Source organism: Psychrobacillus sp. FSL H8-0483, from assembly GCF_038637725.1.
In the GTDB taxonomy this organism is placed as follows: domain Bacteria; phylum Bacillota; class Bacilli; order Bacillales_A; family Planococcaceae; genus Psychrobacillus.
Genome location: NZ_CP152052.1, coordinates 3,012,405 through 3,070,075, shown reverse-complemented (window position 1 = coordinate 3,070,075; position 57,671 = coordinate 3,012,405). Strand labels below are relative to the sequence as shown.

At 37.3% G+C, this 57,671-nt stretch carries 59 protein-coding genes, 2 rRNA genes and 2 riboswitches (2 of these 63 cut by a window edge); of the genes, 41 read left to right on the top strand and 20 right to left on the bottom strand.

Translation table 11 applies throughout. The annotated features are described in order from the left end of the window. The 17 genes from MHB48_RS14825 to MHB48_RS14745 all read left to right on the top strand — a co-directional run. Nucleotides 1-121 carry the 3' end of a hypothetical protein gene (locus tag MHB48_RS14825; RefSeq protein ID WP_342598739.1) on the top strand. 230 nt of this gene lie to the left of the window's left edge, so only the last 121 of its 351 coding nucleotides appear in the window; the start codon falls outside the window, past its left edge; its stop codon occupies nt 119-121. A gap of 11 nt (nt 122-132) precedes the next feature. Further along, entirely contained in the window at nt 133-453 is a 321-nt protein-coding gene (locus tag MHB48_RS14820) for a thioredoxin family protein (RefSeq protein ID WP_342598738.1), read from the top strand. Between the two features lie 35 nt (nt 454-488). After that, nucleotides 489-593: riboswitch (SAM riboswitch) on the top strand. An 88-nt stretch (nt 594-681) separates the two neighbouring features. After that, nucleotides 682-1,707 (top strand): methionine ABC transporter ATP-binding protein, encoded by a 1,026-nt coding sequence (locus tag MHB48_RS14815; protein ID WP_342598737.1) that lies wholly within the window; start codon nt 682-684, stop codon nt 1,705-1,707. Further along, complete coding sequence (locus MHB48_RS14810; RefSeq protein ID WP_340922618.1) at nt 1,700-2,368, top strand: methionine ABC transporter permease; 669 nt, start codon at nt 1,700-1,702, stop codon at nt 2,366-2,368. The genes MHB48_RS14815 and MHB48_RS14810 overlap by 8 nt, the downstream gene beginning before the upstream one ends. Nucleotides 2,369-2,430: 62 nt before the next feature. Beyond that, entirely contained in the window at nt 2,431-3,234 is an 804-nt protein-coding gene (locus MHB48_RS14805) for a MetQ/NlpA family ABC transporter substrate-binding protein (RefSeq protein ID WP_342598736.1), read from the top strand. A gap of 693 nt (nt 3,235-3,927) precedes the next feature. Then, entirely contained in the window at nt 3,928-4,707 is a 780-nt protein-coding gene (gene sufC / locus MHB48_RS14800; protein ID WP_342598735.1) for a Fe-S cluster assembly ATPase SufC, read from the top strand. Nucleotides 4,708-4,725: 18 nt separating this feature from the next. Continuing rightward, nucleotides 4,726-6,033 (top strand): Fe-S cluster assembly protein SufD, encoded by a 1,308-nt coding sequence (gene sufD / locus MHB48_RS14795; RefSeq protein ID WP_342598734.1) that lies wholly within the window; start codon nt 4,726-4,728, stop codon nt 6,031-6,033. Next, nucleotides 6,033-7,265 carry a cysteine desulfurase gene (locus MHB48_RS14790; protein WP_342598733.1) on the top strand — a complete coding sequence of 411 codons (1,233 nt, stop codon included), beginning with the start codon at nt 6,033-6,035 and terminating at the stop codon, nt 7,263-7,265. Before sufD ends, MHB48_RS14790 begins: the two co-directional genes overlap by 1 nt. Beyond that, on the top strand, nt 7,255-7,689 hold the full coding sequence (sufU, locus tag MHB48_RS14785; RefSeq protein WP_340922607.1) for a Fe-S cluster assembly sulfur transfer protein SufU: 435 nt from the start codon (nt 7,255-7,257) through the stop codon (nt 7,687-7,689). The genes MHB48_RS14790 and sufU overlap by 11 nt, the downstream gene beginning before the upstream one ends. A gap of 21 nt (nt 7,690-7,710) precedes the next feature. Continuing rightward, nucleotides 7,711-9,108, top strand: a complete 1,398-nt coding sequence (gene sufB / locus MHB48_RS14780; protein ID WP_342598732.1) for a Fe-S cluster assembly protein SufB — start codon at nt 7,711-7,713, stop codon at nt 9,106-9,108. Between the two features lie 124 nt (nt 9,109-9,232). Beyond that, the gene (locus tag MHB48_RS14775; protein WP_342598731.1) at nt 9,233-10,084 is read left to right on the top strand and encodes a DUF72 domain-containing protein; all 852 of its coding nucleotides are present in this window, start codon (nt 9,233-9,235) and stop codon (nt 10,082-10,084) included. 1 nt (nt 10,085) lies between these two features. Next, on the top strand, nt 10,086-10,904 hold the full coding sequence (locus MHB48_RS14770; RefSeq protein ID WP_342598730.1) for a sulfite exporter TauE/SafE family protein: 819 nt from the start codon (nt 10,086-10,088) through the stop codon (nt 10,902-10,904). A gap of 74 nt (nt 10,905-10,978) precedes the next feature. Beyond that, nucleotides 10,979-12,352 carry a bifunctional UDP-sugar hydrolase/5'-nucleotidase gene (locus tag MHB48_RS14765; protein ID WP_342598729.1) on the top strand — a complete coding sequence of 458 codons (1,374 nt, stop codon included), beginning with the start codon at nt 10,979-10,981 and terminating at the stop codon, nt 12,350-12,352. A gap of 71 nt (nt 12,353-12,423) precedes the next feature. Further along, entirely contained in the window at nt 12,424-13,158 is a 735-nt protein-coding gene (yunB, locus tag MHB48_RS14760; protein WP_342601397.1) for a sporulation protein YunB, read from the top strand. Between the two features lie 48 nt (nt 13,159-13,206). Further along, nucleotides 13,207-13,390: riboswitch (Lysine riboswitch) on the top strand. 89 nt (nt 13,391-13,479) lie between these two features. Then, nucleotides 13,480-15,039, top strand: coding sequence for a Na+/H+ antiporter NhaC family protein (locus MHB48_RS14755; protein WP_342598728.1), 1,560 nt, complete (start codon nt 13,480-13,482; stop codon nt 15,037-15,039). A gap of 132 nt (nt 15,040-15,171) precedes the next feature. After that, complete coding sequence (lipA, locus tag MHB48_RS14750) at nt 15,172-16,107, top strand: lipoyl synthase (RefSeq protein ID WP_342598727.1); 936 nt, start codon at nt 15,172-15,174, stop codon at nt 16,105-16,107. A 14-nt stretch (nt 16,108-16,121) separates the two neighbouring features. Beyond that, nucleotides 16,122-16,451, top strand: coding sequence for a YutD family protein (locus tag MHB48_RS14745; RefSeq protein ID WP_342598726.1), 330 nt, complete (start codon nt 16,122-16,124; stop codon nt 16,449-16,451). A gap of 62 nt (nt 16,452-16,513) precedes the next feature. Here the strand turns inward: MHB48_RS14745 and MHB48_RS14740 are convergent, their stop codons facing one another. Then, nucleotides 16,514-16,780, bottom strand: a complete 267-nt coding sequence (locus tag MHB48_RS14740) for a DUF3055 domain-containing protein (RefSeq protein WP_340922582.1) — start codon at nt 16,778-16,780, stop codon at nt 16,514-16,516. A gap of 85 nt (nt 16,781-16,865) precedes the next feature. Here MHB48_RS14740 and MHB48_RS14735 point away from each other — a divergent pair, with 85 nt between their 5' ends. Together MHB48_RS14735 and MHB48_RS14730 are read left to right on the top strand one after the other, a co-directional pair. Continuing rightward, a complete protein-coding gene (locus MHB48_RS14735) occupies nt 16,866-17,327 on the top strand; it encodes a DUF86 domain-containing protein (protein WP_342598725.1) in 462 nt (153 codons plus the stop codon). Further along, entirely contained in the window at nt 17,314-18,078 is a 765-nt protein-coding gene (locus tag MHB48_RS14730) for a TIGR01457 family HAD-type hydrolase (RefSeq protein ID WP_342598724.1), read from the top strand. The genes MHB48_RS14735 and MHB48_RS14730 overlap by 14 nt, the downstream gene beginning before the upstream one ends. Before the next feature lie 198 nt (nt 18,079-18,276). Here the strand turns inward: MHB48_RS14730 and MHB48_RS14725 are convergent, their stop codons facing one another. Then, entirely contained in the window at nt 18,277-18,513 is a 237-nt protein-coding gene (locus MHB48_RS14725) for a YuzB family protein (protein ID WP_342598723.1), read from the bottom strand. A 127-nt stretch (nt 18,514-18,640) separates the two neighbouring features. Here MHB48_RS14725 and MHB48_RS14720 point away from each other — a divergent pair, with 127 nt between their 5' ends. Beyond that, a complete protein-coding gene (locus MHB48_RS14720; protein ID WP_342598722.1) occupies nt 18,641-19,708 on the top strand; it encodes an NAD(P)/FAD-dependent oxidoreductase in 1,068 nt (355 codons plus the stop codon). 111 nt (nt 19,709-19,819) lie between these two features. On the opposite strand, the gene MHB48_RS14715 is transcribed toward MHB48_RS14720, so the two are convergent. Continuing rightward, nucleotides 19,820-20,149, bottom strand: a complete 330-nt coding sequence (locus MHB48_RS14715; RefSeq protein ID WP_342598721.1) for a YuzD family protein — start codon at nt 20,147-20,149, stop codon at nt 19,820-19,822. Between the two features lie 83 nt (nt 20,150-20,232). Between MHB48_RS14715 and MHB48_RS14710 the strand changes: the two genes are divergently transcribed. After that, entirely contained in the window at nt 20,233-20,466 is a 234-nt protein-coding gene (locus tag MHB48_RS14710; protein ID WP_340922570.1) for a NifU family protein, read from the top strand. Between the two features lie 23 nt (nt 20,467-20,489). Here the strand turns inward: MHB48_RS14710 and MHB48_RS14705 are convergent, their stop codons facing one another. Beyond that, the gene (locus tag MHB48_RS14705) at nt 20,490-21,188 is read right to left on the bottom strand and encodes a DUF2225 domain-containing protein (RefSeq protein ID WP_342598720.1); all 699 of its coding nucleotides are present in this window, start codon (nt 21,186-21,188) and stop codon (nt 20,490-20,492) included. Nucleotides 21,189-21,335: 147 nt separating this feature from the next. Between MHB48_RS14705 and MHB48_RS14700 the strand changes: the two genes are divergently transcribed. From MHB48_RS14700 to MHB48_RS14680, 5 genes are all read left to right on the top strand, one after another. Next, nucleotides 21,336-21,698 carry an iron-sulfur cluster assembly accessory protein gene (locus MHB48_RS14700; RefSeq protein ID WP_342598719.1) on the top strand — a complete coding sequence of 121 codons (363 nt, stop codon included), beginning with the start codon at nt 21,336-21,338 and terminating at the stop codon, nt 21,696-21,698. 234 nt (nt 21,699-21,932) lie between these two features. Continuing rightward, on the top strand, nt 21,933-23,144 hold the full coding sequence (locus MHB48_RS14695; protein ID WP_342598718.1) for an NAD(P)/FAD-dependent oxidoreductase: 1,212 nt from the start codon (nt 21,933-21,935) through the stop codon (nt 23,142-23,144). Nucleotides 23,145-23,199: 55 nt separating this feature from the next. Beyond that, nucleotides 23,200-23,703 (top strand): NUDIX hydrolase, encoded by a 504-nt coding sequence (locus MHB48_RS14690; protein ID WP_342598717.1) that lies wholly within the window; start codon nt 23,200-23,202, stop codon nt 23,701-23,703. A 377-nt stretch (nt 23,704-24,080) separates the two neighbouring features. Then, nucleotides 24,081-24,206: a YuiA family protein gene (locus tag MHB48_RS14685; RefSeq protein ID WP_342598716.1), complete on the top strand. Its 126-nt coding sequence runs from the start codon at nt 24,081-24,083 to the stop codon at nt 24,204-24,206. A gap of 95 nt (nt 24,207-24,301) precedes the next feature. After that, complete coding sequence (locus MHB48_RS14680; RefSeq protein ID WP_342598715.1) at nt 24,302-24,625, top strand: YuiB family protein; 324 nt, start codon at nt 24,302-24,304, stop codon at nt 24,623-24,625. A gap of 38 nt (nt 24,626-24,663) precedes the next feature. On the opposite strand, the gene MHB48_RS14675 is transcribed toward MHB48_RS14680, so the two are convergent. Beyond that, nucleotides 24,664-25,140, bottom strand: coding sequence for a divergent PAP2 family protein (locus MHB48_RS14675; RefSeq protein ID WP_342598714.1), 477 nt, complete (start codon nt 25,138-25,140; stop codon nt 24,664-24,666). Nucleotides 25,141-25,261: 121 nt separating this feature from the next. Here MHB48_RS14675 and MHB48_RS14670 point away from each other — a divergent pair, with 121 nt between their 5' ends. Beyond that, nucleotides 25,262-26,764: a leucyl aminopeptidase gene (locus MHB48_RS14670; RefSeq protein ID WP_342598713.1), complete on the top strand. Its 1,503-nt coding sequence runs from the start codon at nt 25,262-25,264 to the stop codon at nt 26,762-26,764. 59 nt (nt 26,765-26,823) lie between these two features. Continuing rightward, nucleotides 26,824-27,051 (top strand): hypothetical protein, encoded by a 228-nt coding sequence (locus MHB48_RS14665; RefSeq protein WP_342598712.1) that lies wholly within the window; start codon nt 26,824-26,826, stop codon nt 27,049-27,051. Nucleotides 27,052-27,101: 50 nt separating this feature from the next. Here the strand turns inward: MHB48_RS14665 and mnhG are convergent, their stop codons facing one another. The 7 genes from mnhG to MHB48_RS14630 are packed head-to-tail and all read right to left on the bottom strand — an operon-like array spanning nt 27,102 to nt 32,867. Continuing rightward, nucleotides 27,102-27,464 carry a monovalent cation/H(+) antiporter subunit G gene (mnhG, locus tag MHB48_RS14660; RefSeq protein WP_342598711.1) on the bottom strand — a complete coding sequence of 121 codons (363 nt, stop codon included), beginning with the start codon at nt 27,462-27,464 and terminating at the stop codon, nt 27,102-27,104. Further along, complete coding sequence (locus MHB48_RS14655) at nt 27,448-27,729, bottom strand: Na(+)/H(+) antiporter subunit F1 (RefSeq protein ID WP_340922552.1); 282 nt, start codon at nt 27,727-27,729, stop codon at nt 27,448-27,450. The genes mnhG and MHB48_RS14655 overlap by 17 nt, the downstream gene beginning before the upstream one ends. Next, the gene (locus MHB48_RS14650; RefSeq protein ID WP_342598710.1) at nt 27,726-28,205 is read right to left on the bottom strand and encodes a Na+/H+ antiporter subunit E; all 480 of its coding nucleotides are present in this window, start codon (nt 28,203-28,205) and stop codon (nt 27,726-27,728) included. The genes MHB48_RS14655 and MHB48_RS14650 overlap by 4 nt, the downstream gene beginning before the upstream one ends. Beyond that, complete coding sequence (locus MHB48_RS14645; RefSeq protein WP_342598709.1) at nt 28,205-29,692, bottom strand: Na+/H+ antiporter subunit D; 1,488 nt, start codon at nt 29,690-29,692, stop codon at nt 28,205-28,207. The genes MHB48_RS14650 and MHB48_RS14645 overlap by 1 nt, the downstream gene beginning before the upstream one ends. After that, nucleotides 29,685-30,026 (bottom strand): Na(+)/H(+) antiporter subunit C, encoded by a 342-nt coding sequence (locus MHB48_RS14640; protein WP_340922545.1) that lies wholly within the window; start codon nt 30,024-30,026, stop codon nt 29,685-29,687. The genes MHB48_RS14645 and MHB48_RS14640 overlap by 8 nt, the downstream gene beginning before the upstream one ends. Beyond that, nucleotides 30,026-30,448, bottom strand: coding sequence for a Na(+)/H(+) antiporter subunit B (locus MHB48_RS14635; RefSeq protein WP_340922543.1), 423 nt, complete (start codon nt 30,446-30,448; stop codon nt 30,026-30,028). The genes MHB48_RS14640 and MHB48_RS14635 overlap by 1 nt, the downstream gene beginning before the upstream one ends. After that, entirely contained in the window at nt 30,435-32,867 is a 2,433-nt protein-coding gene (locus MHB48_RS14630; protein WP_342598708.1) for a Na+/H+ antiporter subunit A, read from the bottom strand. Before MHB48_RS14630 ends, MHB48_RS14635 begins: the two co-directional genes overlap by 14 nt. A gap of 158 nt (nt 32,868-33,025) precedes the next feature. On the opposite strand from MHB48_RS14630, the gene MHB48_RS14625 reads away from it, so the two are divergent. Next, a complete protein-coding gene (locus MHB48_RS14625) occupies nt 33,026-33,586 on the top strand; it encodes a DUF5366 family protein (protein ID WP_342598707.1) in 561 nt (186 codons plus the stop codon). Nucleotides 33,587-33,806: 220 nt separating this feature from the next. On the opposite strand, the gene MHB48_RS14620 is transcribed toward MHB48_RS14625, so the two are convergent. Together MHB48_RS14620 and MHB48_RS14615 are read right to left on the bottom strand one after the other, a co-directional pair. Continuing rightward, on the bottom strand, nt 33,807-35,666 hold the full coding sequence (locus tag MHB48_RS14620; protein WP_342598706.1) for a transglycosylase domain-containing protein: 1,860 nt from the start codon (nt 35,664-35,666) through the stop codon (nt 33,807-33,809). A gap of 185 nt (nt 35,667-35,851) precedes the next feature. Continuing rightward, the gene (locus MHB48_RS14615; RefSeq protein ID WP_342598705.1) at nt 35,852-37,087 is read right to left on the bottom strand and encodes an MFS transporter; all 1,236 of its coding nucleotides are present in this window, start codon (nt 37,085-37,087) and stop codon (nt 35,852-35,854) included. Nucleotides 37,088-37,225: 138 nt separating this feature from the next. On the opposite strand from MHB48_RS14615, the gene MHB48_RS14610 reads away from it, so the two are divergent. Continuing rightward, nucleotides 37,226-37,963 carry a peptidylprolyl isomerase gene (locus tag MHB48_RS14610; RefSeq protein WP_342598704.1) on the top strand — a complete coding sequence of 246 codons (738 nt, stop codon included), beginning with the start codon at nt 37,226-37,228 and terminating at the stop codon, nt 37,961-37,963. Nucleotides 37,964-37,979: 16 nt separating this feature from the next. After that, on the top strand, nt 37,980-38,207 hold the full coding sequence (locus MHB48_RS14605) for a hypothetical protein (RefSeq protein WP_342598703.1): 228 nt from the start codon (nt 37,980-37,982) through the stop codon (nt 38,205-38,207). A gap of 345 nt (nt 38,208-38,552) precedes the next feature. Here MHB48_RS14605 and MHB48_RS14600 read toward each other — a convergent pair whose 3' ends face one another. Then, the gene (locus MHB48_RS14600) at nt 38,553-39,719 is read right to left on the bottom strand and encodes a MalY/PatB family protein (protein WP_342598702.1); all 1,167 of its coding nucleotides are present in this window, start codon (nt 39,717-39,719) and stop codon (nt 38,553-38,555) included. A gap of 74 nt (nt 39,720-39,793) precedes the next feature. On the opposite strand from MHB48_RS14600, the gene MHB48_RS14595 reads away from it, so the two are divergent. Continuing rightward, a complete protein-coding gene (locus MHB48_RS14595) occupies nt 39,794-40,054 on the top strand; it encodes a DUF1871 family protein (protein ID WP_342598701.1) in 261 nt (86 codons plus the stop codon). A gap of 122 nt (nt 40,055-40,176) precedes the next feature. Here the strand turns inward: MHB48_RS14595 and MHB48_RS14590 are convergent, their stop codons facing one another. Both MHB48_RS14590 and MHB48_RS14585 read right to left on the bottom strand, forming a co-directional pair. Further along, on the bottom strand, nt 40,177-40,389 hold the full coding sequence (locus MHB48_RS14590) for a helix-turn-helix transcriptional regulator (protein ID WP_340922525.1): 213 nt from the start codon (nt 40,387-40,389) through the stop codon (nt 40,177-40,179). 97 nt (nt 40,390-40,486) lie between these two features. Then, nucleotides 40,487-41,824 carry a sodium-dependent transporter gene (locus MHB48_RS14585; protein WP_342598700.1) on the bottom strand — a complete coding sequence of 446 codons (1,338 nt, stop codon included), beginning with the start codon at nt 41,822-41,824 and terminating at the stop codon, nt 40,487-40,489. A gap of 271 nt (nt 41,825-42,095) precedes the next feature. On the opposite strand from MHB48_RS14585, the gene MHB48_RS14580 reads away from it, so the two are divergent. The 3 genes from MHB48_RS14580 (at nt 42,096) to yugI (ending at nt 44,716) form a co-directional block, all read left to right on the top strand. Beyond that, nucleotides 42,096-42,653 carry a sigma-70 family RNA polymerase sigma factor gene (locus MHB48_RS14580; RefSeq protein ID WP_342598699.1) on the top strand — a complete coding sequence of 186 codons (558 nt, stop codon included), beginning with the start codon at nt 42,096-42,098 and terminating at the stop codon, nt 42,651-42,653. Continuing rightward, nucleotides 42,643-44,262, top strand: coding sequence for a hypothetical protein (locus MHB48_RS14575; protein WP_342598698.1), 1,620 nt, complete (start codon nt 42,643-42,645; stop codon nt 44,260-44,262). The genes MHB48_RS14580 and MHB48_RS14575 overlap by 11 nt, the downstream gene beginning before the upstream one ends. A 76-nt stretch (nt 44,263-44,338) precedes the next feature. Further along, a complete protein-coding gene (gene yugI / locus MHB48_RS14570; protein ID WP_342598697.1) occupies nt 44,339-44,716 on the top strand; it encodes a S1 domain-containing post-transcriptional regulator GSP13 in 378 nt (125 codons plus the stop codon). Nucleotides 44,717-44,882: 166 nt separating this feature from the next. Here the strand turns inward: yugI and MHB48_RS14565 are convergent, their stop codons facing one another. Beyond that, entirely contained in the window at nt 44,883-46,187 is a 1,305-nt protein-coding gene (locus MHB48_RS14565; RefSeq protein ID WP_342598696.1) for a sigma 54-interacting transcriptional regulator, read from the bottom strand. 135 nt (nt 46,188-46,322) lie between these two features. Between MHB48_RS14565 and pruA the strand changes: the two genes are divergently transcribed. The 4 genes from pruA to MHB48_RS14545 all read left to right on the top strand — a co-directional run bounded on the left by pruA (nt 46,323) and on the right by MHB48_RS14545 (nt 51,708). Beyond that, nucleotides 46,323-47,867 carry an L-glutamate gamma-semialdehyde dehydrogenase gene (gene pruA / locus MHB48_RS14560; RefSeq protein WP_342598695.1) on the top strand — a complete coding sequence of 515 codons (1,545 nt, stop codon included), beginning with the start codon at nt 46,323-46,325 and terminating at the stop codon, nt 47,865-47,867. A 69-nt stretch (nt 47,868-47,936) separates the two neighbouring features. Beyond that, nucleotides 47,937-49,130 carry an ornithine--oxo-acid transaminase gene (locus tag MHB48_RS14555; protein ID WP_342598694.1) on the top strand — a complete coding sequence of 398 codons (1,194 nt, stop codon included), beginning with the start codon at nt 47,937-47,939 and terminating at the stop codon, nt 49,128-49,130. An 83-nt stretch (nt 49,131-49,213) separates the two neighbouring features. After that, a complete protein-coding gene (locus MHB48_RS14550) occupies nt 49,214-50,458 on the top strand; it encodes a Glu/Leu/Phe/Val dehydrogenase (protein ID WP_340922511.1) in 1,245 nt (414 codons plus the stop codon). Nucleotides 50,459-50,544: 86 nt separating this feature from the next. Next, entirely contained in the window at nt 50,545-51,708 is a 1,164-nt protein-coding gene (locus tag MHB48_RS14545) for an iron-containing alcohol dehydrogenase (RefSeq protein WP_342598693.1), read from the top strand. Nucleotides 51,709-51,732: 24 nt separating this feature from the next. On the opposite strand, the gene MHB48_RS14540 is transcribed toward MHB48_RS14545, so the two are convergent. Both MHB48_RS14540 and MHB48_RS14535 read right to left on the bottom strand, forming a co-directional pair. Next, complete coding sequence (locus MHB48_RS14540; RefSeq protein ID WP_342598692.1) at nt 51,733-52,722, bottom strand: cation diffusion facilitator family transporter; 990 nt, start codon at nt 52,720-52,722, stop codon at nt 51,733-51,735. A 16-nt stretch (nt 52,723-52,738) separates the two neighbouring features. Then, nucleotides 52,739-53,458, bottom strand: a complete 720-nt coding sequence (locus tag MHB48_RS14535) for an MgtC/SapB family protein (protein WP_342598691.1) — start codon at nt 53,456-53,458, stop codon at nt 52,739-52,741. 626 nt (nt 53,459-54,084) lie between these two features. On the opposite strand from MHB48_RS14535, the gene MHB48_RS14530 reads away from it, so the two are divergent. Beyond that, nucleotides 54,085-55,638: ribosomal RNA gene (locus MHB48_RS14530) — 16S ribosomal RNA — on the top strand. A gap of 235 nt (nt 55,639-55,873) precedes the next feature. Then, nucleotides 55,874-57,671 (top strand): 23S ribosomal RNA (locus MHB48_RS14525) (it continues 1,131 nt past the right edge of the window). Together the 16S and 23S rRNA genes form the textbook arrangement of a ribosomal RNA operon.

Genomic DNA, 57,671 nt, shown 5'->3' with positions numbered 1-57,671 from the left:
TGAAGCAATTCATTTATACACGAATCCAATGTATTGCGAAGTCGCTAATACCCCTTTTAAAGTTTTGGCTTCCATATTGAAAAGTGTTAATATTAAAGTGAAAAAAGAATTTTTACTTTAGGATGATGCTTTGTGAATGAATGGACGCGAGAACAATGGGAGCAATATAAAAAAAAATCTCAGCTTTCTTTACTATATATTTATACACCTATGTGCGGTACTTGCCAGGTAGCAAGTAAAATGCTGCATGTCATAAATGAAATGGTTTCGTATCCATTAGGTCAAGCCAATATAAACTTTCTAGGTAACCTAGCTCAAGAATATGAAATTGAAAGTGTACCATGTCTTCTTATAGCGAAGAATGGGATTATTTATAGAAAAATATACGCTTTTCAATCTGTACCTTATTTGTTAGAAACAATAAAAAGTATTGACGACCAAGTAGTCGTATGATAATATACGATTTGTACTAAAATTTAATAGTGTCACTCTTATTAAGAGAGGTGGAGGGAAGTGCCCTACGAAGCCCGGCAACCGTCATGTAAATGAAATGGTGCCAAGTCACGCAAAGCGAATGCTTTGGGAAATGAGAGAATGGATGAGTGTTATTTAAATTGATAACCTACACCCCTTCTGCTCTTTTGCAGAAGGGGTTTTTTAATGAAAGGTGGTTAGATTTGCATGATTAGTTTAAAAGATGTTTCCAAAAAGTTTAATACGAAGCAAGGGACGATTGTTGCTGTTGATGATGTAAATCTTGACATTAAGCATGGCGAAATCTTTGGGATTATTGGATATAGTGGTGCTGGTAAAAGTACATTAATCCGATTGCTTAATGGCCTAGAGAAACCGACTTCGGGCCAAATAATCGTAAATGATAAAGAAATTACTTCCATTTCAGAAGATATGCTTCGCCAAGTAAGACAGAAAGTAAGTATGATTTTCCAGCATTTTAACCTTTTATGGTCTAGAACAGTTGCTGAAAATATTGCATTTCCACTAGAAATTGCAGGTGTCCCAAAAGAACAGAGAACAGCTCGAGTGAAGGAATTGATCGAGCTTGTTGGACTGGAAGGAAGAGGAGATTATTATCCTTCCCAATTGTCAGGTGGACAAAAACAACGAGTAGGGATTGCCCGTGCATTAGCAAACCGTCCGGAAGTATTACTCTGTGATGAGGCAACCTCTGCACTTGATCCTGAAACAACGGATGCTATTTTGGATCTGTTAGTCAGCATTAATGAGAAGCTAGGCTTAACGATTGTATTGATCACGCACGAAATGCAAGTCATTCAAAAGATTTGTAATCGAGTGGCAGTAATGGAAGGTGGGCATGTTGTGGAAGAGGGCGACGTGTTAGAAGTTTTCCAAAACCCACAACAACCAATAACGAAAAGATTTGTTACCCAAGTTTCGGAATCTACACAAACAATTCAAACGATACAAAACCTAGTGGATTTATATCCAAATGGCAAGTTAATCAAACTCACTTTTGTGGGAGAGCAAACAGAGCAGCCAATACTTTCTAGGCTGATCAAACAATTCGAACTAGAAGTCAATATTGTGCAAGGGAATATTTCGCACACAAAAAGCGGTGCGTTTGGCACGCTAATTCTCCAAATAGATGGAGATGCTTTAGCAGTCGATGAAGCGATTCGATTTATTCATGAACAGAAAGTAAGTACAGAGGTGATCAACAATGATTAATACGCTTTTTCCGAATGTTGATTGGCCTAGGATGTGGGAAGCAGCACTTGAAACACTTTATATGACCGGAGTATCAACAATCTTAACAGCTGTCTTTGGTCTCGCACTTGGATTGCTATTATTTTTAACAAGTCCACATCAAGCATGGGCGAATAAAATGGCAAACTGGTTAACAGGAGCAATTGTAAATATATTCCGCTCTATCCCTTTTATTATATTAATCATTTTACTTATACCATTAACGAAGTTGTTGGTGGGAACAATGCGTGGTCCGAATGCAGCATTTCCTGCACTTGTCATAGGGGCAGCACCATTTTATGCACGTATGGTGTTAATAGCTTTAAGGGAAATTGATAAAGGCGTTTTAGAAGCCGCAAAATCAATGGGGGCTAAAACGTCTACGATTATATGGAAGGTTTTATTGCCAGAATCAATGCCAGCATTAGTGTCTGGGATAACAGTTACTTGTGTTTCACTTGTTGGATACACTGCGATGGCAGGAATTATAGGTGCTGGTGGTTTGGGAACTTTGGCTTTCCTAGATGGGTTTCAAAGAAGTAGAGAAGACGTTACATTAGTCGCAACCATACTAATTTTAATTATTGTATTTATTATTCAATGGATTGGCGATGCGATTACATCCAAAATAGACAAGCGTTAATAGGTGTTTGCGAGTTTACTCGATCAAATATAAATTGGGGAAATATAAAGGAGAGAATGAAAATGAAAAAGTTTTTAGCTGGGGCATTATTATCAGTAAGTGCATTAACTCTTGCAGCTTGTGGAAATGAAGAAAGCGGCGAATTAGTAGTTGGAGCTTCTAACGTTCCACACGCAGAAATATTAGAACAAGTAAAACCTATTTTAGAAGAGCAAGGCATTGAACTTAAAATTGAAACTTACCAAGACTATGTATTACCAAACAAAGATTTGGAATCTGGAGACCTAGATGCTAACTTTTTTCAACATATTCCTTATTTAGAGGGCCAAATTAAAGACAATGGGTATGATTTTGTAAATGCAGGTGGAATTCACATTGAGCCAATCGGTGTTTACTCGAAAAAATACAAGTCATTAGAAGAGTTACCTGAAGGGGCTACAATTATTATGAGTAACTCTGTTGCTGACCATGGGCGTGTTTTATCTTTATTAGAAGCTAAAGGATTAATTAAACTTGCGGAGGGTATAGATAAAACAGCAGCTGAAGTAAAAGACGTTGTAGAAAATAAGAAAAATCTAAAATTTGATGCCAACTATGAACCAGCATTACTTGTTCAGCTTTATGAAAATGAAGAAGGCGATGCAGTTCTTATTAACTCTAATTTCGCAATTGACGCTGGAATCAACCCATTAGAAGAATCAATCGCATTAGAAGATAAAGAATCACCATATGTAAATATTGTTGCTGTACGAGCTGAAGATAAAGACAAAAAAGAAATCAAAGCTTTAGTTGACGCATTACACTCGAAAGAAATTCAAGATTTTATTATTACTGAGTGGAACGGTTCTGTAGTACCAGTTAACTAATATTATAGATAGAGGGAAAGCAAGCATTGAAAAATGCTTGCTTTTTTATATGGATATATTTTTCAATTACGAATTTTACCTATTTAGGAGTTTATAGTGCACTTGCGATTATTGTTGATAAATTTTCAAAAGAAAAATAAATGTTTATAATGGAATGACATGGGTATGTACTATAGTGTAAGTGTTAAAAATCGAAAGGACTGATTCATTATCAATTCAGAGGAGTTACCTTACACAGAACAAATGGACCACGCATTCAGAGGAGTACATGGATTTGGGTACGACGAATTACGAAACAGCCAAGCATTACGCTTAAAAGTTGAAAAGCGTCGACAAAAAGATTACGAGAAGAGTATTCAAATGGTTGCAAAAATTGATGCGCAAGCTTACCGAGGCTAAAATAATAAAGGAAGATCCATGAAGACAAATTTCTTCATGGATTTTTTCTGTTAACACTGTGTTCATAGTGAAATCGATTCTCAATTAGATTACTCTTATTGAAAATGTAAGATATTACTACTCTTTGAGTAATGTAAGATGAAAAATCAGTAGAAATCATAACTATGAATGTTTTTTATTATAAATGGTAAAGTTTTTCAAAAGATTTGCAAGGGAATACAGTTTGGGTTAAGATTAGAATGATAATAAATTAGAATGGTTATACATTCATAGTTACTTAATGGAGGTTATTAAATGTCGACTTTAGTTATTAAGGATTTACACGTTTCAATCGACGGTAAAGAGATTCTAAAAGGTGTAAATCTAACAATTAATACAAATGAAATTCACGCAGTTATGGGTCCAAATGGTACTGGTAAATCTACTTTAGCATCTGCTATTATGGGTCATCCTAAATATGAAGTAACATCTGGTTCTGTTGAACTTGATGGGGAAGATGTATTAGCTATGGAAGTAGACGAGCGCGCACAAGCTGGTTTATTTTTAGCTATGCAATATCCAAGCGAAATTACTGGAGTAACAAATGCAGACTTCTTACGTTCAGCGATCAACTCCCGTCGTGAAGAAGGAGATGAAATTTCATTAATGAAGTTCATCCGTGAGTTAGACAGTAAAATGGAGTTCTTAGAAATGGATCTTGACATGGCGCAACGTTATTTAAATGAAGGCTTCTCTGGCGGAGAGAAAAAGCGTAACGAAATTCTTCAATTAATGATGCTAAAACCAAAGTTCGCTATCTTAGATGAAATCGATTCTGGTTTAGATATCGATGCACTTAAAGTAGTTTCTAAAGGTATCAACGAAATGCGTGGAGAAGGATTTGGAAGTCTAGTAATCACTCACTACCAACGCCTTCTTAACTACATCACTCCAGACCATGTACATGTAATGATGCAAGGTCGCGTTGTTAAATCTGGTGGTCCTGAGCTTGCTCAAAAATTAGAAGCGCAAGGATATGACTGGATTAAAGAAGAGTTAGGAATTGAAGACGAGACAGTTGGACAAGAAGCATAAGAAAGGGGACGAATCAGCATGACGGTTGAAACGAAATTGGCATTAACCGAGCAGGATATCCGCTCCTTTTCAGAAGGCCACCAAGAGCCAAGCTGGATGACGGATCTTCGTCTAAAAGCACTAGGTGAATTTGAGACGCTTCCAATGCCAACACCAGATAAAACAAAAATTACAAATTGGAATTTTACTGAATTTCCAACGCATACTGTAGAAAGCAATGTTTTCGCATCTTTAGATGAACTTCCTGAAGAAGTGAAGGCACTTGTAAATGCAGAAGAACAAAAAAATATTTATATTCAACATAACAACACAGCGGCATTTCTTTCTTTATCGGAAGATTTACAAGCAAAAGGTGTTATTTTAACAGATATTTATACGGCTATCCGTGAGCATAGTGATCTTGTTCAAAAATATTTTATGACAGATGGCGTTAAAGTCCGTGAGCACAAATTGACAGCACTTCATGCTGCACTTCTTAACGGTGGCGTATTTGTATATGTACCGAAAAATGTAGTAGTAGAAGAGCCAATTCAAGTTATATATTTACACGACAATGCTACAGCATCTTTATTCAATCACACATTACTTGTGGCGGATGATAATAGTGCAGTTACGTATGTGGAAAACTATTTATCAACAGTAGAAAAAGCAAACGGCCTAGCAAATATCGTTTCCGAAGTAATTGTAAAAGATAATGCAAAAGTTACATTTGGAACAGTAGATGTACTAGCGGAAGGTTTCACTACGTATGTAAATCGTCGTGGGGTAACTAGCCGTGATGCAGTGCTTGAATGGGCACTTGGCATGATGAATGACAGCGATACAATTTCTGAAAATGTGACACATTTAGTTGGGGACAATTCAGAAGGTCATGTAAAAATGGTTGTTGTAGGTCGTGGAAAACAAAAACAAAACTTTACAACGAAAGTTATTCATTGGGGTAAACATACAGAAGGGCAAATCTTGAAGCACGGTGTGATGAAAGATGAAGCTTCTTCTATCTTCAATGGTGTGGGTAAAATCGAATTCGGTGCAACTAAATCAAATGCAGAGCAAGAGTCACGTGTACTAATGTTAAGTGAAAAAGCACGTGGGGATGCAAATCCGATTTTATTAATTGACGAAGATGATGTAACAGCAGGTCATGCAGCTTCTGTTGGCCGAGTAGATCCACTTCAGTTGTACTATTTAATGAGCCGTGGGATTTCAAAACACGAAGCAGAGCGTCTGGTTATTCATGGATTCCTTGCTCCTGTAGTTAATGAATTACCGATCGAAGGCGTGAAGAAACAGCTGACGGAGGTTATTGAAAGGAAAGTTCGCTAATGCTCAATATTAAAGAGATTCGAAGCTATTTTCCGATATTAAATCAAGAAGTTAATGGTCATCCACTTGTTTATTTAGATAGTGGAGCTACTTCTCAAAAGCCTATTCAAGTAATTGAAGCGATGAAAAAATACTATGAATTTGATAATTCAAATGTTCACCGTGGTGTTCACACATTAGGCAATCGTGCGACTGAAAACTATGAGGGAGCACGTGAGAAGGTTCGTAAATTTATAAATGCTAAATCTATAGAGGAAATTATCTTTACACGCGGGACAACTACTGCCATCAATACAGTTGCAAAAAGCTATGGCCTTGCAAATGTAACAGAAGGCGATGAAATTGTTATTACGTATATGGAGCATCATTCGAACATCATTCCTTGGCAACAACTTGCGAAAGAAACGGGTGCCATCCTTAAATATATTGATTTAGAAGAAGATGGGACAATTTCTTTGGAAAAAGTCCGTGCAACCATTACGAATAATACAAAGATAGTATCTGTTGTTTACGTTTCCAATGTATTAGGTACGATGAATCCAATTCAAGAAATTACACAAATAGCGCACGAACATGGTGCAGTTATGGTGGTAGACGGTGCACAAGCTTCGCCGCACATCAAACTGGATGTTCAAAGACTTGATTGTGATTTCCTTGCTTTTTCAGGACATAAAATGTGTGGACCTACTGGTATCGGCGTTCTTTATGGAAAGAAAGAGTTACTGGAAGTAATGGAGCCGATCGAATTTGGTGGGGAAATGATTGACTTTGTAGGTTTATATGAATCTACATGGAAAGAACTACCTTGGAAATTTGAAGCTGGTACACCTATAATTGCAGGTGCAATAGGTTTAGGAGCAGCAATTGATTTCCTAGAAGAAATCGGTCTTGATGCTATTGAAAAACATGAGCATGAGCTTGCTGCTTATGCGATGGAAAAAATGTCTACAATTGAAGGCTTAACGATTTATGGACCACAAGATCCGTCGCAAAGAGCTGGAATTGTAACATTTAATTTAGATGAAGTGCATCCGCACGATGTAGCAACTGTCCTGGATATGAGTGGTATTGCTGTTCGTGCAGGACATCATTGTGCTCAACCATTGATGAAATGGTTAGAAGTATCCGCAACTGCAAGAGCAAGTTTTTATCTGTACAATTCAGAAGAAGATATTGACCGACTAGTTGCTGGCTTACGCACTGCAAAGGAGTATTTCGGAGATGGCTTCTAATAATTTAGATCAACTATATCGACAAGTAATTATGGATCACTATAAAAATCCTCGTAATAAAGGCAGTATAGAGGATGGAGCTTTAACAATTGATATGAATAACCCAACTTGTGGGGACCGCATACATTTAACACTTCAAGTGGAAGATGGCGTAGTCCAAAACGCTAAGTTTGACGGGGAAGGTTGTTCCATTTCTATGTCTTCTGCATCGATGATGACGCAAGCGATAAAAGGGAAGAACATTGAGGAAGCACTTCAGCTTTCTACCATCTTTTCAGATATGATGCTTGGTAAAGAATACGATGATTCTATTGATCTTGGGGATATTGAAGCATTAAACGGTGTTTCTAAATTCCCTGCACGTATTAAGTGTGCAACACTTGCGTGGAAGGCGATGGAAAAAGGCGTTTCAGAAAAGAAATAAAATGAGAACGGAGGAAATACGATGGCAAAAAAAATGCCTGAAATTGGCGATTATAAATATGGCTTCCACGATAAAGACGTATCCATTTTCCGTTCAAAACGTGGTTTAACGAAAGATATCGTTGAAGAAATCTCACGTATGAAAAATGAACCACAATGGATGTTAGATTATCGTTTAAAAGCTTTAGAAATTTTCTACTCAAAACCAATGCCACAATGGGGTGGAGATTTAGGGTCATTGAATTTTGATGAAATTACGTATTACGTGAAACCATCAGAACAAACAGAAAAATCATGGGATGAAGTACCAGAGGAAATCAAAGCAACATTTGATAAACTGGGAATTCCAGAAGCTGAACAAAAATACCTTGCAGGTGTTTCTGCACAGTATGAATCAGAGGTTGTTTACCACAACATGAAACAAGAGCTTCAAGATTTGGGAATCGTATTTAAAGATACGGACTCTGCTCTTCGTGAAAATGAAGATATTTTCAAGAAGCACTGGGGAACAGTTATTCCATCATCAGATAATAAATTCTCTGCACTTAACTCGGCAGTATGGTCGGGTGGATCATTTATCTATGTACCACCAGGCGTAAAAGTGGAAACACCACTTCAAGCATACTTCCGTATTAACTCAGAAAACATGGGTCAATTCGAGCGTACGCTAATCATTGTAGACGAAGGCGCATCCGTACATTATGTGGAAGGATGTACAGCACCAGTTTACACAACAAACTCACTTCATAGTGCAGTTGTTGAAATCATTATCAAAAAAGATGCTTATTGCCGTTACACTACCATCCAAAACTGGGCAAACAACGTATATAACTTAGTTACAAAACGTGCTGTTTGTGATGCAAATGCTACAATGGAATGGATTGATGGTAATATCGGTTCTAAATTAACAATGAAATACCCAGCTGTTATCCTTAAAGGAGAAGGCGCACGTGGTATGACTCTTTCTATCGCGATCGCTGGTAAAGGACAACACCAAGATGCTGGTGCAAAAATGATGCATTTAGCTCCAAATACTTCTTCTACAATTGTTTCGAAATCAATTTCTAAACAAGGTGGTAAAGTAACATACCGTGGTATCGTTCATTTTGGACGTAAAGCAACGGGAGCTCGTGCAAACATTGAATGTGATACATTGATCATGGATAATCAGTCTACTTCTGATACAATTCCATACAACGAAATCTTAAACGATAACATTTCTCTAGAGCACGAAGCGAAAGTTTCGAAAGTATCTGAGGAACAATTATTCTACTTGATGAGTCGTGGACTTAGTGAAGAAGAAGCAACTGAAATGATCGTAATGGGCTTCATCGAGCCATTCACAAAAGAACTTCCAATGGAATATGCGGTAGAAATGAACCGATTAATCAAATTTGAGATGGAAGGCTCTATCGGTTAATACAGATAGACCGTCCAAAAGCAGCAGAGTGAATGTAATTTCATTCTTGCTGCTTTTTTAATTCTTTTGTTTTGTCTGACAAGCTAACGCAGTGATATGATAATATAATTAACGAGGTGATTGCATGATTCAAATTGGTTTAACGGGTTGGGGAGATCATCCTGACTTATATACATCATCTGCTAAGCAAAAACTTCAGGATTATTGTGCTCATTTCCCTGTCGTGGAATTAGATGCTGCCTTTTATGCCATTCAACCTATTAAAAATAGCTTAAAATGGATAAACGAGACTCCTGAAAACTTTCAATTTATTGTGAAGGCGTATCAGGGTATTACAGGTCATTTACGAGGAGAATTTCCGTTTAATTCGCAAGAAGAAATGTTCGAGCTATACCGACAGTCTATTATCCCTTTTCAAAAGGCTGGAAAACTTTCGATGATATTAGTTCAATTTCCTCCATGGTTTCAATGTGAGAAGGAAAACGTCGCTTATATTCGAAAAGTTAGAGAAGAACTAAAGGACTTTGAGGTGGTCATTGAGTTCCGCCATCAATCTTGGTATGCACAAGAGTATAGAAAATCTACCCTTCAATTTTTAAAAGAAAATTCTTTTCACCATAGTGTTTGTGATGAACCACAGGTTGGAGATGGGAGTATTCCATTAGTACCAGTCGCTACCTCAAGTAAAGTACTTGTTCGATTACACGGAAGAAATACATACGGTTGGCTTAACCCAGGTAATAACGAAAAATGGAGAGAAGTTCGATATTTATATGACTATAATAAGGAAGAGTTAACATATATCCAAAACGTTTGTGAGCAATTACAGAAGCAAGCAAAGGAAGTTATCGTATTATTTAATAATAATTCGGGTGGGCATGCTGCAAAGAATGCAAAATCATTTCAGCAAATGCTTGGAATTGAGTTTAATGGATTAGCACCAAAACAATTAGATCTATTCGAAGGAGGATTGTAAAATGGAATGGTTTTTATTAGTAGTAAGTGGACTTTTTTCTGGTATTATTGGAGCTTTAGTGGGTCTTGGCGGAGGCGTTATCTTAGTACCAGTAGTACTATTTTTTGGCACTACTCTCGATTTAATTCCTAATATTACTCCACAAAGTGTGGTAGGATTATCTGTCGTGATGATGATCTTTACTGGACTCTCATCTACCCTTTCTTATATGAAAACGAAAACAGTCGATTTCAAAAGTGGAGGTATTTTCTTTATTGGAAGTATACCTGGAACAATTTTGGGTGCTTGGGTGAATAAAGGATTAGACTTACCTTCCTTTAATTTGTACTTTGGTATTTTACTTGTGGTCTTATCTATGCTATTGCTTGTTCGTAATTATTTGAAGCCAGTCCATTGGTTTGTCGAGAATGGCAAGAAAAGAACATTCAAAGATGAGAATAGTACATATGTATATGGGTATCCTATTTGGTTTGCACTTATATTAACGTTTGCAGTTGGTTTTGCATCCGGGTTATTTGGTATTGGTGGAGGTTCGATTATCGTACCAGCAATGATTTTATTATTCCTATTTCCACCACACGTAGCAATTGGGACGTCAATGTTCATGGTGTTCCTTTCGTCGATCGTCAATTCAATAACGCATATTTCGTTAGGAAATGTACCTTGGTTATACACAATTCCAGTTATTCCAGCTGCTTATATTGGAGCAAAAATTGGAGCAAGATTAAACAAAAAGTTAAACTCAGAAACACTTGTTTTGGCACTTCGTATCGTACTGCTATTACTTGGTATTCGCTCTATTATCGATGGATTATTATAACTTTATTCCGTAATACGTCCCAACGTCTACTGTAGGCTTTTGTGAATATATTTAAATAAAGAGGTGGGTGGAGAATGAGAGAGACAATACATATTTATCATACGAATGATTTGCATAGTCATTTAGAAAACTGGCCTACTATTCATCAGTTTCTCTCAGAACGCCGAAAAAATCACGGACCAACTGATTCCTATCTTACGCTAGATATCGGGGACCATATAGATAGATCGAATATTTATACTGAAGGCACTCTTGGAAAAGGGAATGTCCAACTACTAAATGATGCGGAATACGATTACATAACGATTGGTAACAATGAAGGTATAACGCTGAGTCATGAGGAGCTGGACACTTTATATGCCGAGGCTAAATTTGAAGTCATCGTGTCTAATTTTACTGACTTAAAAGGAAATATTCCCTCTTGGGTACTTCCGTATAAAATTCATACCACCCCCTCAGGAATTAAAATTGGTCTTGTCGCTGCAACTGCTGATTTTGGGGAGTATTATGAAAAATTAGGTTGGTCAATCCAAAATCCAATGGATCGCTTGAAGGAAGTTTGTAAGGAAATCGGAACTAGCGTAGATATTCTAATTTGTATGTCCCATTTAGGCATTTCTCTGGATGAAACAATGTCCGTAGAAATACCTGAAATAGATCTTATTTTAGGTTCTCATACTCATCATATATTTGAGGAAGGGAAAGTAATAGGGAATACATTACAAGCTGCTACGGGCAAATTTGGTATGTACGTGGGGCATGTGACGATAGAATATGACCTAGAAAGTAAAAAAATTGTATCTAGGCAAGCGACCTTGTATCCTACGGATAATTTACCGGTTCCTAAAGAGGCAGAACTTCAGTTAGAAAAATGGGAGCAAATAGGGAATCAGAATCTTTCCTCTATTGTATTCGAAAATCGCTCTCTATTAGCAAAGGAATGGTTTAGTGGTTCTGACTTATCTAGTTTTTTTGGAAAGGCGTTAATTGCTTTTACTAATGCTGACTGTGCTATGTTTCCCGCAGGTATCTTTTTAACGGATTTACCTAAAGGTCCTATTTCGGCTAGTGATTTACATGGTTGTCTACCACATCCTATTAATCCGTGTGTGATTACATTGACCGGATCAGAGTTACTAGAAATAATAGAGACCTCTAAAAATGATAAATGGCCGAGTCTAGAAGTGAAAGGGCTTGGTTTCCGTGGGAAATATTTAGGTTCCATGCTGTATGAACAACTTGTAGAAAATGAATTCGGTGACCTTTTTATTAAGGATGAATTGTTGAATCTCGATAACATATATACGCTAGCTACGCTGGATATGTTTACATTTGGCTATTTCTTTCCTACGTTAAAGTTTGCGAATAAGCAATATTTTATGCCAGAGATGATTCGTGATGTTGTAAAATGGTATGGAAAAATAGAAGAACGTATATATTTGTCATGAAAATCTCTCCGTTTACATATTGTAACTAGGGGGATTTTTTGTTGTTCTATCGAAAAAAGAAGCGTTTCTCCATATTAACAACTCAGCGAAAATTAGCGATTTTTCTTGCATGCTTCATCCTATCGGTTGCGGGAGTTTTTTATTATGTGAATGTACAACTAACTCCAACATATCTTCGCTATGCGGAAGTCCAAACGAATAAAATAGCGTCCATGGTTATTAGTAAAGCCATTAATTCGAGAACGGCTAACGTATTAGACGTAAACGATATTATTGAAGAAGTGCCATCCGATAGTGCAAATATGGTCACAACGAAATTTAATACAGAGATCATTAATCGTGTTCTATCCGATACAAATAGTTTAGTACAATCGCATTTAGAGCAAGCCGAGCAAGGAAATTTATCGAGTTTGCCTTATTTAGATGACATCGAATATGACAAGCAAACGATGGAGGATCAAGGGGGAGTTGTATTTTTCGTGCCGATGGGGCAGGCGACGAATATTCCACTCATTGGTAACTTAGGTCCTAAAATTCCGATAAGGTTTCATGTAATCGGAAATGTCCAATCAAATGTAGTGCCAACCATTCAGGAATTTGGTATTAATAATGCGTATGTAGAGGTCAGTATCCATATAAAAGTAAATGTCCAAATTATCGTTCCATTGGCAAGCAAAATGAGTGTCGTAGAGCAAAATATTCCGGTTGCAATGGGATTAGTGCAAGGGCAAGTACCGTATATTTATACGAAAGGTGAAGGGAATTCTCCATCTGTAGAAGTACCCTTACCGTTGCCAGAAAAATAAAAAATATTAAGATGCATAGAAATTACTGATACTATAATGTAAATGAATAAAATAGGTAGAGGCTGCAGAGCTTAAAAGTACTATACGGTAGGGTGACACCGAGGATCGTATACGAAAGGAAGTTTTGCCGAAATTAGATATGGTTGGTCAAACGATATTTAGTTGGGGTTATTTTGAATAAAAATAACACTGTCATTTATATGATTCATATAAATGGGGAGCTACAAAAATATGGATAAAAGTTTTAATACTTAAATTCAATAGTAGAAGCCAACCTATAATAATTAGGGTGGCTTTTTTTATTTTGAGGAGGAGCAGGTTTTGGAGAATACAATTTTTTCTTTAGTACCACCATTATTAGCAATTATTATGGTTTTAGTCACAAAAAGGGTTTTATTATCATTAGGAGTTGGGATTGTTTCCGCTGCGTTTCTTGTAGAGAGTTTTGCTCCTGTAGATTCGTTCATACTCTTATGGGAATCTTTTAAAACTTCTTTTTGGGATGAAGGGTTAAATACGCATAATATTTATATATTACTCTTTATATTGTTATTAGGCGTTGTGACAGCATTTGTTAGTTTGTCTGGTGGGAGTGAGGCATTTGCTGCGTGGGCGGTAAAAAGAATTCAGACAAGACGTGGTTCAAAGCTACTTACTGTATTTTTAGGAATCATCATATTTGTAGATGATTATTTTAATGCACTAGCAGTTGGACAAATTGCAAGACCTATTACTGATTCACATAAAGTATCACGTGCAAAGCTGGCTTATTTTATCGATTCTACTTCTGCACCAGTTTGCGTGGTATCACCAGTTTCCAGCTGGGGCGCTTTTTTAATTTCACAGCTAGGGGTTATTTTTACGACACACGCAATAACTGAGTATACACCCTTACAGGCATTTATGTTAATGGCGCCAATGAATTTTTATGTAATTGCAACTCTATCCATGGTATTTTTTATTGCATGGACAGACTTTGATATATTAGAGATGAAAAAACATGAAAAAAGAGCGATAGAAACAGGTCAACTATTCGACTTGGAGAAAACAAATCCAGGGGATCTTCAAGGGGATTTCCCGGAAAATAAATATGGTAAAGTAATTGACCTAGTACTGCCTATCATTTCATTAGTTGTTGTAACACTATTAGCCATGTTTTGGACAGGCTACAACCTGTCTGGAAGAGAATTTAATCTACTGGTGATTTTTGAAAATATGAATGTTCCATTTTCTCTACTTATCGGAGGATTAACAGCAAGTACTTTAGCTGTATTATTGTATTTACGTCAATTTAAAACAAATCCGGGTGCTAACATTAGCAATGTATGGAAAGCTCTAGTCACAGGTGTTAACTCTATGCTACCAGCAATCTTTATACTCGTATTTGCGTGGGCATTGTCATTTTTAATCAATGAATTAGAAACAGGTGCGTTTTTAGCTACGTTGGTAACGGAAAACAATATCCCAGTTGGGGTCATTCCTTTCCTATTATTTGTCTTAACAGCGTTTATGGCATTTGCAACAGGTTCGTCATGGGGGTCTTTCGGGATTTTATTACCAATTGGAGCAAGTATTATAATGGCCATAGAACCCGAATTATTATTGCCAGTTCTTGCAGCTGTATTGGCTGGAGCAGTTTTTGGAGACCATTGCTCTCCTATTTCAGATACTACGATTATGTCAGCAACTGGAGCAGGGGTAAATGTCATTGACCACGTTATAACACAATTACCATACGCCATTATTTGCGCCGTAATTGCTGGCGTTGGCTATTTAGTTTTAGGATTGACAGGGTCTGTAATGATTGGTTTTATATCAGTTATAGTCATGATTGTACTATTATTTACTGCTTGGAGTATTAGAGGTAAAAAAGCCAATTAATACATGTTACTTAGAAACCGCTGATTACTTGTTTATACTAGGTAAATATAGTTTCAGAAGGTTGTTTGAATTCTCATAATATGTTACATTGACAACAGTAAAGTTAGTTTATTTGGAATGGGGTCGAGAGTAGTGACATCGTGCAAACCAACAAAAACTGAGCATGAGCGTAAGCCTGATTGGTTAAAAATAAAATTAAATACAAATGAAGAATACAAGGGTCTAAAAAAATTAATGCGTGAAAATAATTTACATACAGTATGTGAAGAAGCGAGATGTCCAAATATCCATGAATGTTGGGGTTCGCGAAGAACAGCAACATTTATGATCTTAGGAGCAGTTTGTACACGTGCATGTCGTTTTTGTGCAGTGAAAACTGGGCTTCCAACTGAGCTAGATTTAGCAGAACCAGAACGTGTTGCAGATTCAGTAGTTATTATGAATTTAAAACATGTAGTTGTTACGGCGGTAGCTCGTGATGATTTAAAAGATGGTGGCTCGGAAGTATTTGCAGAAACAATTCGTGCAATCCGTCGTAAAAATCCATTCACAACAATTGAAGTTTTACCTTCGGATATGGGTGGAATCGAGCAAAACATCCAAAATATTATGGATGCCAAACCGGATATTCTAAATCACAATATTGAAACCGTTCGTCGTTTAACTCCGAGAGTTCGTGCAAGAGCAAAATATGACCGTTCGCTTGAATTACTTCGTCGCGCAAAAGAAATGCAACCAAGTATTCCAACTAAATCATCACTAATGTTAGGTTTAGGGGAAACGCATGAAGAAATTCTAGAAGTTATGGATGATTTACGTGCAAATAACGTGGACATCATGACAATTGGTCAGTATTTACAACCAACTAAAAAGCATTTACCTGTTCTAAAATATTACTCACCTGCTGAGTTTGGTGAGTTACGTAAGATTGCAATGAGTAAAGGATTCTCGCATTGTGAAGCTGGTCCTCTAGTAAGAAGTAGTTATCACGCGGATGAACAAGTGAATGCTGCTGCGAAACAAAGACAAGCACAAGGTGAAGAACTACTAACTACTCAAAATATCTAATGGGTGGTGATTAAATGATAGTTGTGGAAGGTTTTACTTATGAAGTATTAGAAGATTACCGAGATGCATTTAAAGAAGATGCTTTTTTGGATCGGTATAGCGAAATCTTATCGAAGTATGACTATATTATGGGTGACTGGGGATATGGACAGCTTCGTTTAAAAGGATTTTTCGAGGATCGTAATCATAAAGCAACATTTGATACGAAAATAAGTACCATGAAAGATTATTTGTATGAGTATTGTAATTTTGGTTGTGCTTATTTTATTCTCAAAAAAACAGGAGTTGCCCCAAAAATGGCTCCACTAGAAATTAATGAAACCCTTGAGCAAGATCATTCGTGATCATAGCTCAAGGGTTTTTTAGTTTAGCTCGAGTGACAAGTGTTTACCATTTGTTACTAATCTTAGCTGAGTAATTCTCTTAAGTAGTCTCTTAGTTCTTCTGCTTCTTCTTCTGTTCTATTATATACATGTTCGAGATAGCCTGGTTCTTCTAAATCGTCTGAACCTAAAATGGCTGCTCGACCATATTGAATATCCATAACAAGCACTTTCCCAAAAAAACGAGAGCTTTGTAAAATTGCTAAATCATATCGTTGAGAATCTCCTGTAAATCCAACAAATCTTGTTTTCGTATCTTCTACATCATCGTATAAAAAAAATCGTTCCACCCGGCAACACTCCTTCCTACCTATGAATTATGGTACTATAGAATAGAGGTATATATCAACTGAAGAAGAATTAGGAGGCTTTTCAATGTATTTTGTGGATCGAAAAAAAATTGCAATGACTTTAGCACATATGAAAGAATTGCTTGTATTAATAGACCAAAAAACAGATTGGCATAAAGATGAATTATCAAAATTAGCGTTCGAACGAGTTGGCCAAAATATGATTGAATCGATTATTGATGTAGGGAATTCGATGATTGATGGTTTTATCATGAGGGATCCTGGTGGCTACGATGATATTATCGACATTTTAACTGATGAGAATGTGATTACCCCTGAAATGGATGCTCCTATCAAAGAAGTGATCGAATTTCGAAAAGAACTTGTGCGTAGTTTTTATTCCGTTGATCATAAAAAATTAGAACATATACTTGTATCCAACTTAGTGTATTTAAAACAATTTCCTGAAAAAGTAGAAAGCTATTTGGTAAATGAACTTGGTCCAGTTTCTGCTTTTCTACCGGAGGATTCGAATGTTAAGCTATAAGGCTTACTGTCTAGACCTGGATGGAACTGTGTATAGAGGTAAAACGCCAATAAAAGAAGCAGTGGATTTTGTGCAGTATTTGCAAAGTAAAGGGGTGGAGCCTTTTTTTGTGACGAATAATTCTTCCATGACCCAAAAAAAACTGCAAGAAAAGCTAGCGATAATGGATGTACATACGGATCAAGATCATATTATTTCTTCTTCGATTGCGGCAGCGAATTATATGGATGAATACTATCATGGAAAGTCAGTATTTATGATTGGAGAAAGTGGTTTACAAGATGCGCTTGATTCTAAACAAATAGTCATTACGGAAGATATTGGTGATGTGGTTGTTATGGGGATTGATCGCGCCATTAACTACGAAAAGCTTGCAACTGCTTGTCTTTCGGTTCGTGCGGGAGCAACCTTTATTTCTACCAATAGTGATCATGCATTTCCAAACGAAAGAGGACTTGTTCCTGGAAATGGTGCTTTTACAAAGTTAGTAGAGCATTCCACTGGTGTAGAGCCAATATTTATGGGGAAACCTCAGCCTTACATGTTAGAGCTTATACAAAAGAAGTATGGATTTAAAAAAGAAGAAATGATTATGATTGGAGACAATTATCAAACAGATATATTGACGGGCATCCGTATGGGTATTCATACAGCACATGTGAATAGTGGTGTAAATCGTACAGAAGAAGTGCAATTGCAGAGAGAACAGCCAACGTATTTCCTACAATCGTTATTGGAGTGGACAAAATAAAAAGACTGCAGCAGCTATTGCTTGCAGTCTTTTTAAAATGACGCTGTTATGTTTTACTGTTGTTTTTTAGCATGCAATGTTGGGTAGAATTCGTGCAGACTCTTGCTTGAATCGAGCCAGACAAGACCCCACAGGTGTAGCCGAGTTTGCTCGCCCGCGGAAAGTAAGCGGATTATACCATATAGATGAACAGAGCATTTAAAATAATGGATTTTCTTCAATATATGCATATATTTTAGCTACAAGATCAGCTGAAGATTCGCCTTCCACCACATCGCCATTCACAATGGCGAATAAAGTTTCAGAGCACAAGGAACAATAGCTTAAACAGCCATATTCAAGTACATCTAAATTCGGATCTTGTTCTAAAATTTCAAAAGCTTCTTGAGAACCATTTGCAAGGTTGCTTATACAAAATTCAACCATAGGATTCATAGCTGTCACCTCACCACATCGTCATGCTACTCTTTTTTTATCGAATCGTCAATAAAGAAGTTTTATTGTGAAATCCATCACAATCATTTATAATTTGAAATGACATTGAAATAAAAGGGAGAATATTATGCGAAAATTAGTATTACTTGGTGGAGGATACGGTAATATGCGCGTGTTACTTCGGTTATTGCCGAACAACTTGCCGGATGATGTAGAAATCACATTAATAGACCGAACACCATTTCATAGCTTAAAAACAGAGTTTTATGCGTTAGCAGCAGGAACATCACCTGATAATGAGATTCGAGTAGCTTTTCCTGAGAGTCCTAAACTAAAGATAACGTATGGTGAAATTGTAGAAATTGATGTAGAAACTAAGCAGGTTTTATTAGCAGACGGACAAGCAGTTGCGTATGATGATCTAGTTATTGGACTTGGTTGTGAAGATAAGTACCATAACGTCCCTGGAGCAGATGAATTTACGTACAGCATTCAAACGATTGGGCGGTCACGTGACACGTATAATAAAGTTGGTGGATTAGCAGCGGGATCTATAGTTGGCATTGTTGGTGCTGGACTAAGTGGGATTGAACTAGCAAGTGAACTTCGTGAAAGTCGTCCAGATTTAAAAATTAAATTATTTGATCGAAGTCCACGCGTATTAAGAGATTTCCCAGAACGTTTAAGTAATTATGTGCAAAAATGGTTCGATACGAACAATGTAGAGGTAGTAAGCAACTCCAACATTACAAAAGTAGAACCGAATAAACTATATAATCATGAAGAAGTAATCCCAGTGGACGTGGTTGTATGGACAGCAGGTATTCAACCAGCTGCACCAGTGAGAGCGTTGCCAGGAGAAAAGGATAATACAGGACGTGTTATCTTAACTCAATATCATGATCTACCTAATTTTGAAAACGTATTTGTCGTAGGTGATTGTGCTTCTCTACCATTTGCACCTAGTGCTCAATTAGCAGAAGAACAAGCGGAACAAATCGTAAAAGTTTTGCAAGCACGTTGGAAAGACATGCCACTTCCAGAAAAAATGCCGGAAATTAAATTAAAAGGTTTCATGGGATCTCTAGGAAAAAAACAAGGCTTTGCTTACTTGGCAGATATCTCCGTAACTGGCCGTATCGCAAGATTAATGAAATCTGGATTACTTTGGATGTATAAGAGACATAATGGGTAATCGAAAAAACATTGAAATGTTGTTTATCAGCATTTTGATGTTTTTATTTTGGAAATGCAAAATAAAACACACAAAAAAACGAGCGTAGCTTATGCTTTGCTCGTTTTTTGCTCAATTTGTACTCACATACCCATACTTCTCAAGTGCAGCATATACTGGTTTTAATTGAATATATCCTTCACCTATTACTTCCTCGTTAATCATGACTAGTGGATAGAAAAATTCATCCTCCGCAATTCGATTCGCAATCATTTGTTGTTTCTCATTCTCAATTGGTTTCTCAATGTCGATATATGTAAATGTTACTTTATGAGCCGGAAATTTCCGGTCGATTGCAGCTTGCAACCATTCGTATGTATCCTTTGAGGATGGAGCATTCACACAGCTTGCGCATACTATGTCTGTACCATAAATTTCTATTGTTAAAACTTGTTGTTCCATAATTAGTTGTCTCCTTCAGATTCTTTAATGGATTTTTTTCTTACTTCTGATTATAATGATTATAGTGAAAGGAGTCGATAGATATGACTGATACATTAAATGAACAAGTTCAAGAAGTTTTAGATAAATTACGCCCATTTTTACTACGCGATGGGGGAGACTGTGAGCTTGTAGACATTGAAGACGGTATTGTAAAGCTACGCCTTCTAGGAGCATGCGGAAGCTGCCCGAGTTCAACGATTACATTAAAAGCAGGAATTGAACGTGCTCTACTAGAAGAAGTTCCAGGAATAATTGAAGTAGAACAAGTATTTTAATTAACTATATTAAAAAAGAAGCCTTATGGAGATAGGGCTTCTTTTTCTTTGTCCTCACGCATTTCTTGCCAGCGTTCTTTTGCCATTTCAATTACTTTTGGCTCAATCGACTTGCTTTGTTTTTCAATAACTTTGGAAAAATAGCGCGTTGCAATTTCATTTTCACCAATTCTTCTAGATAACTCAGCTATTAAATAAAGTATCCGTATTTCTGACATTTGCGTTCCATTATAATCATCACTTGAATAGGAATCTATGTATCGATCACGAGCAATTTTCATAAAGCGTTTTTCTTGCTCCTCTTCGTTTTCTATACGGTATAACCAAGCAGTACGTAAAGCTAGACCAGCAATAGTAACATGTTTTTCTTTTTTTAAGGATCCACAATGGAATCCTAGTTTATATGCCATAATTCCTTCTTGAATAGATCTTTCATTCCCAAAAGAGTGTGGTACCCATTTATTTGCAACTTCCTGTTGAATTATTTCTTTTGCTCCAGGCGCAAAGTATTTGGTGAAGTCCTCTGTGAATGAAAAGCCACAATGTTCACACACGAAAGTATTATAGAGAAGTGGATTCACTTCTTTGTTTTGATATATAGGTTGAAAGTCTGATTCATGGCTATCTATTTTGACAAATCTAGATCGTACTTTTGTTGTTATAAACTTCTTTTTACAGTGCAAACATTCTATATCTTTTTGATAATATGGAGTTATTTCCAAGATTGACCCTCTTTTCACTCAGTTGCTTAATTAGTTCTATTATACTTGATTCGTTCATCGAAAGTGAAGTAATAGTTTGAGTAGTTTTCCTTGTATACATGGTGAAAATATTGATATTATAAACAAAAGGAAGGAATGGTGATTCAGATGACAGATGTAGTAGTTTTGTCTGAAGCGGCAGCTTACCGCGTTAAAGAAATGATGACGCACAACAGTGAAGAAGGCTCTTTACTCCGTGTATCTGTTAATGGTGGCGGGTGCAGCGGGCTTTCTTACGGGATGGGTTTTGAAAAGGAAAAACAGGAAGATGATATAGAACTTCATCAACATGGTATTGATATTGTCGTTTCAAATGAAGATGCACCCATTTTAAGTGGAACTACAATAGATTATAAAGAATCTTTAATGGGCGGAGGATTTACCATCGAAAATCCCAACGCTATCGCTTCATGTGGTTGTGGTTCTTCGTTTAGAACAGCGAAAAAAGAAGGCACACCCGAGAGTTGCTAAAATAAACTTGGACATTTTCTTCTAAAAGAGAATGTTCTTTTTTTACGCGGAGTTTTCAGTATATTCGAATGTTAATGATATCCTAATAATGTATTGAAATCATATGATAAAAGGGCTAATATAAGGAGTAAGAGATTTTTGTCGGATTATAGACAAAAAATGAAGAGCTTAATGATGAATCTTTTGTGTCGTTGTGCTTTTCTTAAAAATTATAAAAAGGTGGTTGCGATCTTCGTGAAAAGACCAACAATTCTAGTATTAGGTGCAGGATATGGTGGGTTATCTACTATAGTTAATCTTCAAAAAATAGTAGGCACCGATGAAGCAGATATAATTCTAGTGAATAAAAACGATTACCATTATGAATCTACATGGTTACATGAAGCTTCTGCTGGTACGTTACGCCCAGATCAAGTACGTTACGACGTAAAAGATGTCATTAATTCTAGCAAAGTAACGTTTGTAAAAGCGACTGTAGATGCAATTGACGTAAATACGAAAAAAATTGCAACAAGTGCTGGTGAGTATACTTATGACTACTTAGTCATTGGTTTAGGATTTGAAGGCGAAACTTTTGGAATTCCTGGTTTAGACAAGTATGCGTTATCGATTGCTAACGTAAATGCAGCCCGTCAAATTCGTGATCACATTGAATATCAATTTGCTACATGGTCAACAGAAGATGTACAAGACGATACTCGACTAACAATTGTTGTAGGTGGAGCTGGATTCTCTGGTATCGAATTTTTAGGTGAATTAGGTAATCGTGTTCCTGAACTTTGTAAGGAATATGATGTACCAAAAGAAAAAGTGCGCGTACTATGCGTCGAAGCTGCTCCAATGGTACTTCCAGGATTCGATCCTGAACTAGTAGAATATGCTGTAAGACAATTAGAGTCTAAAGGAATCGAATTCTCTATTGGTACACCAGTAGTAGAAGCTACTCCTGAAGGCGTTAAAATTAAAAAAGGCGAAGAAGAATTCGAATTCATCAAAGCTGGTACTGTTGTATGGGCTGCAGGAGTTCGAGGAAATCGCTTAATCGAATCATCAGGCATTGAAAACATGCGTGCGCGCGTTAAAGTTGAAAAAGATATGCGTGCTCCTGGATTCCCAGATGTATTTATCGTTGGGGACTGTGCACTTATGATCAATGAAGCTGTCAACCGTCCATACCCTCCAACTGCACAAATTGCTATGCAACAAGCAGTAACTGTTGCAAAAAATATTGTTGCTCTTATGAAAGGGAATGAAACAGAAGAATTCGTTCCTGAATTAAAAGGGACAGTTTGTTCTCTAGGAGAACACGATGCGATTGGTGATGTAATGGGTAGAAAGATTACTGGAACTAAAGCATCTATCATGAAAAAAGTGATTGATAACCGTGCGCTTTACATGATTGGTGGAATTCCACTTGTTGTGAAAAAAGGTAAATTTAGTTTATAATTTGAATAACAAAAAGCTCTCACTGTAAACATCAGTGGGAGCTTTTTTAAAGGGGATGTACAGTTTGGCAAGAGAAGATCGTGGGAATGTTTGGCTTGGGGTAGCTGGACTAGTGGAGAATTATAAAGGGGAATGGCTAGTAGTAAAGAAAAGATACGGGGGTCTTCACGGTCGTTGGTCTTTACCAGCAGGGTTTGTCAATAGAAACGAAACCGTCGATCAAGCCGTGCTTCGTGAAGTAAAAGAAGAAACAGGAGTATCTGCTACAGTACTCAAGATGATTGGCTTTCGAAGTGGGGTAATCCAAAACGAAACTAGTGATAACATGGCTATCTTTTTATTATCACCAATAGAGAAAGAACCGATTTTACAAGCACAACTATCGGAACTCTATGAAGTAATATGGGCACATCCATCAAAGCTAATAAACGATAGTGACGCCTCAGTTATGCTTCATGAGTTAGCGAAGAAAACGATAGATGACGGATTTCGAACCATCGAAGGGATAAATCCCGGTGATGTATTTGGCTATACGAGTTATAAATTATTTATAAAATGAGTTAATTTCATAAATAGTAATTTGTCATTAAAATACGAACCTTTATTACTGTGTTGATTGAAGCGGTAGGCGGCGACTCCAGCGGGATGAGTGAGACAGATAAGACATCACAAACGACGCATAGCGGCGGTGATGGCTTATCGCTCACCCCGCGGAAAGCGTCCGCCTATAGCCGAAATCAACTATACTTTATTCCGTGTAAAATATATATTTCTTTAGTATTGTTCGTGGTTTTTATGTAAATCGGAATGATCAAATTGATTCAAATAGTAGTAAAGAAGAACACAAATACAAGGTTTGTGTTTTTTATTTACAAATAAACATTTCCGTGATATATTATCAGAATATTATAAAAAAACAAAAAAGGAGGAGTTTTAATGCAAAAAACAACTAAAGAGGGCATAAAAAAATCCTGTCCATATTGTAAAGGAGAAGGTTACTTCCAGCTTAGGCTAGGTGGTTCAGAAACTTGTGGACGTTGCAATGGTTCTGGAAAAAAATAAAATTATTATGACAAAAAAGTGAAAACAGACAAGTAGATTGAATACTAACCTCCGTTAAGGTAAACTATTTAGAGATACTACGGAGGTAATAGATTATGGATTTTATGCTCGTACAAATGATACTCTCAGTTGTCATATTTTTTGTTATGTTTTTTGGAATCGCCTTCTTAATAAATATGTTACTTAGAATGACTTGGTTTATGGCAATACTTTATCCGATTGTTGTTGTGTTTATAATTGATGAAGTTGGCTTTTTTGATTATCTAACAAAACCAAGTTCTTCTTTCCGGGCCCTAGGGGATAAAATAGTTTCACTCCATGCAGCTGATATTATCATTTTATCTAGTGGATTGATTGGAGCAATTGCAGCAGGTTTTGTCATTAAATACTTAAGAAAAAATGGATATCAAATGTTTTAATTAGAAAAGGATGACTCTGTAATGGAGTCATCCTTTTTTCATTCTATCGATGTGTAAATTATGATAGATATCAAGATCCCTGTTAGTGCACCCATAAAAACTTCAATTGGTTTATGACCGAGTAATGTCTTCAACTCTTCCATCTTTTCCTCATTTTTTTTATGAGCCCACCCTTTCGTTTGTTCTATAAAAACTTGAAAGTCGGCACGCATTTGATTAATAATAATTGCTTGCTGTCCTGCTTGGAAACGAACGCCAGTTGCATCGAACATGACAATAACAGCGAATACTGTCGCAACTGCAAAGAGTGGTGAATCTAGTCCCATTTCAAATGCAATAGCAGTACAAAGTGATGTTACAGCAGCAGAGTGAGAACTAGGCATTCCGCCAGTAGACGTGAATAACTTCCAATCTAATTTCTTTGTCATTAGAAAATGAATAGGAATCTTTACAAATTGTGCAAAGAAAATAGAAAATAGTGCAGCCATTAATGGAGTGTTTTGGAAGATTGCCAAAGTAGACACCGCCTTTCATCTAATACTTTAAATAAGAATAGTATAACACATTCATACAATTCGAAAAATTAATCTTCTTCCTATATAATAAGAGTGTATCCGAATTATAGGGGGAAAAATAATGATTATTAGTACAAATGCAGTTTTATTTGATGAAATCCAATCTGAAACACTTGTTGTTGGTGTATCTAAACATCCCGAAAATACAACGAAATGGGCAGCTTTTTTAAGCTACTTTGGCGAGCATATTTTAGAGTGGGTTAAAAGTGGAGATATTTCCTCCGACCTGAAAAAAATTGTAAAAGTACCCGTTGCAAATAAAGAAGCAGTTAAAAGAATTTTGTTTGTAGGAATAGGTGACCGTAAACAAGTAACACAAGAAAATATTCGAGAAGCATTTGGCCTAGTTGGGAAAGAACTTTTATCTAGTAAACCCGAATCTGTAGCAGTTTGGATTCCTTCTTTTACTTCTGATTCCACTGCTGATGCAGACGTAGCTTATTTAGCTGCTGAAGGCCTTGGAATGGGTTCTTTTACTTACGAGGGATATAAAACAACCTCTAATGTTCCGGACTATTACTTGCCAGCTATTGAGCTTCTAACAGATGTAGATGCAGAAGAAGTAGTGTCCTATTTTGAAGTTGGAAGTATTTATGCTGATGCTGTTAATGAAGCGAGAATATTAGTCAACACACCTGGTAATGTTTTAACTTCTACTCAATTAGGTGAGTATGCAAGAGAATTAGGAGAAACATATGATTTTGAAACAGAAATTCTAGGTAAAAAAGAAATAGAAGAATTAGGAATGGGTGCGCTTTTAGCTGTAAATCAAGGATCAGTAGAGGAGCCACGCCTAATCGTCTTAAAATATCAAGCAACTGAAGCGTGGGAAGATGTTATTGCCCTTGTCGGTAAAGGAATCACATTTGACACAGGTGGCTACTCCATTAAGACAAAAACTGGTATTGTAGGGATGAAAGGTGATATGGGAGGAGCAGCAGCTGTATTAGGTGCGATGCAAATTATTGGTGAGCTTCGTCCAAACCAAAATGTTATTGCTGTTATAGCTTCTACAGATAATATGATTTCCGGAAATGCATTCAAACCAGATGATGTGATCACATCTATGAGTGGGAAAACTATTGAAATATTAAATACAGATGCAGAAGGTCGTCTAGTTTTAGCAGACGCTGTTACATATGCAAAACAACAAGGAGCTAATTATATCGTGGACGTAGCTACCTTAACAGGTGGAGTTATTACAGCTCTAGGTTATGATAAAACAGGAGCTCTTACAAATGATGAGGAGTTTTTCGAAACATTTATGGAATCTTCTCTCGAAACAGGTGAATTTGTTTGGAGACTCCCATTAACGGAAAATGATAAAAAACGTATTCGTAAAAGTGATGTAGCGGATTTAAACAATTCTCCAGGTAGCGATGGTCATATGATTTTTGGTGGTGGATTTGTTGGTGAGTTCGTGGAAAATACGCCATGGATTCATTTAGATATTGCAGGTACTTCTGATACAAAATCTGCACATGATTTTGGCCCAAAAGGCGGTACTGGCGTAATGGTACGTACACTTGCAACGTTGGTTGAAAGAATGGCAGACGAAGAATAGGGAAAACGCACAACCTCCCTTTCCCTAGTAGCATACACTGAGGTGAAAGGAGGAGAAGCATGGTAAGATTTCAACGGGGTGGTTTTGGTGGTTTTAGAGGTCCCGGTTTTGGCTTTGGCTTTGGAAATTTTGGAGGTCCATTTTTTGGAGGTTTCTTAGGGGGTCTATTAGGTTCTTCGTTAGGAGGTTACGGAGGGTATAGACAACCATATTATTCATATCCACCTCCACCTCCTTACTATTATTACCCGTATCCACCATATCCTTATTATTATGGTTATTATTAAAAAACAAAAGCTTTTGCAACCGTAAATTAATGCTGGTTGCAAAAGCTTTCTTATTTTTCAATTTCTCTTTTTTTCTTAACGACTTCAGCGAGATCATCACGTACTGATTTATCCCACATTTTCACTCCAGATAAATAAGCTGCTCGTCCCATCATATGTCCGCCAACTGGTCCGGTGATAAATAAGAAGAGAATTCCTAGTAATATGCGAGAATTAAAATAACCTTCATTCAACCAAAAGTGAAAAAATACTCCTAGTAGGATGCTCATAACGCCTAGTGTTGCACTCTTGGAAGCAGCGTGTGCTCTTGAATAGGCATCAGGAAGGCGAATTAATCCAATAGCAGTGACAAGAATAAATATTGTTCCAAAAGAAATAGTAGCAATGATAAGTAAATTAGCTATTACGGTCACGTTGAATGATTTCTCCCTTCTCCGTGAATTTAGAAAAAGCAACAGTACCTATGAATGAAAGAATTGCTAATAATAAAATGACCTCTAAGAAAAATCCAGTATCAAACAAGATGGAAATAAGGCCAATTAATGAAATTAAACCCACTCCAATTGCATCTAATGCAATAACACGATCCGGAGTAGAAGGGCCTATCACTAGACGATACACAAAGCCTAGGAGGGATATACTAATTAAAACGACGATTACCCAGAGAAAGGCTGTCATGATCTACTCACCTCCAAAATTGCTTTTTCAAAAGTGTTCTTTATAGAATCTATTGCTTCATCCACATCGTCAAATTCAATCGCGTGGATATATAGTGTTTTATTGTCATCGGATATGTCTATAACTATTGTTCCTGGCGTTAAGGTAATCAAACTTGATAGAAGTGTTATTTCCCAGTCTTGTTCGAGTACAGTAGGCATTGCGAATATCGCCGGACGAATAGGCATATCTGGTTTAATAATAAGCTTTAACACAGAAATATTTGATAAGGTTAATTCTTTTAAGAATAACAAAATTAGCTTAATAACAGCCCAAACACGTGCCATATAGAATCGTGAATTAAAAGATTTACGAAGCATGAAAAGCATAAGTATCCCAATTATATAACCAATAATAAATGTAGTTGGTTTAAAAGAGACGGATAAGAACATCCATGTGAGCGCAATAAATACATTTAATAAAATCTGAAAAGCCATTATTTCACCCCTCTAAATACAGCTTCTACATAAACAGAAGGATCAAGTAACACAGTAGTTGCATCCGTCATAAATGGAACTAAGTATTCTGCTCCAACTCCGAATAGGACTGTGAGACCAACCAACGTAATCGTTGGAGCTATTAAATGACGATACTTTTTCGCGTTAATAAGGTGTTCTCCTTTTTCCTCACCCCAGAATGCATAGATGAAAATGCGGATGGCAGAGAGTAGAACGATGAGACTGGAAGCTAAGATAAAAATACTTTGCCACAAAAGCTCGTCCTCAAGACCACCTTGCACAATGAGTAACTTTCCTACAAATCCACTAAGCGGAGGAATTCCTGCGAGACCAAATGCTGCGATTAAATAGCTCCACGCAAGAACCGGATAACGCTTCATAAGCCCTCCCATTTTACGTAAATCGGATGTACCTGTAATGCTAATAATAATCCCGATTAATAAAAACAGAGCCCCTTTAATGAGAATATCATGAATTAAATAAAAAACAGAACCCATCATTCCATTTTCATTCATAATGGATGCTCCAAACAAGATTACTCCAACGGCAATAACAATATTATAAATAATAATTTGCTTCACATCGAAGTATGCAAGAGCCCCAATAGATCCTACGATAATCGTTAGAATGGAGACAATCATCAAAAGTTCATGTGTAAATCCAGTATCTGTTGTGAAGAACAATGTGTATGTACGCATAATGGCATACACACCGACCTTTGTTAGCAGTGAACCAAATAACGCAAGTACTGGAACAGGAGGAGCAGCATATGATCCCGGTAACCAGAAAAATAGAGGGAAAATACCTCCTTTAATTCCAAAGACAATCAAGAACAAAACAGCTATAACGGTTACAATTCCGGATGGACCGATTTCTGCTATCTTCACCGAAATATCAGCCATATTTAGCGTTCCAACTACGGAATATAAATACCCTACCGTAATAACAAACAAAGAAGAAGAAACAATATTGACAAGTATGTATTTAATCGACTCTTTTAACTGAACTTTTTCTCCCCCTAATACAATCAGTACATAAGAGGACATTAATAGCACTTCAAAGAAAACGAACATATTGAATATATCGCCTGTTGTAAATGCTCCATTTACCCCTGTTAACATGAACATAATGGCTGGGTAATAAAATGTCTTTTCTCTTGCTTCTCCAATTGAAGTAAAGCTATACCATACAACAAATAAAGCGATAACTAGAGAGGAAGTGACAAGTAGTGCTGAAATCATATCCGACACCATCGTAATTCCAAAAGGAGGTGCCCAGCTACCTAACGTGAGTGTTTGAACGCCATCCGTTTTTACTTTTAGAAGTAAAACAATTGCAGAGAATAATGCAAATAGTAAACCAATAATTGTAACTACTCGTTGAGCCATCACTTTTTTCGGGAAAAATAACAATATCGCTGCAAATAGGAAAGGGATGAGAACCGGAAATAATAATAAATTAATCATTGTCTTCAGTTCCTTTCATTAATTCCATATTGTCCGTACCAACTTCTTTATAAGTACGATAAGCTAGTACAAGGGAAAAAGCTGTAACACCGAAACTTATTACGATTGCAGTTAAAATCAGCGCTTGTGGTAAAGGGTCTACGTAATCTGTAACGCCTTCTGCTAAAACAGGAGCAGATTCCCCGCCTAAACCGCCCATCGTTAATAAAAGTAAATGAGTTCCGTGACTTAATAAACCCGTTCCAATAATGATGCGAAGCAAGCTTCTCGAAAGAATTAAATAGACTGCAGCCATGAACAGAAAGCCGATTAAAATGGACATCAAGATTTCCATTATTCATCTCCCCCTATCATTTGAATAATCGTCATCGTTACACCGACAACTACTAAGTAAACACCCGTATCAAAAAACATTGCTGTATGAATAGAGGTTTTACCAAGTAAAGGTAAGTAAAAATAATCGTAGACATGCGTAAAAAATGGAACATTAAAGAATATAGAACCGGCCGCTGTTGCAAGAGATATTAATAAGCCTACTGCTGTAACAACCGTATAATTTATAGGCAACATTTCTTGCACCGTTTTTAAATCGAATGCAAGCATTAATAAAACAATGGCACTCGACATTAATAATCCACCAACAAATCCTCCACCTGGTGTGTAATGACCTGCAAAAAAGATATGAATGGAGAATAGAAAAATGATGAAAAAGACTACTTTGGTGGTCGTTTGAATAATTAAATCATTTGTTTTCAATTTTTCTATCTCCTTTCTTTTTTGTTAGACGAAGCGTAATCATTCCAATAATCCCAAGCGAAGCAATCGTTAAAACACTAATTTCAAACAATGTATCAAAGCCACGATAATCTACTAGAATGACATTTACGATATTTCCACCACCAGCTTCCGTGTACACAGTTTCCTTGTAATACTTAGAAATCGAAGGGATAAGTTTTTGAGAATGCGAGGAAATAGCTATTAACGTTACCATTACACCTACTCCAAGCGCAATAAGGAAGTTCCCTAAACGGAAACCGCGATCTTCTTTTCCTTTTTCATGTTTGTTCATGTTGGGAAGGTGGTAAAATGCACCTAAAAACAAAGCGACCGAGACGGTTTCAATTACTAATTGAGTTAACGCAAGGTCAGGTGCTTTGAAGATAATGTAGAATAATGCCACCGTATATCCAACTGCTCCAAGTGCGATAATTGCAGTTAGTCTTGATTTTGTAACTAAAATCGTAATGGTACCTACTATTAAGATGAAAGAAATGAGTAGTTCAAAGAAACGAATCGGTGCTAAATTGTCTGTGTTTAGAACAAATGCGTCTTTTAACCACATTGTACTTCCAAGTAATACAATAATCGCTGCAAACATGTAAATTAGATAAGATCGAATAGATCCTGTCATATAAATAGATGAAAAACGATTTGCTCCACTATCTGCTAGTCCCATTAGTCCATCGTATATACGATTTAGTGAAATCTTTGCTGGTACTTTTTCATAAGCGGGAGCCCATCTTGTAAGCGTTTTAAATAATATAAAACCAACTAAAAATACACCAAGTGTCATATATAGAGCAGGGGAGTCAAAACCATGCCAAGCTTTGATTGTGAATCCTACTTCTGCAGGAACTTGATATGCTCCAGGTTGAATAGCTACTACAGCTGGTTTAATAAACATGTTACCGAAGAAATTTGGAACAAAGAAGATAACAACTACTAGTGTAGCTAGAATACCAGGTGAAACAAGCATACCAATTGGTGCTTCATGCGCTTTCTTCGGTAATTGTTCCGGTTTATGTTTCCCACGGAATGTATGGAAAACAAAATACAAGCTATAGACAAATGTAAATATACTTGCAATCCAAGCAACGATTGGGAATAAAACACTCCAAGTATCCATTGCATAAAGATCGAAATGTTGTAGAGCTAAAGTAGAGTCTAAAAACATCTCTTTACTTAAGAATCCATTAAACGGAGGAACTCCTGCCATCGATAAACTACCAATAAGCGCAATTGTAAAGCTTACTGGCATTAAACTCATAAGTCCTCCAAGTTTCCGGATATCTCTCGTTCCGGTTTCATGATCAACAATACCTGCAATCATGAACAAACTTCCTTTAAAAGTAGCATGGTTCATGAGATGGAAAATGGCAGCAAATGTTGCAAATGTATACGTGGTAACTAAATCACCTGTTACATGATAAGCAATAGAACCAATTCCAAGTAAAGACATGATTAAACCAAGCTGACTAACAGTAGAAAAAGCTAGAATTGCTTTTAAGTCTGTTTGTTTCACTGCAAAAAATGATCCCCAGAATAATGTGAGCATACCAATGCCAGTTACGAGCCATACCCAAACTTCAGAAATTGCAAAAATAGGGGTAAATCTTGCTACTAGATACAAACCAGCTTTAACCATTGTTGCAGAGTGTAAGTAAGCACTAACTGGTGTAGGAGCCTCCATTGCATCTGGTAACCAAATATAAAATGGGAACTGTGCTGACTTTGTAAATGCTCCGAGTAGTACTAATACAAGCGCCCAAACAAAAAGGTCATGTCCAGCAAGTTCTGGAGCCTGCGCAATCAATTCACGTATGGAGAAACTGCCTCCAATAATACTAAGGATTAAAAATCCTCCGAGCATCATTAGTCCACCGAATACCGTAATCATCATGGACTTTAAAGCACCAAATCGAGAACGATCACGAGTGTACCAATATCCGATTAAAAGGAAAGAGGAAATAGAAGTAAGTTCCCAAAAGAAATACAGGCTGATTAAATGATCCGATTGGACAACCCCAAGCATTGCACTCATAAACAATAATAAGTACACGTAAAAGTTCCCTAATTTCTCTTTTTTCTTATCCAAATAAAAGATGGAGTAAAGCACAACTAGTGCCCCAATTCCAGTTATCAACAAAGAAAACAGTAAGCTTAAACCATCTATGTAAGAGATAATGGATATTCCGAGTGATGGAATCCAGGGCATTTCGTTTGTATAAGTTGTTCCATCCATAACAGAAGGTATGTAAGTCCCATAAAAAGCAACAAGTGCAACTGGAACTATTAAGACGAACCAGCCTGTGTGGATGTTAACAGCTTTTTTAAATAGAAATGGGATAAATATTGCTATAATTATTGGCAAGAATATTCCAAAAACTAATAACAAAAGAATCCTCCTTTCAAAACAATAGATTTAAATGCATACTTAAAATTATAACGCAATTAAGCAGTAAATGCATTGGGAATTATTTAGCTACTTGCAGAACTTACGTGCACTTCGATATGATAAATAGGAAACTATTTTATAGAGTAAGAGGAGCAATTATGAAAAACCCATATGTGTTTGGTTTTCTACCATTAATCACAATCGTATTTTTTAGCTTAACCTTTTCTACCTTCACCATGAATAAAGCAATCGAGCTTTTCAAAGTTATTGGTGTATATAGCGGTATGAGGGAGTTTCTATCGGATTTGGAGCTAAAATTATTCTTATTAATTTTATTAGCACTTGCATACTTTATGCTATTTTCAGCAATGAAGCTAATTGCGGAAACAATTCATGAGCTAGGAATGTTGTTTTTCTCAAAGGATTACGAAGGGAAGACAATGGCACAGGCTCGTGGCGGATATGTTATATTTTTTGTAGGAGCTGTCATTTCAGCTGTAGGCTTTCAATCTATTCAGATATTACTCCTAATTTTTCTTGCAACCGCATTTATTTATTTTGTATATGTTGTATATAAGCTAAGTAGCTCTATGAGCGTATTAGGTACACTTGGGTTAATCATGTTTGAAATTATTGTGTGGAGTCTTTTTTTAGCACTTGTGGTGTATGTTATTATTAAGTTATATAACGGAATTATTGCGAGTCTACCATTTTTATAACAAACGCTGTTAAACTACATGGTTGTTATTTGGTAGAATCCACTTGCTTTTCGCGGGCAAACCGACAAGCCTCCTAGTCTGCGCCTGCGAGGTCTTGTCCTGCTCGCTTTCCCACAGGAGTCTGCGCGGATTCTACCGCAAATTTTATGCTAATAAATTACAGTAAATATAAAAGCAGCGTCTGAGAAAAGGAAAGAGAAGCCAGCATGAAGGGGCTTCTCTATTTTGTGTTCATTATTTGATTGAAAATCTTATGGTGTATTTTTTTCGATTCAATTGTTTTCATATTTTTGGGCATATCATAACCAATCCATACTGCAGACGTATACGTATCTGTAAGTCCAGCAATCCAATAGTCATAAAAATCATTCGTGGTTCCCGTTTTAGCACCAACGTAGGTAGATGGAATAGATATTCCTTTTCCTGTCCCGTTTTGTACAACATCGGAAAGTAATTCTCTCATTGTTTGTACTGTTTTTGGGGTCCAAACTTCTTTTTTTTCTTCCTGCCATTCATATAAAACTTCTCCATTTTTATCGACAACCTTACGAATGGCGTGAGCTGGTTTATACATACCATTGATAAAACTAGTATAAGCATCTGCCATTTCTAAAACAGTCACTCCATTAGTCAATCCACCCAATGCAGACGCATAGGTATGATCAGCAGCCGTTATATGGCTAAATTGAAATTGGTCTAGTTTGGCAAAAGCATTGTCAATTCCCACCGTGTCTAAAAGACGAACAGCAGGAGTGTTATGACTAAAGCGAAATGCTTGTTTAAGGGTTACATCTCCATAAACAGCTCCACCATAATTTTGTGGACAGAATGTACCGATACATAATTTCCCACCGTTAATCGTATTATTTGCTGTTAACGAAGTCATATCAAAGACAGGTGCATAAACAAGCAATGGCTTTAATGCCGATCCTGGCTGCCGAACTGCTTGGTAACCACGATGAAAATCAAATTTCTTATAATCTTTTCCACCATACATGCTAATAATCTCTCTTGTTTCATTATTAATAACGACAGATGCTGCTTGTACATCGGATGTTTTATGTAACAAATTATTAACGTATGCTTCATCTTCCTTTTGCTTGAAAGGATCAAGTGCTGTATAAATCGTAACTCCTTGTGCAATGATTTCATTTACTCTTGTTTGAAGTTCATTTTCGAAAAATAATTTTTGATGCTCATTTTGGGCATTGCTCATTTTTTCCTTGTAGCCCTCTTTTTCTGCAATGAGACTCTTTAATTCTTCCAACACATATGTACTATAAGCTGGATAAAGCTGCTTTTTCTTTTTTGTCTGTAAAACAATTGGTTCCGCTTTTAATGCAACTGCTTGATCAGTGGAAATCCTTCCGTTATTCACCAACACATCTATAAGTAATTCTTGTCGCTTTTTGGTTGCCTCGAAGTTTTCTAAAGGATCATACATACTTGGATTATTCGGGATCGCACTTATAAATGCAAGCTCCGCTTCTGTTAATTGGTTTAAAGGGCGACCAAAGTAATAGGTTGCAGCTGCGCCAATTCCATACACTTGGTTACTAAAATAAATTTCATTTAAATAATTTAATAAAATTTCTTCTTTTGTCGATTTCTTTTCCATTTCATATGCATAAACAAGTTCGGTAACTTTCCTCTCATAGGTTTTTTCCGTTGACAAATAGCGGAGTCTAACTAGTTGTTGGGTAATTGTACTAGCCCCTTGCTCATTTGCATTTGCAGAAGCGTTGGCAAAAACCGCACGGAATATCGCGCTAAAGTTAAACCCGATATGATTGTAAAACTCTGCATCTTCACTTTGAATGAAAAGCTCTTGTACAAAGAGTGGGATGGATTCTATTGGTAGAGGATCTCTCCATTCCACATAATCTTCAGAGAAAATGTTGTTATTTTCATCGAGCATTACAACCGGAGCAGCAAGATTAGGACTTGATAATTGAATGGATTGCTCCAAATTATCTTTGAATGCTGAGGCAGTTAATAACTCTGTGTGGATGAAGGAATACAATATCCATATAATTGGGAAGCACACAAGAATGATGAAAAACCCTATTGCTTGTCGCATATACTGCACTCCAATTCGTTTAATCTATTGTTGCTGTTAAACTAGATAGTGTTATTTGGTAGAATCCACTCGCATTCCAGCAGGAGTCTACCGAAAATTATTTACTAAAAAACAACAGTAAAATATAACAGCGCTAATCTATTAAAAAGAATAGCACACTTTCTATAGAAAAGTGTGCTCATGTTTTAAGATAATTTTGCGTGAAGCTCTTCCTCTAATAGTACGTTTTCAAAATTTTGGACTGGTTTTTTTCTTGCAAAATAGATAATGAAAAAGGCGATCATGAACAATGCGCCTGTTACGAAAAATACCGAGGATATTCCAATATAACCACTAATAAATCCGCCGAACATCGGCCCTATTATATTACCTAAAAAGCGAAAGCTTGTGTTATAGCCCATTAATTCGCCCTGAACTTCAATCGGTGCTTCTCTTCTAATTATAGCTGTTGTGATTGGAATTAATCCACCAGATGCAATTCCAAATAAAAAGCGAAGAACGATTAATTGCCACAGTTCCGTTACGAATGCCTGAGGAACAATGAATAAAAAGGCAATAACAAGTAGGGCAGATAATACTTTTTCATACCCAATGGTATCTCCGAGTCTACCCCAAGGTCTAGCGAACAGTAAACTACCTACTCCAGTCGCACTAAAAGTAATACCTGCTAGTAACGCAACTTCACTGGAATCTGTTAAATGAGAAACATATAAAGAGAGAAGTGGTTGAATGCTAAATAAGCCAATTTGAATAAGGGAACTAATCATGAGTACATTTAAAATGAGTCGATGATGAAAAATACCTGAGATAACTGTTTTTCTAGAGTATTCATGATCTCCTTTATGCTTTACCCTTCGGATTTCATGTATTCCAAAAATAACGAGTAGTGCTGCTAATGATACAGCAATGGAAGTGATGATAAATGTATATTGGAACCCGAAAGTATCTGCTAAAAATCCACCTATAATAGGACCGAAAAGTGAACCTGAAACACTCCCCATTTGCAGAGTCCCCATCGTCTTTCCAGCTACATTTTTAGGAGTTTGTGAGCTTATGAAAGCAAGAGAAGTGGGGATAAATCCAGTTACAATCCCCATAAATAAACGCAGTACAAAAAATGCTTCAACAGAATGAACAAATCCCATTAGAAACACGCTTGTTGCGATACCGAAGCCATTAATAATAAGAATAGGCTTGTATCCATATTTATCTGCAATTCTTCCCCATACAGGAGACATTAAAAAGGCTGATACAAATGTTGCACCGAATACGAGTCCAGACCATTTTTGAACATATGCATCTGAAAAATCGCCCATTGTATTAATATATAGCGACAGAAAAGGCATAATCATCGTCATTGTGCTCGATACAAGAAAGTTAGAAAACCACATGATCGTAAAGTTTCTTTTTTGTACGCTCATCGAAATCCCTTCTTTCTATTTGTTGCGTACTTAAATTAATATTTATTATAGAACATTTCGTGTAACTAAGAAAGTTTAGATACTTTGTCACTGAAAATGCACTTTCAATATGGTAAACTATTTTGGGGTGATTAATTTATGAAAAAAGTCTTCATTTTTATGAGTATATTTACTGTAATTTTCTTAAGTGCGTGTGGAAATGATTCAGCAGACACACCAAAAGAGGATGTAATGACCAAAGAAGAAACATCTGTAAATACAGATACCCAACAACAAGGAGAGAAAATCATGTATCCACAACTTTCAACGGAAGTTGCTTCAAACGAAGCATTAGTAATTATGAATACATCAATAGGCGCAATAAAAATTAAGTTATTCCCAGAACTAGCACCAAAAACGGTCGAAAACTTTTTAACACATGCAGAAAATGGCTATTATGACGGTATCATTTTCCACCGTGTTATTGAAGATTTCATGATTCAAGGCGGAGATCCGACTGGAACTGGTATGGGCGGAGAAAGTATTTATGGGGAAGAGTTCGAAGATGAATTTTCCATGAATCTTTTTAACTTACGAGGAGCTCTTTCGATGGCGAATGCTGGACCAAATACGAATGGTAGTCAGTTCTTTATCGTTCAAGCTTCACAAGCTCCAGGTACAGTGGAGCAACTAAAATCAGGTGGTTGGCCAGATGAGATTGCAGAAGCATATGTAGAAATGGGTGGAACACCACACTTGGATCAAAAGCATACAGTATTTGGACAAGTGGTGGAAGGTATGGACATTGTCGATCAAATGGCGGTAGTTGAAAAAGATGCGAACGATAAACCAGTCGAAGATATTACGATAGATTCCATCGAAATTATTCAAAAATAAGTAAGGAAGTGCCAATGTGTTTACATTTTTACAGCTAGGTTTTCTCTATTTATATTTCCCAGAAGATAAAAAGGAATATATTCCAGTAGTACTTGAATTTCTATTAGTATTGATTATATGTATTCTGGTCTTTAGATGGTTAAAAAAGAAATCTCACAAAGACGCTGAAAAAGCAAGAGAGATAGAAGAGAGAGTTTTGAAAGCGAGAAAAGAAGAAATGGAAAAGCAGTTACCTCTACAATGAGGTAACTGCTTCAGCTTGACGACAAAAGTATTTCTATAAATGGTTATCAATAATAATGAAAAATATTCCTAAAGAGGTTACTTTATCTAATTAAAGGTAAAGATAGTGGATATCTATAAGGAATTGTTTATAAGGCAAGGGTCACCACGAAGACTCCTGTGGGAACAGCTTGAGCAGAAGACCCCGCAGGAACGCAGTGACGAGGAGGCTGAAGCCAAGCCCACGGAAAGCGAAGTGGTGGTCCTTGCCGAATTTATTATACAACTCTATGCACCAAAAATTGAGTTTGATTACAGTCTGAAGCAGTTACCTCTACAATGAGGTAACTGCTTTTCATATTTGGGGTTAGGACAGTGCATGGATGAAGCGTGCGACACCATCTTTTAATGTAAGAGGTGGGCATGCAACATTCATACGTAAAAAGCCATCTCCAGATTGTCCAAACTTCGTTCCGGGTTCGAGTGCAAGTTTGCCTTTCGTCAGTAAACGATTCATCATGTCTTTTTCAGAAAGTCCTGTACCACGGTAATCTATCCACATTAAATAGGTGCCATCTGGTTTAGCTACTTTTATACCATCTAATTTGGAAAGATGCTCTATCACATATTCGATATTAGAGGATAGTACCTCTAACAATTCCTCTAACCATGGTGCCCCTTGCTCATAAGCAGCTTGCAAGGCTGTTAAGGAAAATACATTTAACCCCATATCGCCTCGACTCTTGGATATATTTTCTAATACCTTTCGTTTCTCTTCATCTGGAACGACGATAGCAGCAGCTTGAATACCTGCTAAGTTAAATGTTTTGGTAGGTGCAAAAAAAGTAATGATGTTATTGATATCATCTGCTACAGATAGCATGGGTGTATGCTTGTTGGGGTGGAATACTAGATCAGAATGAATTTCATCCGATAAAATTAGGACATTATATTGTTGACAGAGTGCTGCCATTTTCGCTAAGTCTTCTTTGCTCCACACCTTGCCACTTGGATTATGCGGATTACAAAGGATAAATAACTTTACGTTAGATCGTAAACACGATTCAAATGCTAACCAATCCATTTCATAAGAATTTTCTTTTTCAATTAGACGACATGTAACAACTTCTCGCTCTAGATTTTGGGGGATACTTGTAAAAGGAGGATAAACAGGTGTATGAATACATATTTTATCTCCTATGTCAGTAAAAGCCTCTATCGCTTCTGCTATTGCAGGGATTACACCTTGACGAAATAGAATCCATTCGTTTTTAATCGTCAATTGATGTTTAGAATAAACCCAATTAGTTAGAGATGACCGTGTTTCTTCAGGAGCTACAGCGTATCCAAAAATAGGATGTTCCAATCTCTTCTGTATAGCGTCCTTAATAACAGGAGCAATAGCGAAATCCATATCGGCAACCCACATTGGAAGTATGTCAGTTGCATCATCCATTACATATACTTTTTCTAACTTATCCCATTTCTCGGAATGCGTATTTCGTCTTTCATGTACAGTAGAAAAATTATACAAAATAATTACCCCTTTCAATTTGCTATTATTATGTTATTATATCCCTAACTAATAAAAAGTAATAAGGTGAATGTATGGACTCAATTGAAATGAATAGAAAAGCAGTGTGGATACTACAACAATGGGATCCATTTAATATTGGGGTAGATGGTTACGAAACAGAAACAGCTGATGTAGTCGCTGATTTACAAAGCATCGATCATCCATCTGAACTAGCGAAGCGAATTCAGGGGATTTATGAACATTCGTTTGAACAGTGGATTCCGCTTGAGAAATGTGTAGAGATTTCATATAAATTGATTGCGTTAAAATATGAAATGAAATGTATCATTTAATAAAAATGGTCTATTAAATTAGGTTGTTGTTTATAGAAGCGTATATTTTCGGTAGGTAACAACATTATCTTTTAACTCAGCTAATAAAAAAAGCTTTCGGTTATTACACCGAAAGCCTTTTTTTATACTTCTTGTACGCCATCCAATAGATTGGAAGCAGGAACTTCTAAAGCATTTGATAATTTTAAGATTGTTTGTACAGAAGGTGTTTCACTTCCAGATTCATACGCTTCAAGTTTCCCGGTACCAATTCTTGTTTTTAAGGCTAGTGTTTCTAAAGAAATATTTTTTTCTTCTCTTATTTGACGTAATTGTTCATGTAATTCTTTTTTCATAATTCCATCCACCCCTTTAGAAAGTCTTAATTGTTATTATATTATAGCACAATTTCTTTTAGAACGGGTTTAAAGTATTGTCAGAAAAAGCAAATTTTCAAATAAACAATTTGATAACGCCTTGCACAAATACGATTATTATAGCAATAGGAGCGGCATACCGCACAATAACATGCCAAGTATTTAATAAATAATTATTTAAATTTAATTCATTTGAGAGATCCATTTTGGAGAACTTAAATCCAGCAAATAGGGATATAAACAACGCTCCTAGCGGTAATCCAATACTACTCGTAAAGAAGTCTGCAAAGTCAAAGAATGACATTCCCAATATCTGAATGTGGGAAAGGACTCCAAAAGATAAGGCACTTGGGATTCCAACTAAAAAGATTAAAAATCCATAAACCCACGCCGCTCGTTTTCTTCGATCATACTTTGATTTAATACCTATAGATACAACAATTTCTAACATGGAAATGGAAGAAGTCAGTGTTGCAAATAACAGTAATATGAAGAACAAAATTAAGAAAAACTGACCGAAAACAATCTTCTCAAACACTGCAGGTAAAATTATAAAGACTAATCCTGGTCCTGCATCAGGTGAAAAACCTAAAGCGAATACTGCTGGAAAAATAACTAGACCCGCCATAATGGAAATCCCGATATTCAAGAGAGATACACTAAGTGCTGAGCTACCTAAATTTGTTTCCTTCGGTAAGTAAGAAGCATAGGTGATCATTCCTGAGACGCCCACACTTAAAGAGAAAAATGCTTGTCCTAGAGCAAGTAATGCTGTTTCCCACGTGAAATACGACCAATCTGGGACTAATAAGAATTTAACCCCATCTATAGCGCCTTCAAGAGTTAAAGAACGAATCGCTAATACTACAAAGAAGATAAGCAACAATGGCATCATCCATTTACTTGCTTTCTCAATCCCGCCTTTTATCCCACCAGAAACAATACAAATAGTTAACAAGATAAAAACGCCCTGTCCGAGAAGCACTTCCCATGGGTTGGAAATAACTGTATTAAAAAGGTCTTCATAGAATGTCTCGCTACTACCATTTAAACTAAATGTAATCGATCGAACTAAGTAGGATAAAATCCAACCTCCAACGACACTATAAAACGATAGTATGATAAATGAGAAGATAAAACCAGACCAGCCAATTAAATACCAAGGTTTTCCGGGAGAAAGTTTTTTAAATCCCGTAACAGCGTCTGCCTGCCCTTTCCTTCCAATAATAAATTCGGCTAATAATATTGGTAGTCCGATAAGTAGTGTACATAAAATGAAAAGTAATACAAACACGCTACCACCGTTTGTTCCAGCCATATATGGAAACTTCCAAATAGCACCTAAGCCAATTGCACTTCCAGCTGCCGCTAAAATAAATCCGATTTTTGAGCCAAAATGATCTCTTTTTGTCATAGTAATTCCTCCTTTATCCCGCATTAACAGGCGGTAAAACGCCCACATCAGGACTTTAAAAACCTAGAAAGAATATGTGGGAGGTCATCCGCCCGTTAAAGCTCGAATGGTTCAACTAACAATCTGTAAGAGATAAACCCATACGGATTGAAGTTTCACTTTTTTATGACTGCACTATAGTACACGAGGTTAAAAGAAAATGTATACGTATTTGTGAAACATAATTGAACGATCTTTCGTATCACCTATATTGAAAGGGTGAGGGGGAGCAATGTCCGAATACGAACTAATTGAGCAAGCGCAACAAGGAGACAAAGCTGCATACACTGCGCTCATTGAAAAACATCAACGAACAGTTGAGAAATTTGCGTTTCAATGTGGAGTTCGTGTAAATGACATTCCAGATGTCACACAAGAAGTATTTGTAAAGCTGTTTCGGTTTTTACATCAGTTTCAGCGTGAGCGTTTTACTACATGGTTATACAAAATAACTTTAAATACAACGAGAGATTATTACCGGAAAGAAACAAAAGAGAAAGAAAAACAAGAAAAGCTAAATAATGACGTAGCTGTAACGTACTTAACAAAATCTGCAGAAGACCGAGTACTTATCTTTGAAGAAGATCGAGAATTGCATCAAACAATCCAAACATTAGATGAAAAATATCGTCATCCGATTATTCTGTTTTATTTTCACGATTTATCGTACGAACAAATAGCAGATGTCTTAAATGTTCCTATTTCAACAGTTAAAACAAGATTACTCCGAGGAAAAGGACAACTAAAAAGCCTACTTTCAACAAACGGAGGTGCAAAGCATGGACGATAAACAACTCGAAGATCGATTAGATTTACTGAAAACATCTTATGAAAGAGTGCCTTCTGCTGATAATACAGATGAAATTATAAAAAAAATAGTAGAAGAAAAAGTCCAACCTCCATACGAGAAGAAAGGTAAAGGGACTAAATGGCAAAGGATTACTGTTTGGACAGTTAGTATAGCTTGTGTATTTATCATAGGAATTTTAGGTGCAAGCTTCCTAACCGAAGATGTTGATCATGCAAATGAGGACGGAAGTGAGCAAGTAGAGTATGAATTGGATATCTTAACAGAGCAATTTCTAGAAGATTTAAAAGGCGTATATCCGAAAGAACGGGAAAAGAGAAGGCAGGTTTTAAAATTAACGGAAGAAGAGTATTCAAAAATAGCATTTATTGAGAGGGCAGATTCTACCTATAACTTCTATACCGAACCTAATTATTATAAAAGTTTGTATCATACGGCTACAACTCCTGAGACACTGCAAATTCATTTCGATGAGATAATAAGTTCCCTTTATTTACCTTCCGAAATGATAGAAGAGGTAATAAAGAATGAAACGACTTTATCAGATGAAGAAACTGCCCAGTTTTTTAATAGCTATTCTAGTAAAATTGAGGGATTACAACAGTTCTTTAATACAAAAGAAACCACTTCAGAAGATCAGATAAAGGCATTGGAGAAGGAGGGTCTATACGCTTTTCCTGAACCACCATATATACGATATAAAGTAGATGTAGAGCAAGTCTTTCGTATAAAGGAATACTTGGCTCCGTCTATTATTGGATATATTAATATGCTAGAGAAAGAACCTGTCACTTTTGCAGGCGAATTAATTTATTCTTTAAATGACTCGGTAGCAACCATGATGTTATTTGAAAATTATTTGTTGGAAAGCTCTGATTCTTATGTGGATAAAGATAAGATGAAAATTTATTACACAGAAATCTTTCATGCTGTAGTGAAAGGAACGATTGACCAACCTATTTTTGATAACGGGACAGTCAAAAAAGAATATCGAGAATTATGGAAAGCAATGGCAAACGAAACATCTAGTTATACTCCTGTGAATTTCATTTTGGCTCCAATTGTAGAAGAATTTGAAGCTACTAATTGGACACAGTCTGGTAGTTGGGAAGCTCTTGACTACAATGATATTGATGACGCTCTTCATTTAGCGATTAACGGAGATTTAGAGCAGTTTATAGAAAACCCTTCGTTTAAAGTATCTGAATCGTTAGTAGATCAAAATTTTATGCAAGGAATTCAAAAACTGTATAGTTCCTTTTCGGCATCATATGATCAAGCGGTTTTAAAAGGTGCGAGGGCTGAAGAGATTGTCGGTCTATATTATTACTGTACGCAACTTCAAGATTATGATACTCAATATGAGTTGTACGTGAAAGATAAAAAATATTATCCTATTTCAAAAGAAGAGTATAGTTTGAATTTAGGCATAACACATTTAATTGAAATTTGGAAATTAGAATTCCGGCAGCTTTCAGAAGATGAAGGTGTAGTGACTATTATTCAAGACACAACTGAAGAGGAACATGCAAGCTTTCAGCTCAAGCATACTGAGAATGGTTGGCGGGCTGCCTTTATGCCGACTCAGTGAATTTTGCCCACTTACTTTCTACTATGTTATAATTTAACATGACTAAAACGTATATAAGAAAGTAGGAACGGGTAATATGGCAAAAAATTATAAGGTAGGAGATGTGGTCGCGGGTAGGGTTACTGGCATTCAGCCCTATGGAGCATTCGTTAGTTTAGATGAAAATACGCAAGGTCTCGTGCATATTTCTGAAATAACGTATGGCTATGTAAAAGAAGTCAGTGAATTTTTAACGATTGGTCAAGAAGTGGAAGTAAAAATTTTGGAAGTAGACGATGGAGCTGGGAAAATAAGCTTGTCTATTCGTGAACTGCAAGAAAAACCATCTGCTCCTAAAAAAGAGGATAAACCACGTAAAACACTACAAGATCGTGTTGATGAACATGATGACGAAGGATTTAATACATTAAAAGAAAAACTAGCAGATTGGATCAAACAATCCATTCGATACTAGAACCAGGGAAGTCTCTAAAAATTGTTTACTAACAATATTAGAGCCTTCCTTTTTTGTTGTCGTTGTTTTAGAAGAAAATGTTAGGGACAAATCCTAAAGTCGCGACATCCATGTGGAAACGGAATTTGCGTTAAAACGCTTCCCAATAATTCACCAATTTCCTCCATTACTTTTTCATTTTCCGTAAGCGATATTGTAAATTTTGGCGACTCATCCCCAAAGCTTCCGCAGCCTTTGTAATATTGCTATCGTATTTTTCCATTGCTTTTTGTAAATAATAAAATTCCGCTTCTCTTAAATATTCATCCAAAGGAAGTAATTCTTTATCGGGGGAGATAACAAAATCCTCTGCTTTTTTAGAGGTTTCATTAAAATCCTGAACCTTCAATTTAAAGTGTAGAGGGAGCATATCAAATTTTAAAATACTTTCCGTTGTGATCATAGAGCTGATTTCATCTAAAAGTAGCTCTAGTTCTTTTAAATTCCCTGGCCACTCATAGGTTAAGAACGCTTGGATTACTTCATCTTCAACCTCTTGAATGGTCGAACCATAACGATTTAAATAACGATGAAAATAATCATGTATGATAGGTAAAATATCATCCGTTCTGTACCTAAGTGGCGGAATATTAATCGTCATAGTCGCAAAATAATAGTACAGTTCTTTACTTAATTGATTTTGATAAACTAAATCGATTGGATCCTGTCCTATACTTGCGATATATAGATTTTGATCTCTATTTTCCATTAGGATTTGTAAAAGCTTATTTTGTAAGTCAATGGATAATAAGTCGATTCTTTCACAGAATATAGTGCAGTTAGATAGATGTAAAAGTTCTTGTTCAAATTTATTAATAAAGTGATCATCTGAACTATGGCAAGGAAGGTTAATAAATTGTTCATTAGTCGGAGAAAGTTGATTGTGAATAGCTTCAGCAATTAAATCCTTCCCTGTACCAGCTTCTCCTATTAAAAGGACAGGCATTCGAACATGGGCAGCTTTCAGCGAACGTTCTTTTACTTCTTTCATTAATTGAGATTCTGCGGCAATCGTGGAGAGTGTTATCGCTTCGCTGTTCCTTTTTAAAGGTTGAAAAATAAGTCTTTCTAATGTGGTGATATCTCGGGAGAACTCAATCGCACCAATCAGGTTACCTTGTTCAAAAACGGGGTATGTATCATTAATCGTAGTAATTTCTTGTCCATTTCGATTCCAATAGGTTTGTTTAACACGTAATACTGGCTTGCCACTATGCAACACTTTGAGTAATGTACTTTCTTGTTGCTCAAATTGAAAAACCTCCAGAATGGAACGGTCGACCACGTCTACAGAATTTAGTCCTTCAATTTCTTTCATTTTTTCATTATAAATGATTGTTTTACCCAAGATGTCGACGGCGTGGATCCCTACAGTCACTTGCTCTGTTGCAAATTTATAAAAAGGAAGAAGATTATCCATAGTGTTAGTCATTTGGCTCACCTCGAAAAAAAATTGTGATTTTAGAATATTTTACTTGATTAACGCAATAATCTTTTGCATTATTATATATGTAATTGAATTAAAAGCGCAAATTTTTTTTGCTCTAACAATTAAAGGAGGATTTACATGATACCTTATAAACATGAAGCATTCACAGACTTTTCGAAAGAAGAAAATAAAAAAGCAATTAAAGAAGGCTATAAAGTAGTAGAAGCATACTTAGGTGATGAGTATCCATTAATCGTTGGTGGAGAAAGAATTACAACAGAAAGCAAAATTGTTTCTTATAATCCAGCAAACAAAGAGCAAGTTGTAGGTTCTGTATCTAAAGCTTCAAAAGAAATTGCTGCAAAAGCAATGGATATTGCAGATGAAACTTTCAACACTTGGAAAAAAGTAAAACCAGAAGTGCGTGCTGACGTTCTTTTCAAAGCTGCAGCAATTATGCGTCGTCGTAAATTTGAATTCTCTGCATTATTATCTAAAGAAGCAGGTAAAACTTGGGTTGAGGCGGATGTAGAAGCTGCTGAAGCGATCGATTTCCTTGAATATTATGGTCGTCAAATGCTTCGTTTGAAAGATGGTCAACCAGTAGAAAGCCGTCCAGGCGAATACAATCGTTATGACTATATTCCACTAGGAGTAACAGTTGTTATTTCACCATGGAACTTCCCGTTTGCAATTATGGCTGGTACAGCTGTAGCTGCTATGGTAGCTGGTAATACAGTTTTACTTAAACCAGCTTCAACTACTCCAGTAGTTGCTTATAAATTTATCGAAGTATTAGAAGAAGCTGGAATGCCTGCTGGTGTTGTTAACTTCATCCCTGGTTCAGGTGCTGAAATTGGTGACTTCCTAGTTGAACACCCACGTACACGTTTAATCAGCTTCACAGGTTCACGTGATGTAGGTTTAGGAATCGTAGAAAAATCATCTAAATTATCTGATGGTCAAATTTGGATTAAACGTACAATCCTTGAAATGGGCGGTAAAGATACAATCGTTGTAGATAAAGAAGCAGATTTAGAATTAGCTGCTCAATCTATCGTGAAATCAGCATTTGGATTTAGTGGACAAAAATGTTCTGCTTGTTCACGCGCTGTAATCGTTGAAGATGTATATGATCAAGTAGTAAATCGTGTAGAAGAGTTAACTAACGCTTTATCAGTTGGTGTTCCTGATAACGACGAACACTTTGTTGGTCCAGTTATCGATGGTGCTTCTTTCAAAAAAATTATGAGCTATATCGAAATCGGTAAAGGAGAAGGTCGCCTTGTTACAGGTGGTACTGGTGATGATTCAAAAGGTTTCTTCATTCAACCAACAGTAATTGCTGACCTATCTCCAACAGCTCGTATTATGCAAGAAGAAATCTTTGGTCCAGTTGTAGGTATTACAAAAGCTAAAGATTTCGACGAAGCAATCGAAATTGCTAACAACACTGAATACGGCTTAACTGGTGCTGTTATAACTAATAACCGCATGAATTTAGAAAAAGCTCGTGAAGACTTCCACGTAGGTAACCTTTACTTTAACCGTGGATGTACTGGTGCAATTGTTGGATACCAACCATTCGGTGGATTTAATATGTCAGGTACAGATTCAAAAGCAGGTGGTCCAGACTATATCGGACTTCATATGCAAGCAAAAACAACTTCTGAAATGCTTTAATATTTACGGAGGTAGACCCATCACAATGATGTGTCTACCTACCCTTTAAAAACAAAGGAGTATGTGTCTATGACTATTTCACAAAAAGTGATTGAACAAACTGAAAAATTTGGTGCTAATAACTATAATCCACTTCCAATCGTTGTTTCAGAAGCGGAAGGTGTTTGGGTAAAAGATCCTGAAGGCAATAAATTTATGGATATGCTTTCTGCGTATTCTGCAGTAAACCAAGGGCATCGTCATCCAAAAATTATTCAAGCATTGAAAGATCAAGCAGATCGAGTTACTTTAACTTCTCGTGCATTCCATAATGACCAATTAGGTCCTTGGTATGAAAAAGTAAGTGAATTAACTGGTAAAGAAATGGTATTACCAATGAATACTGGTGCTGAAGCAGTTGAGACTGCTTTCAAAGCTGCTCGTCGTTGGGCATATGATGTAAAAGGTGTGGAAGCAGATCAAGCAGAAGTGATTGCATGTAATGGGAACTTCCATGGCCGCACAATGGGTGCAGTATCTCTATCATCAGACCCTGAATACAAACGTGGATTCGGACCAATGCTTCCAGGTATCAAATTAATTCCTTATGGTGATCTTGAAGCGCTTAAAGCTGCGATTACTCCAAATACAGCTGCTTTCTTAATTGAACCAATTCAAGGAGAAGCTGGTATCATCATTCCTCCTGCAGGATTCATGAAAGCTGCACTTGAATTATGTCGCGAAAACAATGTATTGTTTATTGCCGATGAAATTCAAGCAGGACTTTGCCGTACTGGTAAAATGTTTGCGTGTGAGTGGGAAGAAGTTGAACCAGATATGTACATTCTAGGTAAAGCACTTGGAGGCGGGGTATTCCCAATTTCTTGTATCGTTGCTAACCGTGATGTATTAAGCGTATTTAATCCAGGTTCACATGGTTCTACTTTTGGTGGTAATCCAATGGCATGTGCTGTATCTTTAGCAGCTCTTGATGTTTTAATTGACGAAAAGTTAGCAGATCGTTCTCTAGAACTAGGAGAATATTTTGCAAACGCGTTAAAAGAAATTCAACATCCTTCTATCAAAGAGGTTCGTGGACGCGGATTATTTATCGGAATGGAATTAACAGAAGAAGCACGTCCTTACTGTGAAGCATTAAAAGGATTAGGATTATTATGTAAAGAAACACATGATACAGTAATCCGTTTTGCTCCACCACTAATTATCTCTAAAGAAGAGTTAGATTGGGCTATCGAGAAAATCAAACAAGTTTTTAATAAATAATAATTGATAGACAAACATCTACTAATTTGTGTTACAATTGTTCCGAAGAAAAACATTATGAATTAAAGAGGCGAAATAATCAAATGGCTGAAAATTTAAACCTGTTCACATCAACTCAGGCTGTAATTAAAGAGGCTTTGCAAAAACTAGGCTACGATGAAGCGATGTTCGAATTACTAAAGGAACCACTTCGTATGTTAGAAGTTAGAATTCCAGTTAGAATGGATGATAATACAGTTAAAGTATTCACTGGTTATCGTTCACAACATAACGATGCAGTAGGTCCTACTAAAGGTGGAGTTCGTTTTCATCCTGGAGTTACTCCAGAAGAAATGAAAGCACTTTCTATGTGGATGACTTTAAAAGCAGGAATTGTAGATCTTCCTTATGGTGGAGGTAAAGGTGGGGTAGTTTGTGACCCACGTGAAATGTCTATGGGAGAAATCGAACGCTTAAGTCGCGGATATGTTCGTGCAGTAGGACAAATCGTTGGACCAGCAAAAGATATTCCAGCTCCTGACGTATTTACTAACGCACAAATTATGGCTTGGATGATGGATGAATATAGTCGTATGGACCAATTTAACTCTCCAGGATTTATCACAGGAAAACCTTTAGTTCTTGGTGGATCACAAGGTCGTGACCGAGCAACTGCACAAGGTGTTACAATTATTATTAACGAAGCTGCTAAAAAACGTGGTATTGATATGACTGGTGCTCGTGTAGTTATTCAAGGTTTCGGTAACGCAGGAAGCTTCCTTGCGAAATTCTTAAGTGATCAAGGTGCAAAAGTTATTGGTATTTCTGATGCATACGGAGCGTTACATGATCCTAATGGTTTAGATATCGATTATTTATTAGATCGTCGTGATAGTTTTGGTACTGTAACAACTCTATTTGAAAATACAATTTCTAACGAAGAATTATTAGAGTTAGATTGTGATATTTTAGTTCCTGCTGCAATTGAAAATCAAATTACTGCTGAAAATGCTCATAACATTAAAGCTAATATTGTGGTAGAAGCTGCAAATGGTCCGACAACTACTGAAGCTACGAAAATACTTTACGACAGAGGTATTTTGTTAGTACCGGACGTATTAGCTAGTGCAGGTGGAGTAACAGTTTCTTACTTTGAATGGGTTCAAAATAACCAAGGTTATTATTGGTCAGAAGAAGAAGTAGATGAAAAACTAAATAAAAAAATGGTAGAAGCTTTTGAAAATATTTATGATGTAGCTACTACACGCAATATTGATATGCGTTTAGCAGCATATATGGTTGGTGTACGTAAAACCGCAGAAGCATCACGTTTCCGTGGTTGGGTATAATCAATAGATAAACAATAATGTGAACCGCTTGAATTTATCAAGCGGTTTTTTTATGATTAAAAAAGTACGTTGGAGGAGGAGTTTCGATGAATGCATTTTCATTTTATAATCCAGTAAAATTAATTTTTGGTAAGGGACAAATAGATAAGTTATCGGATGAACTTTCTTTATACGGAAAAAAAGTACTTGTCGTGTATGGTGGGGGAAGTATTAAAAAAAATGGCTTATACGATCAAGTCATGAATAGTTTAAAGCAGGCTGATTTCAAAGTCTTTGAATTAGCTGGTGTTGAACCGAATCCAAGACTTTCTACCGCAAAACGTGGAGCAGAGATTTGTAAAAAAGAAGGAATTGATGTTGTTTTAGCAGTTGGCGGTGGTTCTGTTATTGATTGTACAAAACTAATTGTAGCAGCTGCGAAGTATGAGGGAGACGCTTGGGATTTAGTTACACGTAAAGCCACTCCACAAGAAGCACTTCCTTTTGCTACAATTCTAACATTAGCTGCAACTGGTTCCGAAATGAATTCAGGTTCCGTTATAACGAATGAAGAAACACAAGAAAAGTATGGCTGGGGAAGCCCGCTTGTTTTCCCTAAATTTTCAATTTTAGATCCGGAAAATACATTTACTGTTCCACTTGATCAAACTGTCTATGGAATTGTCGATATGATGTCTCATATGTTTGAACAATATTATCACAATGCGACAAATACACCTGTTCAAGACGAGATGATAGAGGGCGTTCTTCGTGCTGTTATTGATACTGCTCCAAAACTTATAAAGGACTTAGGGAACTATGAGTTACGTGAAACAATCTTATTCGCTGGAACTATGGGATTAAACGGATTCTTACAAATGGGATATAACGGTGACTGGGCTAGCCATAACATAGAACATGCAGTATCAGCCGTGTACGATATTCCTCACGCAGGAGGCTTGGCTATCATTTTTCCAAGATGGATGCGCTATAATTTGAAAGTAAATCCAGAGCGATTTGCGAAGCTAGCAACAAACGTGTTTCATGTAAATCCCACAGGAAAGTCTGTCGAAGAAGTTGCATTAGAAGGTATTGACCGCTTAGCAGAGTTTTGGGCTTCATTAGACGCTCCATCAAATTTAGCGGATTACCATATTGATGGTTCTAAAATTGACCTAATGGTTGAAAAAGCGATGGCACGTGGAAATTACGGTAACTTTAATCAATTAAATGCAGAAGACACGAAACAAATTTTAACTGCATGTTTATAAAAAAGAAAAACACATGACTGGAAATCAGTCATGTGTTTTTAATACAGTTCGAGCATCCTTATGGGTCCATTCTTGAACGCCATCATCTTCATCAAATGAGATGATTACATCTGTAACGCCCTGTTGACTTAAGATAAGGTCTTTTAATACATCACGAATGTCGTCTAGTTGTGCAAAGGTAAGGCTCGGATCGATTTCTGCAACTAACTTCACGTGCAAAAATTCTCCTTCTTTTATTACTTCTAATTCTTGAATATCTTTTACCTGCTCGTTTTCTGAAACGATAAGTGCAATATGAACAAGCATTTGCTCATCGGTTTCTCCTAATGCGCCTCGTGCATTATCTAAGAAAACTTTTCCTACAACATAGAACATCATAAGTCCAATCATAATAGAAGCAATACCCTCAGCTTGTAAAAATCCTGTAAAATGAGAAATCAGTACCGCCACGAATGCCAGTACACCACCAGATGTAGCGACTAAATCTTCCATAAATACAAGTTTTGTAGCAGGTTTAGCACGTTTTAAATGAGCAAAACTAGTTGTAAGAGGAGAAAGGAATGATGTTCCTTTAACACCAACATCGTGTAAGATTTCTTTTCCAGCTTTATATAGAACTACTGTTTCCAAGATGATACCAATTCCTAAAACGATAAGCGAGATAGCGACACCTGTTGATTCTGCAGGATGTTGGATGTGGTGCCATCCTTCTTTAATCGTCTCGTACGAAAGGATACCAACCAAAATAACGGCTCCTAAACAAACAAGATTCACTAATCTTCCAAAACCGTTTGGAAATTTGGGAGTAGGTGCTTTTTTGGATAATGCTGAGCCGATAAACACAAAAAACTGGTTAGCTGCATCACCAATTGAGTGCATCATTTCTGCAAACATAGCTACATTACCTGTGAGAAAAAATGCTCCACCTTTTAAAGCAGCTATAATTGTGTTAACTATTGCTGCAATTAAGGAAGGTTTGTTTCCACCTTTTAATAGTCTAAAAAATTCTCCCATATGTTAGCTCCTTTTGTTAGATAGATTCTACTTCTACAGTTTCGATGAACTCCAGATTTATGATGGAGTGATAAAATTCAACAGTATTTTTTTGGGTAAGTATAGATAATCGAATATAAATCTCATGCTTAATAATATTATTGTCTAAAATGATATCTTTAATCCGAATACTTTCTATATAGAAGCCATTAGCTTTTAAATACTCATACATTTTAGTAATACTGTCTGTATTTGAAACGACCACTTTTAATGATAATTCCTTGGATCTCAGTCTTTTTGGTCCAATTTTAGCTAGAAGCGGAGGAATAACCTCAATACCAATTAAAACAATAAAAACACTTAAGGTAGCTTCTAAATAAAAACCTGCTCCAATTGCAATTCCAATCCCACCAGCTCCCCAAATCATGGCAGCGGTTGTCAAGCCGCTAATGCTGTCGTTTCCTTTGCGTAAAATAACGCCAGCACCAAGAAAACCAATACCACTTACAATTTGAGCCGCTAAGCGTAGTGGATCCATTGTAATGTTAACACCTTCATGTCCATGGGCTTTGTATGCTGATTCTATAGATATGTATGTTAACAAACAACTAAAAGTAGCGATAACTATACTTGTCTTTAATCCAATCGGTTTCTTCTTAAGTTCCCTCTCTATACCTATTATTAAACTTAATACTGCAGCAAAAGATAATTTAAATATGATTTCTGTACTTCCGTTTAAATTGGCAAACCAATCCATGATGGATACCTCCTCTTCACTTGCGATATATAACAATATGTGAAAATCGAATTCTTATTCTTACATACCCTTTTAAAAGATGTATCACTTATCTCATTAGAAAAGGGTGTTTCATTGAACGTATATTTTATAATCTATATTAATAAAGTACTTAGTTTAGTAGAAAAGCTAAAAACTGTACGAGGAGAGTGTAATGTTCATTAGTGGAAGTTTGATTGAAGTGGTATTGTAATCAAATGGATAAGGAAGAAAAGTGTTTATAAGAAAGCAAATTTCCTTTTAAGTATATGTATTAATAGGGAATAGAGTTATTAATGAATTAAATATACCTTTTTTATAAAAAAAGGGTTGCTTTTTATTTTATAAACATGTATATTAATACTTGTCCTTCGGAACGAGAGTTAAACAAAATTAAAAACTTAAAAAAATGTTTGACATCACATCCGAAAGAAGTTATACTAATAAAGTCGTCAAAACGAGAAAACAACATGAACATTGAAAACTGAACATGCAAAACGTTAAGACATATAGCTTGAAAGACTAACTTCTGTTAGTTTGATAGCAAAACAATTTTGACATCATTTAATGATGATGCCAGCAAAACAAATGAGCTTTTTAAGTTCTCTATTATGGAGAGTTTGATCCTGGCTCAGGACGAACGCTGGCGGCATGCCTAATACATGCAAGTCGAGCGAATGACGAAGAAGCTTGCTTCTTCTGATTTAGCGGCGGACGGGTGAGTAACACGTGGGCAACCTGCCCTGTAGATTGGGATAACTCCGGGAAACCGGGGCTAATACCAAATAATCCATTTCCTCACATGTGGAAATGTTAAAAGACGGTTTCGGCTGTCACTACAGGATGGGCCCGCGGCGCATTAGCTAGTTGGTAGGGTAACGGCCTACCAAGGCGACGATGCGTAGCCGACCTGAGAGGGTGATCGGCCACACTGGGACTGAGACACGGCCCAGACTCCTACGGGAGGCAGCAGTAGGGAATCTTCCACAATGGACGAAAGTCTGATGGAGCAATGCCGCGTGAGTGAAGAAGGTTTTCGGATCGTAAAACTCTGTTGTAAGGGAAGAACAAGTACGAGAGTAACTGCTCGTACCTTGACGGTACCTTATTAGAAAGCCACGGCTAACTACGTGCCAGCAGCCGCGGTAATACGTAGGTGGCAAGCGTTGTCCGGAATTATTGGGCGTAAAGCGCGCGCAGGCGGTCCTTTAAGTCTGATGTGAAATCCCACGGCTCAACCGTGGAAGGTCATTGGAAACTGGGGGACTTGAGTACAGAAGAGGAAAGCGGAATTCCAAGTGTAGCGGTGAAATGCGTAGAGATTTGGAGGAACACCAGTGGCGAAGGCGGCTTTCTGGTCTGTAACTGACGCTGAGGCGCGAAAGCGTGGGGAGCAAACAGGATTAGATACCCTGGTAGTCCACGCCGTAAACGATGAGTGCTAAGTGTTAGGGGGTTTCCGCCCCTTAGTGCTGCAGCTAACGCATTAAGCACTCCGCCTGGGGAGTACGGTCGCAAGACTGAAACTCAAAGGAATTGACGGGGGCCCGCACAAGCGGTGGAGCATGTGGTTTAATTCGAAGCAACGCGAAGAACCTTACCAGGTCTTGACATCCCGCTGACCGTTCTAGAGATAGATCTTTCCCTTCGGGGACAGCGGTGACAGGTGGTGCATGGTTGTCGTCAGCTCGTGTCGTGAGATGTTGGGTTAAGTCCCGCAACGAGCGCAACCCTTGATCTTAGTTGCCAGCATTCAGTTGGGCACTCTAAGGTGACTGCCGGTGATAAACCGGAGGAAGGTGGGGATGACGTCAAATCATCATGCCCCTTATGACCTGGGCTACACACGTGCTACAATGGACGGTACAGAGGGTCGCAACCCCGCGAGGGTGAGCTAATCCCATAAAACCGTTCTCAGTTCGGATTGTAGGCTGCAACTCGCCTACATGAAGCCGGAATCGCTAGTAATCGTGGATCAGCATGCCACGGTGAATACGTTCCCGGGCCTTGTACACACCGCCCGTCACACCACGAGAGTTTGTAACACCCGAAGTCGGTGGGGTAACCCTTACGGGAGCCAGCCGCCGAAGGTGGGACAGATGATTGGGGTGAAGTCGTAACAAGGTAGCCGTATCGGAAGGTGCGGCTGGATCACCTCCTTTCTAAGGATATATTACGGAATACAGATTTTTATCTGTATCTTAACGTTTTGCAGTTCAGTTTTGAATGTTCATTTTTATGAGCATTTGAAAACTTGTTCTTTGAAAACTGGATAAAACGACATTGAAAGAAACAAATTCAAGAAATTCAATTTGTAATCACTTCGGTGATTATATGTTGTGTAGTACTTTTAACTACTAATTTTGAATGGACTCCAAGTAATTGGAAGCCATATTAGGTTAAGTTAATAAGGGCGCACGGTGAATGCCTTGGCACTAGGAGCCGAAGAAGGACGGCACTAACACCGATATGCTTCGGGGAGCTGTAAGTGAGCTTTGATCCGGAGATTTCCGAATGGGGAAACCCACTGTTCGTAATGGAGCAGTACATTTACGTGAATACATAGCGTATCTGTGGCACACCCAGGGAACTGAAACATCTAAGTACCTGGAGGAAGAGAAAGAAAAATCGATTCCCTGAGTAGCGGCGAGCGAAACGGGAATAGCCCAAACCAAGAGGCTTGCCTCTTGGGGTTGTAGGACACTCTACATAGAGTTACAAAGGAATGAGCTAGACGAAGCGATCTGGAAAGGTCCGCAGGATAGGGTAAAAGCCCCGTAGTCAAAAGTTCATTCTCTCTTGAGTGTATCCTGAGTACGGCGGAACACGTGAAATTCCGTCGGAATCTGGGAGGACCATCTCCCAAGGCTAAATACTACCTAGTGACCGATAGTGAACCAGTACCGTGAGGGAAAGGTGAAAAGCACCCCGGAAGGGGAGTGAAATAGATCCTGAAACCGTGTGCCTACAAGTAGTTAGAGCCCGTTAATGGGTGATAGCGTGCCTTTTGTAGAATGAACCGGCGAGTTACGATTACATGCAAGGTTAAGTTGAGAAGACGGAGCCGCAGCGAAAGCGAGTCTGAATAGGGCGAATGAGTATGTGGTCGTAGACCCGAAACCAGGTGATCTACCCATGTCCAGGATGAAGGTAAGGTAACACTTACTGGAGGTCCGAACCCACGCACGTTGAAAAGTGCGGGGATGAGGTGTGGGTAGCGGAGAAATTCCAATCGAACCTGGAGATAGCTGGTTCTCTCCGAAATAGCTTTAGGGCTAGCCTCAAACGTTAAGAATCTTGGAGGTAGAGCACTGTTTGGACTAGGGGCCCATCCCGGGTTACCGAATTCAGACAAACTCCGAATGCCAATGATTTATGTTTGGGAGTCAGACTGCGAGTGATAAGATCCGTAGTCAAGAGGGAAACAGCCCAGACCACCAGCTAAGGTCCCAAAGTATTTGTTAAGTGGAAAAGGATGTGGCGTTGCTTAGACAACCAGGATGTTGGCTTAGAAGCAGCCATCATTTAAAGAGTGCGTAATAGCTCACTGGTCGAGTGACGCTGCGCCGAAAATGTATCGGGGCTAAACAAATCACCGAAGCTGTGGATTGATACCTTTGGTATCAGTGGTAGGAGAGCGTTCTAAGGGCGTTGAAGTCAGACCGGAAGGACTGGTGGAGCGCTTAGAAGTGAGAATGCCGGTATGAGTAGCGAAAGACGGGTGAGAATCCCGTCCACCGTATGACTAAGGTTTCCTGAGGAAGGCTCGTCCGCTCAGGGTTAGTCGGGACCTAAGTCGAGGCCGATAGGCGTAGACGATGGACAACAGGTTGATATTCCTGTACCACCAAACCACCGTTTGAGTAATGGGGGGACGCAGAAGGATAGGGTAAGCGTGCTGTTGGTTATGCACGTCCAAGCAGTAAGGTGTGAATGTAGGAAAATCCGCATTCTATAACATTGAGCTGTGATGGCGAGGACTTAGTCCGAAGTTCCTGATTTCACACTGCCAAGAAAAGCCTCTAGCGAGGTGATAGGTGCCCGTACCGCAAACCGACACAGGTAGTCGAGGAGAGAATCCTAAGGTGAGCGAGAGAACTCTCGTTAAGGAACTCGGCAAAATGACCCCGTAACTTCGGGAGAAGGGGTGCTCTTTTGGGTGAATAGCCTAGAAGAGCCGCAGTGAATAGGCCCA

Bases quoted from the DNA above. Each gene is read 5' to 3' on its own strand.
- MHB48_RS14815 (WP_342598737.1), top strand. From the start codon at position 682: ATGATTAGTTTAAAAGATGTTTCCAAAAAGTTTAATACGAAGCAAGGG.
- MHB48_RS14810 (WP_340922618.1), top strand. From the start codon at position 1,700: ATGATTAATACGCTTTTTCCGAATGTTGATTGGCCTAGGATGTGGGAA.
- MHB48_RS14805 (WP_342598736.1), top strand. From the start codon at position 2,431: ATGAAAAAGTTTTTAGCTGGGGCATTATTATCAGTAAGTGCATTAACT.
- sufC (WP_342598735.1), top strand. From the start codon at position 3,928: ATGTCGACTTTAGTTATTAAGGATTTACACGTTTCAATCGACGGTAAA.
- sufD (WP_342598734.1), top strand. From the start codon at position 4,726: ATGACGGTTGAAACGAAATTGGCATTAACCGAGCAGGATATCCGCTCC.
- MHB48_RS14790 (WP_342598733.1), top strand. From the start codon at position 6,033: ATGCTCAATATTAAAGAGATTCGAAGCTATTTTCCGATATTAAATCAA.
- sufU (WP_340922607.1), top strand. From the start codon at position 7,255: ATGGCTTCTAATAATTTAGATCAACTATATCGACAAGTAATTATGGAT.
- sufB (WP_342598732.1), top strand. From the start codon at position 7,711: ATGGCAAAAAAAATGCCTGAAATTGGCGATTATAAATATGGCTTCCAC.
- MHB48_RS14775 (WP_342598731.1), top strand. From the start codon at position 9,233: ATGATTCAAATTGGTTTAACGGGTTGGGGAGATCATCCTGACTTATAT.
- MHB48_RS14770 (WP_342598730.1), top strand. From the start codon at position 10,086: ATGGAATGGTTTTTATTAGTAGTAAGTGGACTTTTTTCTGGTATTATT.
- MHB48_RS14765 (WP_342598729.1), top strand. From the start codon at position 10,979: ATGAGAGAGACAATACATATTTATCATACGAATGATTTGCATAGTCAT.
- MHB48_RS14745 (WP_342598726.1), top strand. From the start codon at position 16,122: ATGATAGTTGTGGAAGGTTTTACTTATGAAGTATTAGAAGATTACCGA.
- MHB48_RS14735 (WP_342598725.1), top strand. From the start codon at position 16,866: ATGTATTTTGTGGATCGAAAAAAAATTGCAATGACTTTAGCACATATG.
- MHB48_RS14730 (WP_342598724.1), top strand. From the start codon at position 17,314: ATGTTAAGCTATAAGGCTTACTGTCTAGACCTGGATGGAACTGTGTAT.
- MHB48_RS14725 (WP_342598723.1), bottom strand. From the start codon at position 18,513: ATGAATCCTATGGTTGAATTTTGTATAAGCAACCTTGCAAATGGTTCT.
- MHB48_RS14720 (WP_342598722.1), top strand. From the start codon at position 18,641: ATGCGAAAATTAGTATTACTTGGTGGAGGATACGGTAATATGCGCGTG.
- MHB48_RS14715 (WP_342598721.1), bottom strand. From the start codon at position 20,149: ATGGAACAACAAGTTTTAACAATAGAAATTTATGGTACAGACATAGTA.
- MHB48_RS14710 (WP_340922570.1), top strand. From the start codon at position 20,233: ATGACTGATACATTAAATGAACAAGTTCAAGAAGTTTTAGATAAATTA.
- MHB48_RS14700 (WP_342598719.1), top strand. From the start codon at position 21,336: ATGACAGATGTAGTAGTTTTGTCTGAAGCGGCAGCTTACCGCGTTAAA.
- MHB48_RS14690 (WP_342598717.1), top strand. From the start codon at position 23,200: ATGTACAGTTTGGCAAGAGAAGATCGTGGGAATGTTTGGCTTGGGGTA.
- MHB48_RS14685 (WP_342598716.1), top strand. From the start codon at position 24,081: ATGCAAAAAACAACTAAAGAGGGCATAAAAAAATCCTGTCCATATTGT.
- MHB48_RS14680 (WP_342598715.1), top strand. From the start codon at position 24,302: ATGGATTTTATGCTCGTACAAATGATACTCTCAGTTGTCATATTTTTT.
- MHB48_RS14670 (WP_342598713.1), top strand. From the start codon at position 25,262: ATGATTATTAGTACAAATGCAGTTTTATTTGATGAAATCCAATCTGAA.
- MHB48_RS14665 (WP_342598712.1), top strand. From the start codon at position 26,824: ATGGTAAGATTTCAACGGGGTGGTTTTGGTGGTTTTAGAGGTCCCGGT.
- MHB48_RS14655 (WP_340922552.1), bottom strand. From the start codon at position 27,729: ATGACAGCCTTTCTCTGGGTAATCGTCGTTTTAATTAGTATATCCCTC.
- MHB48_RS14650 (WP_342598710.1), bottom strand. From the start codon at position 28,205: ATGGCTTTTCAGATTTTATTAAATGTATTTATTGCGCTCACATGGATG.
- MHB48_RS14645 (WP_342598709.1), bottom strand. From the start codon at position 29,692: ATGATTAATTTATTATTATTTCCGGTTCTCATCCCTTTCCTATTTGCA.
- MHB48_RS14640 (WP_340922545.1), bottom strand. From the start codon at position 30,026: ATGGAAATCTTGATGTCCATTTTAATCGGCTTTCTGTTCATGGCTGCA.
- MHB48_RS14625 (WP_342598707.1), top strand. From the start codon at position 33,026: ATGAAAAACCCATATGTGTTTGGTTTTCTACCATTAATCACAATCGTA.
- MHB48_RS14620 (WP_342598706.1), bottom strand. From the start codon at position 35,666: ATGCGACAAGCAATAGGGTTTTTCATCATTCTTGTGTGCTTCCCAATT.
- MHB48_RS14615 (WP_342598705.1), bottom strand. From the start codon at position 37,087: ATGAGCGTACAAAAAAGAAACTTTACGATCATGTGGTTTTCTAACTTT.
- MHB48_RS14610 (WP_342598704.1), top strand. From the start codon at position 37,226: ATGAAAAAAGTCTTCATTTTTATGAGTATATTTACTGTAATTTTCTTA.
- MHB48_RS14595 (WP_342598701.1), top strand. From the start codon at position 39,794: ATGGACTCAATTGAAATGAATAGAAAAGCAGTGTGGATACTACAACAA.
- MHB48_RS14590 (WP_340922525.1), bottom strand. From the start codon at position 40,389: ATGAAAAAAGAATTACATGAACAATTACGTCAAATAAGAGAAGAAAAA.
- MHB48_RS14585 (WP_342598700.1), bottom strand. From the start codon at position 41,824: ATGACAAAAAGAGATCATTTTGGCTCAAAAATCGGATTTATTTTAGCG.
- MHB48_RS14580 (WP_342598699.1), top strand. From the start codon at position 42,096: ATGTCCGAATACGAACTAATTGAGCAAGCGCAACAAGGAGACAAAGCT.
- MHB48_RS14575 (WP_342598698.1), top strand. From the start codon at position 42,643: ATGGACGATAAACAACTCGAAGATCGATTAGATTTACTGAAAACATCT.
- yugI (WP_342598697.1), top strand. From the start codon at position 44,339: ATGGCAAAAAATTATAAGGTAGGAGATGTGGTCGCGGGTAGGGTTACT.
- MHB48_RS14565 (WP_342598696.1), bottom strand. From the start codon at position 46,187: ATGACTAACACTATGGATAATCTTCTTCCTTTTTATAAATTTGCAACA.
- pruA (WP_342598695.1), top strand. From the start codon at position 46,323: ATGATACCTTATAAACATGAAGCATTCACAGACTTTTCGAAAGAAGAA.
- MHB48_RS14555 (WP_342598694.1), top strand. From the start codon at position 47,937: ATGACTATTTCACAAAAAGTGATTGAACAAACTGAAAAATTTGGTGCT.
- MHB48_RS14550 (WP_340922511.1), top strand. From the start codon at position 49,214: ATGGCTGAAAATTTAAACCTGTTCACATCAACTCAGGCTGTAATTAAA.
- MHB48_RS14545 (WP_342598693.1), top strand. From the start codon at position 50,545: ATGAATGCATTTTCATTTTATAATCCAGTAAAATTAATTTTTGGTAAG.
- MHB48_RS14540 (WP_342598692.1), bottom strand. From the start codon at position 52,722: ATGGGAGAATTTTTTAGACTATTAAAAGGTGGAAACAAACCTTCCTTA.
- MHB48_RS14535 (WP_342598691.1), bottom strand. From the start codon at position 53,458: ATGGATTGGTTTGCCAATTTAAACGGAAGTACAGAAATCATATTTAAA.